The sequence below is a fragment of the Clostridium sp. CTA-6 genome, assembly GCF_054768115.1.
Window position 1 is genome coordinate 1 of sequence record NZ_BAAAAU010000013.1, and the last position, 57,671, is coordinate 57,671.

Below are 57,671 nucleotides of genomic sequence, written 5' to 3' on the forward strand. Positions count from 1 at the left end.
GTGTTGTTAGACCTGTATATATCTATTCTATAGATATACAAGAATTCTCTGTTAATAAACTATCAGATAGAGGTACTCTAGAAGTTAAAACTCTAGTTACAAATGCTCAAGACTTTATTACAAATATAGCTAAAGCATTAGTTAAATAGATTTTTAGGATGAACACCTATTAATAGGTGTTCATTTTTAAATTTTACTTATACACTATATATTAATCTTTCTTATTATTTTATAAAATTCACATTTTTATTTCTAAATAAATTTTTATACCATCCACTTATAAGTGGTATACGACAAAAAAGTCTCTTAAAACTAAACTCGTTTTATTATTCAACTTCTATAGCTGCTACAGGACAAGAATCTCTAGCCTCTTGAGCTAAATGTGTCAATTCTTCAGGGACATTCTCATTTTCTACTATAACATGAGCTTTTCCATCATCCTGCATTGCAAATACTTCACTGCATATACTAGGACATAACCCACATCCAACACAAGTATCTTTATCTACATAAGCTTTCATAATCATCGTAGCTTAAATAAAAACTACGATTTTTCACCTACCTTTCAAAATTTATAATTAACAATACTAAATAATCACCTTTTATTATTTATATTTTTTTAAATACTTCTCATTATTACATTTTTAATAAAGGCTTATATATATTCTCTGCAAATGAAAAAATATTATTACTTTATATATGAATAGTTAATATATATTTGTCAATAATTTAAAAAGAATTATGAATTAAAGGAGTAGGATTTATGAAAGTAGGAATACCAAGAGGATTACTTTATTGTAAATATAATATTTTTTTTCATAGTTTTTTTGAAGAATTAGGTGCCGAAATTATAACTTCTTCAAATACTAATAAAAATATATTAAATAATGGAGTAAAACTTTCTGTGGATGAAGCTTGTCTCCCTATAAAAATTTTTCATGGACATGTATCATCCATTAAAGATAAATGCGATATTATATTACTTCCTAGAATAATGCAAATAGAAAAAAACAAATATATATGCCCTAAGTTTTGTGGATTACCAGAAATGGTTATAAATAATATACCTAATATGCCTAAAACCATTACTTATCCTATTTACTATCATTCAAAATATAGCCTTAAAAATTGGGCTTTAAAGGCTGGTCTAAATATAACTAAAAATATTCCTAAAATATTTAGATCTTATAATATAGCTATAAAAAATCAAGAAAACTATGATACAGGTATAAACATATTATCATCTAATTTAAATATAGCACTATTAGGTCATCCTTATAATGTTTATGATAATTACGTAAATATGAATATAGTAAATATTCTTAAAAATTTAAATATAGGTATAATAACTGAAGAATTTGTAAGTGAAGATGATAAAAACAAATACGTAAAGGAATTATTTAAAAATCCCTTTTGGAGTTTCGCTAAAAATTCTTATGGAGCTGCAGCTTATTTGGGTAGTGAACATAAGGTAGATGGCATAATATATATATCCTCTTTCGGTTGTGGAATAGATTCTATAATAATAGATCTCATAAAAGATAAATTAAGGGATTTTCCTATATTAATTCTAAAGATAGATGAACAAACAGGCCAAGCAGGATTTCATACTAGAATTGAGGCCTTTACAGATATGTTAGAAAGGAAGTGTATTTAATATTGAAAGTTACGTTTCCACACCTAGGTAATAGTTGCTACGCAGCTAAAGCAATTTTTGATACTTTAGGAATTAAATATATAATTCCTAAAGCTAGTAATAAAAAAGCTTTAGAAATAGGTTCTCTTTATTCTCCAGATGAAATATGTCTTCCCTTTAAAATAATGATTGGAAACTATATTCAAAGTATAGAAGAAGGTGCTGATACTATTGTAATAGCAGGTAGTTGTGGTCCTTGTAGGTTTGGAGAATACTGTGAACTTCAAATGAACACATTAAAAAAATTAGGTTATGATTTGGATTTTATAGTAATAGATTCTCCTAAAGATATAGGTAAAGATGAATTTTTAACGAGAATAAACAAAATAGCAATTCACAGTAACGTAAGTTCTACGAAAAAATTTTCTTCATTAATATATGGTTTAAAAATAATAAACTTAATGGATTCTTTAGATAAAAAGGCAAAAATAAAAGCTGGTTATGAAATAAATAATGGAGACTCAAAAAAAATTCTTTGGGATTGTAAAAATCAGATTTTAAATTGTAAAACTGCTAAAGAAATGATTAGCTTAGTGAAACATCATCATAAAAAATTAAAAGAAGTACCCATTGATAAATCAAAAAATCCATTGAAAATAGCTATAATAGGAGAAATTTATACCATAATTGAACCTTTTTCAAATCTTTATATTGAAGATAAATTAATGGATTATGGTATTTGTACTTCTAAAATTTTATATCCTAGTTGGTGGGTAAAAAATACCGCTTTATCCCCTCTTAATTTAGATTGTCTTTCATTAAAAAAAGCTTCTAAGAAATATTTATCATTAGGTATAGGTGGTTATGGAAGAGAATGTATTGGTGAAGCTGTTCTTGCTAAAAAAAATGGATTTCATGGAGCTATTCAAATTTTTCCTTTAGGATGCATGCCAGAAATTGTTTCTAAATCCATACTCCCTACTATATCTAAAAATGAAAATTTTCCTATTATGTCTCTTGTGGTAGATGAGATGACAGGAGAAGCAGGCTATTCAACTCGTATAGAAGCCTTTATAGATTTATTAGAAAGGAGAGAAGAAAATGTACTATATGGGAGTTGATATAGGTTCTGTAAGTACAGATATTGTAATTATTGATGAAAATTCAAATGTTATTGATGCTCTGTACTTAAGAACCAGAGGAAATCCTATAAAAACTATACAAGAAGGATTAAAAAAATTAAGTAATAAATATGATAGTAAACAAATAGGTGCTGTAGGTACTACTGGTAGTGGAAGGATTATAGGTTCTTATTTAATAGGTGCTGATGCAGTAAAAAATGAAATAACTGCTCATGCTATAGCTTCCTTAAATTTAGATAAGAATGTTAAAACAATAATAGAGATAGGTGGTCAAGATTCTAAAATAATACTTCTAAGAAATGGGATAGTTACAGATTTCGCTATGAATACGGTATGTGCCGCTGGAACAGGCTCCTTTTTAGACAGACAAGCAGAAAGATTAGGGATACCCATAGAAGACTTAGGTGATTACTCTTTAAAAGCAACTTCTTCTGTAAGAATTGCTGGAAGATGTGCCGTTTTTGCTGAATCAGATATGATACATAAACAGCAATTAGGTTGCAGTCAAGAAAGCATAATAAGAGGCCTTTGTGATGCATTAGTTAGAAATTATTTAAATAATGTTGGCAAAGGCAAAGAAATTCTTCCTAAAATATTTTTTCAAGGTGGTGTAGCTTCTAACAAAGGAATTAAAGATTCTTTTGAAAGAGCTCTAGGATATGAAATAATTGTACCTAAACATCATAAAATAATGGGATCTATAGGAGTAGCTTTAATAGCCAAAAATAATTTAGAAAAATCAAATTCTACTACAAATTTTAGAGGGTTTGACATATATAATAAAAATTTTATCTCTAAAACTTTTGAATGTAATGGCTGTGCTAATACTTGTGAAGTAGTAAAAATATTGGACAATAATATTACATTAGGTTCTTTTGGTGATAGGTGTGGTAAATGGAGTAATACCTTAGAATATAGAAAAACATCTTCCTAAAAAATCTAATATAAAACAACAGAGTATTATAAAAATAATAACTCTGTTGTTTTACATTGCATCAGACTATATATTATATTCTGATTATATATTATATTCTGATATTTTTTTATACAAATTTGCTCTACTTATTCCTAATATCTTAGAGGTTTTATTTTTATTTCCATTATTTTTTTCTAAACAGTTACAAATAACTTCTTTTTCTACTTCCGAAATTATGTCTTTTAAATATTTATTTTCTTTAGTGGAAGCTTTTACAATATAGCCTTTTAATATTTCTTTTGGTAAATGTTTTGGCTTTATAACTAAATCTGAGTCTAATAAATTTGCAGATCGTTCTATTACATTCTCAAGCTCCCTAATATTTCCTGGCCAATTATAATTACATAAATATTCTTTAGCTTCTTTAGATATTCCTTTTATACATATGCCTAATCTATCAGATACTTTTTTTACTAAAAAATCTGATATTAATAATATATCTTCTTTTCTTTCTCTTAGTGATGGAACATTAATCCTTATAACATTAAGTCTATAATATAAATCCTCTCTAAATTTATTTTTTTCGACTAACTTTTCAAGATTTTTATTTGTAGCTGCAATTATCCTAACATCAATTTTCTTTAGTATATTGCCCCCCACTTTTTCTACTTCTCTTTCTTGAATGACTCTTAGAAGCTTAACTTGCATACACATTGGCATATCACCAATTTCATCTAAAAATATAGTACCTCCATTTGCCAACTCAAATTTTCCTTTTTTTCCCCCTTTTTTAGCTCCTGTAAAAGCACCATCTTCATATCCAAATAATTCAGACTCTAACAATTCAGCTGGTATAGCCCCACAGTTAATTTTTATAAAAGGCCCTAATCTTCTATTACTAGCATTATGAATTGAATGAGCATATAATTCTTTACCTGTTCCACTTTCTCCTACTATTAAAACATTCGAATTTGTATTTGCAGATTTCTTAGCTAAACTTTTAATATTATTACTTTCAGAAGAATCCCCAACAATATCCTTAAAAAAATATTTAGCTCGTCTATTTTTTTCTAATTTATTATCGTAACATTTATGTGTATTTTTTGACTTATTTAACTTTCCATATAAAAAATAAAAATCATTCACATCTTTAAACATTATTTTCCCTATCGCTCCAATAATTCTATCTTCTTTTTTCAATGGTATCCTCATAGTAATTACTTGTTTGCCATTAATTTTTTGTACTTCTCCACTTTCTATGTTCCCTGTTTTTAAAACTCTATGTAACATAGTATCCTTTATAACATCCCCCACATATTTCCCCTCTGGATCTTTGCAATTAATAAACTTTTTATAGCATTCACTCATCATTATAATTATTCCATTTTCGTCCACAACTACTATACATTCGTTTATTGTATATAGTACTTTATTAACAACATCTAAAACTGATTTATAATATTTTATATCTTTTTTCATTTCGCTGTATAGTTTATAATCTAACGTAGTTGCACATTCTGATTCATTTATACTTATTTTACTTTCTACCTTAGAATTTTTATTAATCTTTTTATGGGTTTCTTTATTTTTTAATATATCCACATGCCTATTATTACTTTTATTTTTTAATAAATATTTATCAGATAGTACATTATTTTTATTATTGATATTAATTGTACCCTTGTTAATATTTTCACTTATAATTTTAAAGTCTTCTTCCATAAACATAGAATATACCCCCTAAGTAATTACCTATAACTTCATTATATACCTTGATGCAATATTTGACAAATATTCTTTTATAATACATATCTTTACATTGTTAAAAAAATGTCTTGATCTATATTTAAATTATATAACTTTATAATTAAATAAGTCTAAAAAATTAATTGATTTTCTTAAATACCATATTTACCTTAACACTAATAATTACAAAAACATTCTCTCTAAAAAAAATTATGTATTTATATATAATATAGCATGGGAATAAAAAAAGAATGTGATATATTATTTATATTTCACATTCTTTTTTTATATGATTATAATATATTTTATAATCAAATTTAAAAGTAACCATTACTATTTTATCTAATTATTAATCTTTTTTATTTCATCTATCATAGAAGGTAATATTTTTTTGTAATCTCCTACTATAGATAAATCTGCTACTTGCATTATTGGTGCTGATTCGTCTTTATTTATAGCTATAATATAGTCACTGTCTTGCATTCCTGCTAGATGCTGAATAGCTCCTGATATTCCACAAGCTATATATAAATTAGGTCTAACTGTTTTTCCTGTTTGTCCAACCTGATAAGCTTTATCTATCCATCCACTATCTACAACTGCACGAGAACCTGATATAGCTCCTCCCATTAAATCAGCCAATTCTCTTAATAATTTAAATCCTTCTGGGCTTCCAAGTCCTCTTCCACCTGAAACCAATATTTTTGCTTCACTTATATCTTCTATCTCTTTTGCTAATTTAACAATTTCTTTTATTTTTATTTTTATATCTGATTCTTTTAAATTTACTTTTATATTTTCAATACTTCCATCTCTATTAGCATCTTTTTCTAACTTTTGAAAAACGCCTGGTCTTACTGTAGACATTTGAGGTCTATTGCTGTCACAAATTATTGTAGCCATTAAATTACCACCAAAAGCAGGTCTTGTCATTAAAAGATTCCTTGTATTATTATCTATATCCAATCCTGTACAATCCGCTGTAAGTCCTGTCCCTAATCTTGATGAAATTCTAGGTGCTAAATCTCTTCCTATATAAGTAGCTCCGACTAATAATATTTCAGGTTTTCTTTCTTGTATTAAATCATATATAACTTTTGTATATCCATCTGTATTATAATTTTTTAATAAAGGATTATTTACATACAATACCTTATCTGCACCATAACTTATTAACTGCCTTGGTATATCATCAATATCATAACCTAATAAAACAGCAGTCAATTCTACTCCTAATTTTTTAGATAACTCTTTACCTTGACCTATTAACTCTAAAGCTACTTTTTGAAGCTTTCCTTCCCTCTGCTCTGCAAAAATCCATATGCCTTTAAAATCTGATAAATTCATCATATCTCCCCCAACCTAAATATAGTGTTTTTCTTTTAATTTTTCTACTGCATATTGTGCTGCTTCTTTAAAAGGCTTATTTATTAAAACACCTTCTCTTTTTGTTTCCTTTGTAACAGATTTTTTTACTTTAGTTGGTGAACCTGAAAGCCCTAATAGTGATTTGTCAGCTTCAATATCCTCTGCATTCCATACTTTTATTTCTTTATTAAAGCATTCGAATATTTTAGCCATATGCATATATCGTGGAGTATTTAAATCTTTTATAGCAGTTAGAAGTACTGGCATTTTTACAGATACTATTTCATATCCATCTTCCAATGATTTTTTAACCTCTAATTCATCATCATGTACTTCTACTTTTTCTACATAAGTAACTTGAGGTATATTTAGATGTTCAGCCATTTCTGGTCCTACTTGCGCTGTATCTCCATCTATAGCTTGTCTTCCTGCAAATATTATATCGTAATCTAATTTTTCTGCAGCAGTTGCTAGCGCATAGGATGTTGCTAATGTATCCGCTCCTGCAAAAGCTCTATCTGATATAAGTATTGCCTCATCAGCTCCCATAGCTAAAGCTTCTCTCAATGCATCTTTAGCTTGTGGTGGTCCCATACTTATTACAGTAACTCTTGCACCATTATTTTCTTTTAATATTAAAGCTTCCTCTAAAGCATTTTTATCATCGGGATTTATAATAGATGGAACCCCTTCTCTTATTAAAGTTCCTTTTATGGGATCTATCTTAACTTCATTTGTATCTGGTACTTGTTTCAAACAAACAACTATATTCATATAAACTCCTCCTAGTGTAATAAGTTATTAGCTATAACCATTTTTTGTACTTCTGAAGTTCCTTCATATATTTCAGTTATTCTAGCATCTCTTAACATTCTTTCTAATGGATAATCTTTAGTGTATCCATATCCACCCAATACTTGTAGAGATTTATTTGTTACATACATAGCTGTTTCAGCTGCATACAGTTTAGCCTCAGCTGCATCCATTGTGTAATTTTCTCCTGTAGATTTTTTCCATGCTGATTTGTAAACAAGATATTTAGCAGCTTCTACTCTCACTTTCATATCTGCTATATACCATTGTAAGCCTTGAAATTTAGTAAGATTTTTACCGAATTGTTTTCTTTCTTTCATATATGCAACAGCGTGATCTAAAGCTCCTTCTGCTATTCCTAATGCTTGAGCTGCTATTCCAATTCTTCCGCCATCTAAAGTTTTCATGGCTATACCAAATCCTTTTCCTTCTTTACCAAGTAAATTTTCTTTCGGAACTTTTACATCTTCAAATATAAGTTCAGTAGTCGATGATGCTCTTATTCCCATTTTATCTTCTGTCTTACCAATGCTAAATCCAGACATTTCTTTTTCTAATATAAATGCAGAAATTCCTTTAACACCCTTACTTCTATCTGTCATAGCAAATATTACAAATGTATCTGCTGCTCCACCATTAGTTATAAATATTTTTGATCCATTTAATATATAATGATCTCCTTCTAAAACAGCTACACTTTGTTGAGCAGATGCATCTGTACCAGCATTAGGTTCTGTTAAACCAAAAGCACCTATTTTTTCACCGCTTAAAAGATCTGGTAAATATTTTTTCTTTTGCTCTTCTGTCCCAAATTCAAATATTGGAGCGCAACATAAAGATGTATGTGCTGATAAAATAACAGATGTAGTTGCACATTCTTTTGCAAGTTCTTCTACTGCTATAACATAGCTTAAATAATCAGTGCCAGCTCCTCCATATTCCTTTGGAAATGGCATTCCCATCATTCCATATTTAGCCATTTTTTCTACTGTTTCAATTGGATATCTCTCTGTTTTATCTATATCAGCAGCTATTGGTTCCACTTCATTTTCTACAAATTCCATTAGCATCTGCTTAACAAGCTTTTGTTCTTGTGATAAACCAAATTCCATATTTAATCCCCCTATTATTTCTGAAACTTTATTTTAGCTATAAAGCTTTAATATTAAAATCATAATAAAAAATTTGTATTATATTTAATTGCATCATTAAAATAAATCTATTTTAATGATGCAATGTTAATGTTATCTTATAAATTGTATTATATTATTAAGCTAGTAATTATATATCTTTAATAAAAATATATTAATATCTTTCAACAATAATAGCTGTTCCCATTCCACCGCCTATACATAAGGTAGCTAAGCCATGTTTTGAATCTCTTTTTTCCATTTCATATAATAAAGTAGTTAATATTCTAGCCCCTGAGCATCCAATTGGATGTCCTAAAGCTATAGCTCCACCATTTACATTTACTTTATCCATATCAAAACCTAGATCTTTAGCTACTGCTAAACTTTGAGCTGCAAAAGCTTCATTTGCTTCTATTAAATCCATATCTGCTATTTTTAGGTTCGCTTTTTCTAAAGTTTTTTTAGTTGCATAAAATGGTCCATACCCCATTATCTTTGGATCTACTCCACTTGTACCATAAGCAACTATTTTAGCTAAAGGTTTAATTCCTAATTCATTTGCCTTTTCTTCACTCATGATAACTAAAGCAGCTGCTCCATCATTTATACCTGAAGCATTACCAGCTGTAACTGTTCCATCTTTTTTGAAAGCTGGTTTTAATTTAGAAAGGCTCTCTTTAGTAGCACCAAATCTAGGAAATTCATCAGTATCAAATACTATTTCGCCTTTTCTACTTTTAATAACTACTGGTACTATTTCCTCTTTAAATCTTCCTTCTTTTACAGCTTTCTCTGCTTTTTGTTGTGATTTAGCTGAAAATTCGTCTTGCTCTTCTCTTGTTATTCCCCATTGCTCTGCTATATTTTCAGCTGTAATTCCCATATGATAGTCATTAAAAGATTCCCATAGTCCATCTCTTATCATCTCGTCTACAATTTTTCCATCGCCCATTCTCTGTCCCCATCTTGCTTTTTCTAAAAGATATGGAGCTGCAGACATATTTTCTGTACCACCTGCTACTACTATATCGTCATCTCCGAGTTTTATTAATTGAGTTGCTAAACTTACTGCTCTAAGTCCTGAACCACAAACCTTATTTATTGTAAAGCTTGGTACTTCTACTGGTATACCTGCTGCTACTGCAGATTGTCTTGTTGAGTTTTGACCAAGACCTGCTTGAAGTACATTACCCATTATAACCTCATCAACATCTTCTGGTTTTACATTAGCTCTTTTTAAAGCTTCTTTAATAACAATACTTCCTAATTCTATAGCTGAAACACTTTTTAATGTTCCTCCAAATTTTCCTATAGGTGTTCTTACAGCACTAGCAATAACAACATTTTTCATTTTCCATACCCCCAAATTTAATTATTATTTATATTCATAAAATCCTTTTCCTGTTTTTCTTCCTAATAAATTTCCTCTAACCATTTTTATTAGTAATGGATGAGGTCTATATTTTGAATCTCCAAATTCAGAGTGTAATACATCCATTATTGCTAAACATACATCATTACCAATTAAATCTGCTAAAGCTAATGGTCCAATAGGATGATTAGCTCCTAATTTCATAGCTAAATCTATATCCTCAACAGTAGCAATTCCTTCTGCATATATACCAATAGCTTCATTTATCATAGGTATAAGCATTCTATTAACTACAAATCCTGGTGCCTCCTCTACTTCTACTGGTTCCTTTCCTAATTTCTTTGATATTTCAATTACAGTGTTTTTAGTTTCTTCTGAAGTTGCTATTCCTTTTATTACTTCTATTAATTTCATTACAGGAGCTGGATTAAAGAAATGCATTCCTATTACTTTATCTGGTCTATTTGTACTACTAGCAATTGTTGTTATTGATAAAGAAGATGTATTTGTTGCAAATATAGCTTCTGGTTTGCAAATCTTATCTAATTGACTAAATATATCTTTTTTCATTTCCATATCTTCTTTAGATGCTTCAACAACTAGATCAGCATCTTTAGCTAAATCCATATCTGTTGTAACTGTTATTCTCTTGATGCAATCATTTTTTTCTTCTTCTGTCATTTTTCCTTTTTTAACTTGCTTATCAAAGCTTTTTATTATTTTATCCATTCCCCTACCAACGAATCTTTTTAAAACAACTTCATGGCCAGCTTTAGCAAAAACTTCAACGATGCCCGCTCCCATTGTTCCTCCGCCTAAAATAAATACTTTCATTTTTATACCCCCTTAAAATTTAATATTTATTAATAAAATTTGGTTTTCTTTTTTCTAAAAAAGCTTCCATTCCTTCTTTTTGGTCTTCTGTTGCAAAACATAAACCAAATACATCTTTCTCAATTACCATTCCTGTTTCAATATCTGTTTCATAACCCCTATTTATTGCTGATTTAGCATATCTTATGGCAGATTGAGGTTTAAATGCTATTTTTTCTGCCAACGTTATTGCTTCTTCTAATAAGCTTTCTGCTGGTACTACTTTATTAACAAGCCCTATATTTAATGCTTCCTCAGATTTTATAATATCTGTGGTAAGTATCAATTCCTTTGCCTTACTTAACCCTACTAAGCGTGAAAGCCTTTGTGTTCCCCCGAATCCTGGAGTTATTCCCAAACCTACTTCTGGTTGACCGAATTTAGCTTTTTCTGAAGCTATTCTTATGTCGCAACTCATTGCTAATTCACATCCACCGCCTAAAGCATATCCATTTACGGCCGCTATAGTTGGCTTTTCCATGGTTTCTATTTTTCTACATATGTTCTGTCCTAATTCTCCAAATATTCTTCCTTCCTTAGGAGTTTTATCTTTCATTTCTGAGATATCAGCTCCAGCTATAAAGGCCTTTCCTTTTCCAGTTACTATAACTACATAAATATCTTCATCATTTTCTATATCATCTAAAATTGTATTAATTTCTTTTAATACCTGAGTGTTTAAAGCATTAAGTACAGATTCTCTATTTAAACTTAAAATAGCAATATGATTTTTTTTATCTAATAAGATATTTTTACTTTCCACTTAACCACCCCCTTATTTTTATAAGAAGCAACTTTCGTGCCAGCATATGGAATTTATTTTTTATTCAGAATCGATAGCTATTATTTTAACAATGATAGCCTATTTTCCAATATATTTATGATAAAAATTTATCTATAAAATCTTTAATTTTCATGTTTTAAGTTGTATACAATGTATACACTTCTTTAGTTTTACTGATATAATTATATATATATCTTGATATACAGCCATTGAATAAGCCTTTGTATATATTTATTACATGTTTATCTTTTTTACATATACTGTTTTATTGAATAACAAAAAAATAACTAAGTTATTACTATAAAAATCACAATAAATTTATTTATTATACAATTATTTTTCTATAAAAAAATAACTTAGAATAAATATATTTATTCTAAGTTATTTTAAAAATTTTTATATTAAAGATGCGTCTAACATCACTTCTTCATCATAAAAAGTTAAAACTATTTTATCAATTGTTTCTCTGTTATTAGGAATACTCCAATGTTTTTTTATAGCATTCCACTTGTGCCCTTCTATTTTCTTTATTCTCTCTACCCTATTATGAGTATAATTAAAAGTTACATAGAGCCTATCGTCATCATCTTTTTCTTTACTTATAACTATTGGCATCTTCTTCTCCCCTAATCCTATTTTATATTTTATTAATAATATTTTATATAAATTTATTTAATTTATCAATCATATAATTAGACCATTTTAAGGATTTTTCTCCTAAATCACAAACATTATCATCTTGTTCTATATTACTGTATACTATATCTTCCTTTTTCATATTTATATATGAAAATATTATATGCACATAATCTATAAATTCTTTGTTTACAATATTTTTTGATTTATTATTATAATTTATTAAATAAAATCCTAAATATATATTCTTAAAATATTCTTCTAAATTTTCTTTAGATATATTATCTATAGTTATAGTATCAATGTACTCTATATTATGATTATTTATAAAAATCACTTTAAATATATTCTTTCTTGTAGCATCAATTATAATAAATTTATTATAATTATTTAATGGAATGATATGTTTATATTCCTGAAACACACTACTAAATACATCTATATACTCTTTAAATATTTTAGCTTTTTCAAACTCTAGAGTTTGAGAATGCTCTATCATAGCTTTTTCTAATAAAATAATTAAATCTTTTTCTCCCTGAAAAAAACTTATAACTTTGTCTACGTATTTTTTATATTGTTTAGAACTTATACTTTCAATACAAGGTCCTTCACATTTTCCTATAGCATAGTTTATACAAGTTGATTTATGCTTTAGATAATTATTGCATTTTATTAAAGGTAAAATTTCATTTAAACCCTCTATAAATTTTAAAATTCTATTATAGCTTATAAAAGGTCCATAATATAATAAATCATCATCTATTATTTCTGAAACTACTTTAATTATAGGATATTTGTCTTCAATATTTATTTGTATATAAACATATCTTTCATGATTTTTCATCAATCTGTTATATTGAGGTTTTATATGTTTTATAAAAGTACATTCTAGTAATAAAGCTTCTAATTCTGTATCAGTACATATATATTGAAAATCTTTAATATTTTTTACTAATTTTTCAACTTTAGAAGTAATATTATTTGATTTTATAAAATAACTGTATACTCTTTTTCTTAAATTTTTAGATTTACCAACATATATTATATTACTTAAAGAATCTCTCATAATATATATTCCCGGTGACTGTGGCAATAATTTAGCTTTATCTTTTAAATTCAATATACCAACTCCATATATAAATTAATTAATATTATAATATATAACTACATGTAAATACAATTTTTTTAATCTGCAACTATCTAACCAAGATAATATAATCATATATTTATCGTAATTTTTTCAATAATAAAAAGCTATTAATTTAAGTTCAATTTAAAATGTACTCTACGGGGTAGATTTTTTAATTGTCTACTCTAAAAAATACATTTTATAATTTATAAATTAATAGCTCTTTATTAAAATGTCAATTACTAATTAGTATAAGAATTTATATAAAGAATTTTAGTACAAATAATGCTCCTACTATGAATGTAGTTAAGCTTACATCCTTAACTTTTCCAGTTAATGTTTTTATTACTATATAAGAAACTACACCAAAAACTATACCATCTGATATACTATAAGATAATGGCATCATTATTATAGTTAGAAAGGCTGGAATAGCTTCTGTAAAATCTTCTAACTCTATTTCTTTTATAGGAGACATCATAAATAATCCAACTAATATTAATGATGGAGCTGTAGCTGGTGCTGGTATCATTATAAATAGTGGTGATATAAATAGTGCTATTAAGAACATAGTTGCTGTAGATACTGCTGTTAATCCTGTTCTTCCACCCTCTGCTACTCCAGATGCACTCTCTACAAAAGTACTAACGGTACTTGTGCCTAAACAAGCTCCTAAGGTAGTTCCTATAGCATCACAAAATAGAGCTTCTTTAACTCTTGGCACATTACCATTTTCATCTAACATTTTTGCTTTAGTAGCTACCCCTACTAATGTTCCTACTGTATCAAACATATCCATGAATAATAATGTAAACAACGCAATAAACATATTAGGAGTAAATATATTATGCCATTCAAACTTTAAAAATATTGGACTTAAACTTGGTGGCATACTAAAAAAACTTGTGGGAACTTTAGTTATACCCATAGGTATCCCTATTAATGTAGTAATAACTATACCTATTAAGAGAGCTCCTCTTATATTTTTAGCTAACAAAATCCCAGTTATTAATATACCTATAATAGCTAATAATGCATCTCCACTGGTTATATTCCCCAAAGCTACTATAGTTCCTCCATCTTTAGGATGAATTACTACATGAGCATTATCTAACCCTATAAAAGCTATCAACAATCCTATACCAACAGATATAGATTTCTTTATATTATTTGGTATTGAATTTACTATAGCCTCACGAACATTAAATGCTGTTAATAATATAAATATTATTCCTTCTAAAAACACTGCTGTTAAAGCAAATTCCCAAGAATATCCCATTTGTTTAACTATGGTAAAAGCGAAAAATGCATTCAATCCCATTCCAGGGGCTTGAGCAAAAGGTAATTTGGCGTATAAACCTGTTAACATTGTAGCCAAAGCTGCTGATAAAGCAGTAGCTGTAAACACTGCTCCAAAGTCCATACCTGCCTGAGATAAAATCCCTGGATTTACTACTAAAATATAAGCCATAGTCATAAAAGTAGTTATACCTGCCAATATTTCAGTTTTAAAAGTTGTATCATTTTCTTTTAACTTAAAATAGTTTTCCATATAGTTCACCTTCTATTTTTCTTCTTTTTTTGACACTAATAAATAGTATCAAATACTTATTTCAAAGTCAATGAAAAATACGAACATTAGCAGTGTTTTCTTTGTTATTATTTTTACATAAATGAATATTATTTAAATTTGAAAAAATAAAAGCTGTTGATAAAACAATCCTATCAACAGCAAAAAAATATGAAATATTAGATATCTTTGTATATTGTATATTGAATATTACTATATTTTTAATATATTACACATATATCTTTCCTTCAATTCTTCTGTCATATTGACTCCAAGTATTTTCCTCTACATCCTTTTTTACTATAGCAATTTTATTCATATTAGCATCTATATAATCTGCATAATGAACAACATAACTTTCTTCTAATTTGGGTGATCTTGGAGAACCATATTCTACTTTTCCATGATGCTGAATTATACAGGCTTTTACTCTTTGTTTGAAATCTTCACTATATGCTTCTACATTATAATTAAATGCTCTTTCAAGCATTTCTACCCCTATAACTATATGTCCTTCCATTTCTCCTTTTAATGTATAAGTAAAAGGACCACTAGTGCTTAGTTCCTCTGTTTTCCCTATATCATGGAGTTTAGCTGCTAATATAGCTAATTCTTTATTCCTAACATTATATCTATAACATAACATTTTAGCTAAATACATTACATTCAATGTATGTTCTGCTAATCCACCTATATAATTATGATGTTGACTTACTCCACCTATTCCTCTTTTAAATTTCTCCAAAAATTCTTGATCTTTAAAAAAATAATTATTTAGTTCTATACACTCCTTGCTCTTAAATTCATCTTTTGATATTTCTTCTATTTCATTCATTATTTCTTCTATAGATCTATCTACAGTAGGTAAAAAGTCTTCCAATAAAAATTTTTCCATTTTTTTAAAATTTAATATCTCACTGTTATTAGAAAATGTAAAATTGCATTCTATAACATCTCCTGCATCTAGAACAGCTTTCTTATCTAAAATTTTAACTTTAATATCTCCAGTTTTATCTCCTATGTAAGCTATAATGCTATCTCCATCTTTATATATTTTTTTTAGTATCATAAATTGAGAATTTATTTTTTCACCGGGCTTTACTTCTTTTATGTATATTTTTTTCATTGTTTCAGCTCTCCTTTTATATTTTGTAAAAAAATAAAGGTAATATAAAATCACCTTTATTTTTATCTTATTTACTTTTTTTATTCTTCCCTAATTTTTTAGATTCATTAGAAACTCCCAGCTCATTTGAGGTTTCTATTTTCATTTTAGCTAATTCCTTTTTAGTCTTTTGTCCTACTTTTTTATTATTTTTACTATTTTTATTATTCTTATGTGCCATATTATTATACCTCCCATATAATAATAGTTTTTATATGTTTATTTTAACCACTATTAGTAAATATATTAGAAGTATAACAAAATAAATTTTAAATAAGGTTTATTTTAAATTATATCATTCAAAACTACTAATTTATCATTATTTCTCTTCTTTTTTCATAATATTGTATATAAAAAATATAGACAAAATTATACCTGCTATACTCATCAATTGTGCTACTCTTATAGATCCCAAATATAAACTATCTGTTCTTAACCCCTCTATAAAAAATCTTCCTAAAGAATATAATCCTATGTAAGCCATAAAAACTATACCTTTCTTTCTTGTCTTTTTTAAAAGATAAATAAGAAAAATGCATACTATAAAGTTCCAAATTGATTCATACAAAAATGTTGGATGATAGTAAGTCCCCTCAATAAACATTCCTTTTTGTATAAACTGGGGAAATTTACTTATAAATTCTTTTGTAACAGGTCCTCCATGAGCTTCTGAATTAAAAAAATTTCCCCACCTTCCAATAGCTTGACCTAGTATTATAGAAGGGGCAGCCACATCTACATATTTAAAGAAACTTTCTTTTCTGTATTTTAGGTATATATATACTGCCAATACTCCAAAAATTATTCCTCCATGAATTGCTAAACCACCCTGTCTTGTATTAAAAATATTAATTAAGTTATCTTTATAATCTTCAAACTCAAAAATAACATAATATAGTCTAGCCCCTATAATTGCTGATGGAAAAGCTATTAAAAACATATTTATAAATTCATCGTAACTTGCTTCTCTTACTTTACAACTATACTCAGCTAATAATAACCCTAAAGCTGCTCCTATAGATATTATTACACCATACCATCTAATTGCTAAATTTCCTACATAAAATGCTATTGGATTCATTTATATCACCTTTATTCTATATATTTTATATGGTAATTATACTATAAATACCATATGAATAAAAATTTTATGATTAAAATTTAATAAATATTAATTTTAATCATAAAATTAATATTTATTAAACTCTAACCTTATTATCCTTTTTAAAATTTTTATAAAATACTACAAATATTTAATTATTTCCAAGGAAATGTTATAATATTTTACTTACTTATTATAAAAACAAACTTTAGCTTCTATTTTATCTTTTTTTAGAGTTAAAACTACATAAGAAAACCATCTTTCTCTTATTTTTTTACTTGGTGATCCTGGATTTATAATAAGAGTTTTATTTTTAGTTTTTATCATAGGTTGATGACTATGCCCAAATAATATAATATCCACATTGTCATTTTTAAAAATATTATACACCCTATCTAATGTATTTTTTTCTGTTCCATGACCATGAAACAAGCCTATTTTATATCCATTTAAAGTAACAATTTCTTTCTCCTTTAGTTCTTGCCTTAATCCACTTCTATCATTATTTCCCCAAACTCCTATTACTTTTTTCTTTTTCTTTATTTTTTCTAAAACCCTTGGGGAAGTAAAATCTCCTAAATGAATTATTAAATCTACATCTTTCAAAGATTTATCTATAAGTTTTTCTATTTTGCTAGTATGCTTATCCATATGAGTATCTGATATAACACCTATTTTGATAATATCACCTTCCTACTGCTCTTTACCACAATGGTTACAAAAATCAGAATACAAATAAATTTCCTTTCCGCAATGCTTACATAACTTCTTTTCACTATATTTTAATTTTTTTTCTTCTAATTCTTTTACTTCTTTTTTTATTTTTTGTATAGACTTACAATACTTTTTATAATCTTCCTCTACATTATTGCCCTTGTTATATTTTTTATATACTTTTCGTCCTATTTTTTTATAATAATAATCTATCTCTTCCTGTAAAGACTTTATTTTAAATGTTATTTTAGAAGCCTCATATACATTCTCTGATTTTTCTTTTAAGTTATATCCTTCCTTTTGAATATTGTCTTTTATTTTAGAAAATTTATTTTTAAAAGTCATTATATCCCCCCTTTGTAATTCTATAATATGAGTTATCAAACTTTAATGTACAAATAATTAATCATAAAAATGATGTTAATCATATAATATATTAATAATATTATAGAAAGATAAGAAAGAGAGGTAATAATGAAAATTTTTCCACTTAACATAGCTCATCGGGGTGCTAGTTCTTTAGCTCCAGAAAACACCTTAGAAAGCTTTAAGAAGGCTATAGAGCTGAAATGTGATGGAATAGAACTAGATGTTCATATGACAAGAGACAATCAATTAATAGTTATACATGATGAATTTTTAGATAGGACTACTAATGGTACTGGATCCGTTAGAAATTTAACTCTTAATGAAATAAAGAAATTAGATGCTGGAAGCCATTTTAGTAATAAATTTAAATACTCTAAAATCCCTACTCTTAAAGAAGCATTAGATTTAATAGTTCCTTCTAACATTTTACTTGATGTAGAAATTAAGCAATGGGAACCTGAAATAGAGAAAAATGTGATAACTATGATACAAAATTATAACTATGAGAAAAAAACTATAATAACATCTTTTAATCCAATGTCGGTTTTAAAATGCAAAGAAATTTGCAAGGATATTAAAACAGGTCTTTTAGTTTTCTTCCTTCAAACTAACCCTTTAGACATGAAAAAAAAATTAAAAATAGATTATCTATGCATGGATGTAAATTATATTAAACTACTTTCACAAAATAATATTGATACTTTAAAAAAGAATAATTTAAAAATACTAACTTTCACAGTAGATAGAAAGGATGATATGGCATACATGATTGAACATAAAGTTGATGGCATTATAACTAATAAACCACAATTATTAAACTTATTTAAATATAATCCCTTTAACTTTATAAAATTTAAGTAAAAATTAGATAAAAAGGTCTTTCTTTAATAAATCTGATTCATGTAAAACCCGAATAAAGAAAGGCCTTTTTATTAAAATTTGAATTACTTCTATTTCTAAATTTCGAATTTGTTAACTAATTCATCCAATGTACTTGTTATTTCTTTTAAATCTTTAGCTGTTTGTGAAATACTTTCCATAGACGCTGTTTGTTCTTCAACTGAAGCTGATACTTCTTCTGTAGAAGCCGCTGATTCTTCAGCTATAGCAGATATTCCTTGTATTGCAGTTAATACTTCTTCCTTATCTGAATCTACCTTATTAACATTTTCTACTAAAATTTCTATTTGATTTATTATATCTACTATAGATTTTGTTATGATATCAAAGGATTTCTTTGATATTTTCATAGCATCATTTACTTCTCCCACAACTTTCTCTGATAAATCCATATTATTTTTTGTATTATCTATTTCAAATTGTATTTCCCTTACTATATTTTCTATTTCTTTAGTTGAAATAGATGTTTGTTCTGCTAATTTTCTTATTTCTTCAGCCACAACGGCAAAGCCTTTCCCTGCTTCCCCTGCTCTAGCTGCTTCTATAGCCGCATTTAAAGCTAATAAATTTGTTTGTTCTGCAATAGACTGTATGGAATTTATTATTTCTCCTATAGATCCTGACTTACTAGATAACATCTCTACATTTTTGCCTAATTCTTTATTCACCCTATTATTCTCTTTAAATTTATCTATAGTTTCTTCCATAGATAATATGCCATTTTCACTATTTTCTTTAGTTTCCAAAGAATATGTTTTGACTAAATTCGTACTATTATGTGTTATTTTAATTTCTTCTGCTAAACTAAACAATTTTTCTGACCCATTTTGTGCATCTTTAGCCTGATCTACAGATCCCTTTGCTAGTTCATCTACTGTTGTTGATATTGCTTCTATAGATTGAACTGTTTCATCCGTAGCTCCATTTACTATTTCTGAATATTTTAATACATCCTTTGATGATTTTTTTAGTTCTTCTACAATATTTTTTAATTCTTCTCTTAAATCTATAACTGCCCTACCTATTACTCCTGTTTCATCTTTATATAAAGCTATAGTTTCATAGTTGTTCCTGCTAGTTAAATCTAGATCTTTTGTTTCATTTACTAACTCTGTTATCTTTAAAATAGGATCAGATATTTTTTTACCTGCATATAGGGCAAAAATTACTGCTGCCACTAAGGATATCGCTATAACTGATAGAAAGCCTATAATAATATTATTTAAAGGTTTTTTAAACTCTTCTACAGGTACTGAAAATCCTACTGACCAATTTGATGATGGTATCTTACTTCTTGTAAATATTTTTTCTTTATTATCATAGTCTTTTGACTTTAAAACTTTATTATTGCTAGAATCTAACTGTGCTAAATCTTTTAATTTTCCATCCATAATTTTGCTTACATTAATCACTTTTTCATCTTTAGGTTGAAATTCTTTATTAGGATGAACAATAAAGTCATTATTACTATCTAATAAAAAACCATAACTATTTTTTACTGGTGTTGCTTTTTGTACTAGAGTTTTAAGGTAATCTACAACTACATCCATACCTACAACGCCTATTATCTTTCCATCTTTTCTAATGGGTTTAGCTACAGTTATTACCATACTATTAAATTTCTTATCTATATATGGGGCCGAATATATTATTCCATCTTTTTTAACAGCTTCTTTATACCAATCTCTTTGTCTACAATCATAATCTTTAGTTGGTATCCATCCATTACCGGATATAAATTTTTTATCCTCAAATCCAACATACATGCCTATAACGTCTTTATTATCCTTTAATTGACTTTGAAAATAGCTATATATATATTTTTGATCATATTTATTATTATATTGAAAATCTACCGCCATTGAATCCATTAATTTAGCTTTAGTTAAAAGCCATCCATTTATCATTTCTGAATATTTTTGGGATGCCATGCTTACTTTATTTGTAGATTCTGCCATTATAGCTTTATAAGAAAAATAGTAGCTTATAGAAGAACATAAAGCTACACTTACTACACAAACTATAGCTATAATTGTTACTATCTTAGACTTTATACTTTTCATATATATTTCTCCCCCAACTTTGTTAAAATAATAATAATATTTATGTTATCGTTTAAATTCTACAAAAATTAATACATAAATTACATTTTTATCTTTATTTTTTTATATTTACCATTAATTCATCAAAATTCTAAAAGCAAAAAATAAAAAAGCTACTAAATCAATAGTAACTCTTTTATAATTATATTTAGATTTTATTTAAAATATCTATTTAATAATCCTCTAAATGCTGATCCATGTCTAGCTTCATCTTTACACATTTCGTGTACTGTATCATGAATAGCATCATAGTTTAATTTTTTAGCTAATGTTGCTAAATCCTTTTTCCCTTGACAGGCACCATGTTCTGCTTCTACTCTCATTTCTAAGTTTTTCTTTGTACTATCTGTAACAACTTCTCCTAATAATTCAGCAAATTTAGCAGCATGTTCTGCTTCTTCAAAAGCTATTCTTTTATATGCCTCTGCAACTTCTGGAAATCCTTCTCTATCTGCTTGACGACTCATAGCTAAATACATTCCTACTTCTGTACATTCGCCCATAAAGTTAGCTCTTAATCCTTCCATAACTTCTGGATCTACATCCTTTGCTACACCTATTCTGTGCTCATCAGCCCAAGCCATTTCTCCTTCTACCTTTTCTACAAATTTATCCTTTGGCGCATTACATTGAGGGCATTTTTCTGGTGCTTCCTCTCCTTCAAAAACATAACCACATATTGAACATATAAATTTTTTCATATTAACATCCTCCTACTATAAATTTATTTAAATTTATTTAATTAATTTTTTCCTTGTTAACAATTATTATTATATAATAGTAATTACAAATAATCAACCCTTTTTCTAAAATTTATTTTAAATATGTAATAAATTCCTGCAATTTTAAAATTACTAAATTTTTAAAACTAATTCTATTATAAGCTTTTAATCTAACTAAGTAAAAAATATTATCATATTAAAATACTTTTTATATTTTGTAACAAATTTTAACTATTAGAATATATTAATGTATTAATAGTAGTTAGGGGGAAATATTATGACTAGAGAAGAGGAATTTGAAATTACAGAAGATGTTATTGAGGAATGCCTCCAGGAATCTATTGGTTAATATATATTGAATTTAAATCTAGTTATATGAACATTTTGTTGTTATAACATATGTTGTTATATATAATTTTCAAATTAATAAGAGCTTCTAATTTGTTTTTCATTAAAATATATTATTATAAAATAAAACTAAGTCTGTCTTAATAATAATTTTATATAATATATAAAAAAAACAAATAAGAAGCTCTAAATTTTTATAAATTTATAAGCATTTACTATATTTTAATATAATCATTTAAATATAATTTTTATATTGAAATAATTTTCTTTAATTCTTCAAGCTTATCTTTACTCAAAGGACTTACATTTTTAAGTTTATATTCTATTCCCATATTTTCATATTTATTTACACCTAATGTGTGATAGGGTAATAGTTCAATCTTTTCTATGTTGTTAAAAGTATTTATATAATCTTTAAATTTATATATATGTTCTACAGTATCATTTATTCCTGGAACAACTACATGTCTTATCCATAATTTTTTATTAAGTTTATTTAGAACATGCTTAAATTTATTGAATTCTTCCATTCCTTTCCCACAGATATTAATATATTTTTCTTCCTCTATATGCTTAATATCTAATATAACTAAATCTACATATTGAAGTATTTCTTCATAATTTCCTTTTCCTACTCCTGATGTATCTAGTGCTGTATGAATACCTTGATTTTTAGATTTTTTTAAAATTTCTAAAAGAAATTCAGGTTGCATTAAAGGTTCTCCTCCTGAACAAGTTATTCCTCCAACTTGCTTAAAATATGGCTTATATCTTAATACTTTTTTTAATATTTCATCACTACTAATCTCTATACCCGCATTTAAGTCCCATGTGTCTGGATTATGACAATAAATACATCTTAATTGACAGCCTTGAAAAAATACTACTACTCTAATACCTGGACCATCTACAAGTCCCATAGTTTCTATTGAATGAATTTTACCCATATTAAATCTCCTTATGAAGTAATTATAATACTCAGATGAAGAACATTGCTCTCCACCTGAGTATTAAAAACTTATCTAGGGCTATAGTATCCCTTATATACAGTATAACACCCTATAAATATATATCTCCTAAAAAGACTGGTAATAATAGTCCTAATATCCATAATACAAAAATAATTTACATATCCTTATGGAAAGTTCTGCTTATAACTTCTAATTGTTGTGCTTTAGTCAATCTATTAAAATGAACTGCATAGCCTGATACTCTTATAGTAAGCGATGGATATTTTTCTGGGTGTTCCATTGCATCTATCAATAACTCTCTATTTAACACATTAACATTTAAGTGATGAGCATTTTGTACAAAATATCCATCTAATATAGATACTAAATTATTTATTCTTTCTTCTTCACTTTTACCCAATGCATCTGGAACTATAGAAAATGTATTTGATACTCCATCTTCACAAATATTTTTGTAAGGTATTTTAGCTACAGAATTTAATGATGCTAAAGCACCATTTTTATCTCTTCCATGCATAGGGTTGGCTCCTGGAGCAAAGGCTTCTCCTGCTTTTCTTCCATCTGGTGTTGAACCTGTTTTCTTGCCATACACCACATTAGAAGTTATTGTTAAAACTGAAAGTGTATGTTTTGCATCTCTATAAGTTTTATTTTTCTTTAATTCATTAATAAATTTATTAACTATCTCCACTGCTATTTCATCAACTCTATCATCATCATTACCGTACTTAGGGAAATCCCCTTCTATTTCAAAATCTACAGCAATACCATTTTCTCTTACTGGTTTCACTTTTGCATATTTTATAGCACTTAATGAATCCGCTACAACAGACAATCCAGCTACCCCAAAGGCCATAAGTCTTTCTACTTCTGTATCATGAAGTGCCATAAGTCCAGCTTCATAAGCATATTTATCATGCATATAATGTATTATATTCATAGTATTTACATACAAATCTGCTATATATTCTAATACTTTGAAATAATTTTCCTTAACTTTTTCATAGTCTAATACGGAATCTTCTATTGCATCTATATTATATATTACTTTAACGTTTTTCTTTTCATCTACTCCACCATTTATAGAATACAATAAAGCTTTAGCCAAATTGCACCTTGCACCAAAAAATTGCATCTGTTTTCCTAAAGTCATAGCAGATACACAACAAGCTATACCATAATCATCTCCATATATATCTCTCATTAAATCATCATTTTCATATTGAATAGAATCCGTCTTTATAGACATATCCGCACAAAATTTTTTAAAGTTTTCTGGTAAGTTTTGTGACCATAATACTGTCATATTAGGCTCTGGTGCCGGTCCTAAATTATTTAAAGTATTTAAAAATCTATAGGATGTTTTAGTAACTAAAGTTTCACCATTTAACCCCATTCCTCCTATAGCTTCTGTAATCCAATTAGGGTCTCCCGCAAAAAGATCATTATACTCTGGTGTTCTAAGATGTCTTACTAATCTTAGTTTTATAACAAATTGATCTATAATTTCTTGTGCTTTTTCTTCTGTTAATATTCCCTGGTTTAAATCTCTTTCTATATATATATCTATAAATGAACTTACTCTTCCTAAAGACATAGCAGCCCCATTATTTTCTTTGACTCCTGCTAAATAACCAAAATATAAAAATTGCACTGCTTCTTCTGCATTTTTAGCTGGTTTGCTTATATCTATTCCATATTTTAGTGCCATTTCTTTCATAGCTATTAAAGCTCTTATTTGCTCGCTTATCTCTTCTCTTTTTCTTATAGTAGTTTCATTCATTTCCCCTTTAACAACTTTTAAATCTTCTTCTTTATTTTTTATTAAATAATCTACTCCATATAATGGTATTCTTCTATAATCACCTATTATTCTTCCTCTTCCATAGGCATCTGGAAGTCCTGTTAATAATCCTGCACTTCTAGCTTTTCTCATCTCTTCAGTATAAGCATCGAAAACACCATCATTATGAGTTTTTCTATATTTAGTAAATATATCTTTTATTTCTGGTTTTAACTTATAATCATAGGCTTCTAAAGCTTGTTTTACCATTCTTATACCACCAAAAGGATTTATAATTCTTTTTAGTGGTTTATCTGTTTGAAGACCTACTATGGTTTCATTTTCCTTGTCTATATATCCTGCATTAAAAGCATTTATAGCAGAAATATTATCTAAATCTACACCTAATATTCCTTTTTTTATTTCTTCCTCTATTAATGTTTCGCATTGTTCCCAAAGATCTTTTGTTTTTTTAGTAGGATCTTTTAAAAAAGTATGATCTCCATAATAAGGAGTATAATTATCTTGTATAAACTCTCTTACATTTATATTATTTTCCCATAAACCTTCATTAAATTTTTCCCATGAATCATAAAACATAGTAAACCTCCTAAAACTTAATATATTTAAAAACCGCTTAGAGCCTATATTACCTAAGAGATTCAGGTATTAACTTTAATTTATAAATCAAATTCTACATCTATCAGCTCTATGCTTTTTTAATTAATTTCATTTTATATCATTTGATAATCTTTGTCAATTACAAATCTTTCTCTCTATTTTATACATATCCTTGCATTATGTCTATATTTTTTTCCATAAACCTTTATTAAAATGTCCCCATGAACTAAAAAACATAATCCCCCTCCTCAATCCTTATATTTGTATTTTAAAGATAAAAAAACCCCCTGGACTTTTTGTTGCCCAGGCGGTCGACATTCTAACTTAAATTTCTAAATCATACTCCCTGTGGTTAAATCCACCTCCGCCAGTCATATGATTTATTCTAAAATTTAATTTTATTTTATATCATTACGAACATTCTGTCAATATAAAATAATTTTATTCATACTATCCCTTTTTATGAAATTTATTACACATTATATATCTTATTTATATATCCCCTCTAATATTTTTTTTGCTAACTCTTCCTCATTTAAAGCTTCATCAACTTCTATCTGTATGTTTTGACTTAATCCCTTAGCATTACCTTTAGTGTATACAATCTCTCCTGTATTATCATCTATTTTTCTTACTATCATAGCTTTATCACCTGGAGCAACTTTAACTGCCCCACCTTTGCGTAGTTCCACCACAAAACTATTTGTAAATTCTATCTCTTGCCCTATTTTATACTTCATAAACTTTCCTTCTTTCTAAATATTTTAAATTTTGTAAAATAAATTTGTATATTTATAGAAATGTTAACTTATCTAATAAATACTTCTAAACTTATTTTATATATAAACTAAAAAAAATAAAATTAGGTTCTCTAATTTTATTTACGAGAAGTAAAAGCAAACCTATATAAATCTCATAAAATAAATCAGAAAACCTAATGTTTAAAACTTCTTATATTTTAACTTACTGTTTCTTCAGCTGTACCTTTTCCATTATAAGATACTGTAGCTAGTAATTCTTCTGGATCTGTATATAATTTTATATCTTCATCTAATTTTATATCTGATACTTTTATATTATCTCCTGGCTGATTTTCTCCAACATTTACTACTATTATTTCTGGAAGTATCCCTACTTTCCCAGCTACCTCTATATATGGAGTAAATTCCTCTAGTAAAAATCCTTTATGTTCTAGTTGTTCTTTTCCTTCAAATTTTACTGGTATACTATTTTTTATAACTTCATCATGTGAAACAGCTTGCATATCTATATTAAGTATTTCACCTGTTGTTGGTTCCTTTTGTATTTCCTTAATTAATACATACTCTTTTTTATCTCCAATATTAAGCCATAATCTTGAATTGATACCAGCTTTATTTAAATATCTTAAAAGGCTAGGAACTTCAAATTTAACCTTTATAGCTTCTTTCATTTCTGCTCCATAAATTATTCCTGGTGCAAATCCTTCTTTTCTGCATTTTTTACCACTTTTTTCTCTTATTATAGCAGTCATTGAAGTATTACTCATATAAAACTCCTCCTATCCCATTGCAAAAATCATAGTAATTATATTTTTATTAGATTATAATCGTTATATATAAGTATAATTTACATTTAAATTACTTCAATATAAATTCCCAAACATTTACTGTTTATTCATATATTAGTAACACTTCATTTATAATGTATATAGTTATTCTATAATATCATTCAGTTTTATAAGAACTTCTCTATATCCTTCCTTTATTATATTATTATCTATTAAGTTATCATAATTACATTTTTCTATGTCTATCTCTAATATTTTTTTATAATTACTACCATATACTTTTTTTAATAATATTTCATAATCCATCAATATATTAAGCCAACTATTTTTATTACTATAATCTATTTTTTTTACATCATAATTTATTTTATCTATTATTCCATATAATTGATTTATATAGCTTATTTCTCTTAAAGTAAATTTTTTAGTTAATACAGCTATATCTTTATAATAGTTTCTATTTATAGAAATACAAACAGGATAATACTCTTCTTTATTTTGTTTAATCTTTTTTATAGTTCTTATTCCCTCAAAAATTGCTGTACATATATCTAGCCTTACAGTTCTTCCACTTTCCTTAAATTTATCTTTATAATATATTTTATCTATTTTTTTATGTTCTTCTAATATATGCTTTTGTATTTCTTCATTCTTAGTAATAGTTTTTCTATTAATGCAAGAACTCCATATTCCACCTATTATAGACCCTATTATTATAGCTGTAGCTGAAATAGCAGTTCCTATTAAAGCTTTAGGCATAACAATACATCCTTTCTATTAAATTTCCAATCTGAAAATTATTAATTGAAATAATTATATTTTTATAAAAATGTTAATATTACGTTAATAACTATGATAAACTGTTGTTATGTCATCTTAATGTATAATTTGATTAATTGTAATGTTTATTTGACAATAATCATTTTTGACAAATAATTTTTTTTATTATATAATTAATTATATTTAGAGTAAAGGATGGTGAATATGGATACAATCGCAAGTATTTTCAGAGAAAAAAATCTAAAATTAACACCTCAGCGTATAGCTGTCTACAAGTATCTTAAATCTACTAAAGAACATCCTTCCGCTGAAACTATATATAAAGCTTTACAACCAGACTATCCTACTATGAGTTTAGCTACAGTTTATAAAGCTTTAAAAACCTTAGTAGAAGTAAATTTAGTTAAAGAGTTAAATGTAGGTGAAGGTAATTTTAGATACGATGCCAATACTCATTCACATCCACATATACAATGTGTTAACTGTGGAAGAGTAGATGATATAGAAGAAGTATCTTTTTCAAACTTAAATAATGAAATAAAAAATTTCACAAAATATAACGTTTTGTATAATCGTGTTTACTTTTATGGCATATGTGAATGTTGCAGCAATAAATCAGATTCAGAAAATTAGTAATTAATAAGCACTTAAATTTATCTAATTTAAGTGCTTATTATATTGCTACTTTAATTAGTAATATTTTATTTTAAATTATCTTCTACAATTTTATTCCACTCTTTTCCTGTATACTCATTGTTTAATATCTTATCAATAGAAGCTGAAATGCTAGACTTAAAAGTATTTGGTAAATTATATAATATCAATATACTATTTTCATTTAAATTACTTAATTTCTCTACAGTAGTTTTATTCAGTTTAGTAAGCTCTCCTTCTTTTTCTTTATTAATTTTCTTATTTCCTGTTACAAAACCCTTTTTCAATAAATATTTTTGAGTTTCTTCACTAAAAGTAAAATCTATAAAATTATTTGCTTCCTCTGAATTTTTAGCTTTTAATGGCAAACACATTATAGAATTTATAATTACAGGTTCTGTGTTATTTAATTTATCTACATTATACAATTGTTTAACAGATTTTATATTAGGATTTTTTATTTGATTATTATAATAAGAAGTACTTACTATAATGGGAATATCTCCATTATTAAATTTTTCTAATGTAACTTCCTTGCCTTCCTCAAAAGAATTCTCATCTAAGGTATTATCTTTAACCATATTATTTATAATATTGAAAGGTTCCTGCATATTTTTTAAATTCTGGTATTCTTTCTTTTCTTTATTATAAATATTTTCTAATTCCATAGAATTTGTTATATTATTTGATATTATTGAAAACATAACTGAATTTATATCTAAATCATTTGTTAACATAACAGGTACTTTAGTTGATGAAGTTTTTAACTTTTTCATAACATTTTTTATATCATTTATATTTTTAGGTTCCTCTATTTTTAGTTTATCTAAAGCCTCAGTGTTATATAAAACTTCTATAGTATAAGGTATAATAGGTAATCCATAATATTTATCTTTAAATCTACCATAGCTATTAAAAACATTATAATAATCTTTAGTAATATCATTTTTTTCATAACTTGTTTCCATGTTATCCAAAAGACCCTTTTGGGATAGCTTTATCATTTCATTTCTTGATACAAATATTAAGTCAGGAGATTTTTCCTTTTTTAATTCTTCTTCCACATTACTACCTAATGCATTATTTATATTTATTTTTACATCTTCATTAGATTTTTTATATTCTTCCATAATAATTTTTAATATATTTAAAGAATTTTCATCTTTAATATCTATATACATATTTAACTCTTTATTATTGGTTTTATTTTCTTTTTTACAAGAAACAAAAGTTATTGGCAATATTAATATAAGAATGAAACATATTATTTTTTTAAATTTCAACAACACTTCACCTCCATCGGAAGTATATTCTTCTATTTTTATTTTGTACAAATTAATTAAATATATAATAGCTTCATATAATTAATTAGAGGTGAATTATATGAAAATGAGGGTATTTTTCCTAAAAAGAAAATCTATTTATTATTTCTTGCTTTTAAGCTTAATCTTAATAACTTTATTAACCACTATTAAGTATAAAGATACTTCTGCTTTTAACTTACTAAAATCCAATAAAACTATAAGAAAAGATTTAACTGGTGATGGAAATGAGGATAGTATAAATATTACTAGTAAAGATAACAAATATTCTATAACTATAAAATCTCAAAATAAAAACTACACATTAAAAAACAATGAAAACAAAAAATTTATAGGAGATCATAATAAATTTTGGCCTATTAGTATTAATTTTGAAGATATTTCCAGAGATAAAATTCCTGAAATATTTATACAATGTTCTCAATATAAAATGCCTGTACAATATATTTTTACATGGCAAAATAATGAATTTAAAAAACTATATTCATCTAATAACAATATTATTGGATTAATGGATTATAATAATAATAAAACTCCCAAAATTATATCTGGCAATCTTAAAAATGGCAAAATAGTTTTTGATTCATTTATGTTTATGGAAGACAATCTTCAAAGATTTGACTATAACTTTAATGAGGATTTTATGGGAAGCAATACTATTATAGAATTTATAAATTATATTCAAAGTCTTCCTATATCTGAAGAAAATAGACCTGAAAATATACTTATAAATAGCATAAGTGGCAAAGACACATCTGTTATAGGCAATCTTGTAAAAGAAAATAACATATACACTTTTCAAGATGCCAATTTTAAGGATATAAAAAATAATAGAGATGGAGAAATTAGTGAAATAAAATGGTCTTTAAATTTTAAAGGTATGTCAAAACAAGACAATAATTTAATAAAAAATTATAACATAGATGTTCTATTAAAGTTAGTGGATAATCCTGATGATAATTATAGATTTAAGATTTATTCCATTATTTTAAATTAAAAACAAAAAGGGACCGTTTTACGGTCCCAAGGGGGATGGGGGGTTGTTGCATCAAATATATAGATTTTATATATTTGATGCATTAGGGAGATTATCTCGCCTAACTACATTTATATAATTGCCAATTTAAATAAAATTATTCAAATTTATTAAAACTTTATTAATTATATATATTATTTAATTCAGATATCTCCTCTATCAGCTGGAACTTTAATTCTTTAGGCTCTAAAACCTGTACATCTTTTCCGAACCCTAAAATCCATCTCTTTATTTCCTGTAAATTTTCTACATATACTTTAAATAAAACTTCACCATTTTCAAGTTCCTCTATTTCTTCATTTATATACCATTTATTCCCTTTTATGAAATCTGCCCTATTTTTACTAAACTTTAGTTCAACTTTCACCTTATTGTGTATAAATATACTTTTATATTTTTCTAAAAAACTATTTATTGAAAAACTTTTAGAAATAACAAAAGTATCCTTTGTATCCTTTATATCTTTAATTCTGTTTATATCAAATATTTCTATGTATTTATTGAAATGACAATATCCTACAATATACCATTTCCCATATTTAAACATAATATCATAGGGATCTATTTTTCTAAAAGTAATTTCGTTCTTATTTATACTAAAATAACTTATATTTATAGATTTATTGTTCATTATAGAATTACATATTTTAAATATTTTATCCTGTGAAATTTTATTATTTCCTATACTGTTTATCCTAAAATCATTAAAATTATATATATTATCTAATTCTATATCCTTACTACTTAAATTATTTTTTATCTTTCCTAAAGCTGTTTTATATTCTTTTTCATAAATAAAGCCATTTTCTTCTGTTAAAATTTCCCCTGCCATTAACAATGCTTTTATTTCATTTTCATTTAACTCAGGACTTTTCATATAAAAATTTTTATCTATATAAAAACCTCCATATCTTCCTTTTTTAGCGTATATAGGTATATTGGCTAAATTTAAACTATTTATATATCTATATATTGTTTTTTTATCCACCATTAAAAAATCTGAAAGTTCCCCAGCTGTTACAAATTCTTTATATTGAAGTATAATTAATAATTGTAATATATGAGAAATTTTTGACATATTATCACCTCTTTTCTATTCTTTAGTTATATCGTTATATTTATAATATTTTTTAGTTTTACCAAATAATATCTTTAAATTAATTACATATAATAAACATATTTTATTATAAACATACAATTTATAATGATTAATTTTTTAAATAATTATATTCCTATAATTATTATGCTAAAAAAATAGAAAGAACTTTAAGTCTTTCTATAAAAAGCACTATTTATTTTTTCATCAATCTACTGACATAATATATCTGTATTAATTTATCTACGAGGTCTTTCTTATCTGGATTAACCATAGGTCTTAACATATTTAAAAATTGTAATGTATAATCATTTTGCATTTGATTAAGGTTCATATTATTCATATTATTATTCATATTGTTATTCATGTTATTAAATACATTATTATTATCATATTTTTCATCATCATAGTCATCATCGTAATCATCATCATTACTATTATTATTTCCTTTATTTAATGATGTCATTATATTAGACAACTGATTCATATCTATATTATTTAACATATTTTGTATATTATTCATATCTAAGTTATTTCCATTTCTATTGTCATATTTATGTTTATGCTTTTTTTTATGCTTAGACATTAAATACCTCCATTTAAATTAATGGTAAGGAGGGTTAATAAACCCTCCTTGCTTAAGTTATTAGCAGCACAATGAAAAGTCTCCACAACAGCTTAAGAAGAATAATACTATTATAAATAATATACTATTATCTATTTCACAGCACCCTCTTCTGCTTATGTGATGGTCATCATGACCTCTTGTGCAGCATCCAAATTGTAGTAATATTAATATTAATATTATTAGCCCATTACCTGAGCCTCTTCTTTCTCTGCATCTGCTTTTGCTTCTGCATTTGCATTTGCATTTACATCTTTTTGACATGCTAAACCCCCCTTTCCCGGGCTATGGCTTTTTGTATTTTATTTTTCTTCCTTAGCATTCTTCTTCCCTAGCATCTACATTGATTATATTACCAGATGATCTAGGTTCTCTTACTTCTCTTATTGTCGTACATGTTGACTGTCTACAACAACAACATAATATTAAGATTAAGATTATTATAAATGACCAGTCACAACAACAATTATCATCATCACAGCAATCACAACAATCTCTTCTCTTATGTCTTCTTCTTCTACAGCGGCATTCGCATTCACAACAGTTTCCAAAATTGCCAAAACCTCCAAAGCCACTTCCATTGCAACAGAACAATAGTATAAGCACTATAATCCAAATAAACGAACTGCCAAAACCAAATCCTAGTCCTGGTCCACAGCCTGGAATTTTGCAATCTTTATCATTTGTAACTCCATTTAATAAACCTGCTATGTCATTAAAATCCACTTTACATCCCCCCTTCAAAGGTTAGTTTATTATTTTTTAAACCTAGTTTCTTTATTATCTTTTGTTCTTAATATATAGTATTCTACTAATGTATTTTTGACACAAAACTATAATTGAAAAATTTTTAAAAATAAAAGCAATAAAATATCCATAAAATAGATATTTTATTGCTTTTATCCAATAAATAAACATATTATTAAATTTATAATAAACATATATTATTTTTAATGTTATAACTTAGTTAAAAATATCATAGCTGTATTAACAAGATTAAATACAAAATGATTAAATACAGCATACCAAAACCCTTCTTTATGTATTAAATAGCAATTAAATAAAGCTATAAATACTAGAGCAGGAAATACTTTTACATTAAAATGAACAATCCCAAAAAGTATGCTACTTATAATAGATGCTAATACTATACCTAATCTTTTATTTAATAACTTTTCAAATATATACCACCTAAAAACGAATTCTTCTGCCACTGGAGCAAATATAACAGTTACAGGTATAACTATTAAAAATTTATTTAAAGGCATATTAGAAAGCCAGGTAACCACATCCTGATCTTTTAAATCTAACTTTAATGAATTAAAAATGATATAAAATATAATCATTATTAGAATATATCCTAAATAGGATATTAGGGCATATTGTATACCCTTTATAAATGAAAAACTAGATATATTAAATTTAAACCTATGGTAATCATCATTGTATCTAAACTCATGTAATTCTTCAGACATTTCCTGCCGTTTTCTTAATTGAAATATATTCATCAGCGTTAATACAAATGGAAAAAGATTTTGTGTAAATAAAGATCCTATTATATAAACTATAAAAATAATAACACTTATAAATATATTATTTTTCTTTGGCTTTATTCTAAAAAATAATATTATAGGGGGCATCCATAGTATTATAAATGTAAGTATGCTTTTTATTAATTCCATTATATCTTCCCCCTAAATCTAATCTAGTAAACTAATATTTGTTCTAGAACTTCTTCTTTTCCTTCTTTATTTAATGAAGATATTAACAAAATCTTATCGTCTTTGTCCATCTTTAACGTATCTCGTATAATTTTTTTGTTTTTATTTATATCATTTCTTTTTAATTTGTCAAGTTTAGTTCCCACTACTAATACTTCATAATTATAATGTTTTATCCAGTTATACATATTTATGTCATCACTGGTTGGTTTATGCCTACTATCAACTAATAAAACTATTTTTTTTAGTTGATCTCTTTCTACAAGATACTGTTCCATTATATATCCCCAGTTTTCTTTTTCTTTTTTTGAAACTTTAGCATAGCCATAGCCAGGTAAATCTACAAAATACATATTCTCATTTATTAAGAAAAAATTTATTAATCTGGTCTTCCCCGGAGTAGAACTAACCTTTACTAGCTTTCTTCTATTAGTCAATGTATTTATAAGAGTAGACTTACCTACATTAGATCTTCCTACAAAAGCAATCTCTGGTCTACCATCCTCAGGATATTGAGCTTTTTTCACTGCTGATATTACAAATTCTGCTTTTTTTATTTCCATTTCCATATTTAATCTCTCCATTATTATTCTTTTATTAAAGCATTATCAAGAACCTTTTCTATTTTATCAGCTACAATAAAATCAATTTTACTTTTTACAGTTTTAGGAATATTTCTCAAATCTTTTTCATTAGCTTTAGGAATTATTATTGTATCTATTCCAGCCCTATATGCCGCTAATGACTTTTCTTTTAATCCACCAATAGGTAGCACTCTTCCTGTCAATGTAATTTCTCCTGTCATAGCTACATTATGTTTAACCTTTTTATCACCTAAAGCAGAAATTAATGCAGTTATCATAGTTACTCCCGCTGAAGGACCATCTTTTGGTACTGCTCCTTCTGGTACATGTATATGGATATCCTTATTTTTATAGAAATTAGTATCTATTCCATATTCACTAGCATTTGATCTTACATAACTATATCCTGCTTTCGCGGACTCTACCATAACTTCTCCTAATTTTCCTGTAAGTTGCAATTTGCCATTACCCTCCATGACGGTAACTTCTATAGGTAGGGTATCTCCACCATAAGCAGTCCAAGCTAATCCTGTTACTACACCAACTTTATCCTCTTTATCTGCTTTTTCATAGGAAAATACCTCTGGTCCTAAATATTTCTTAACATGGTTTACTGTAACGTTAGTTGTATCTTTATTTTTTTCGATCATTTCTGTTATAGACTTTCTTATAATAGAGGATATTTTTCTTTCTAACCCTCTAACTCCTGATTCACGAGTATAATTATCTATAATATAATATATAGAGGAGTTAGAAAAAGTAATTTTCCCATCTTCCATATTATGCTCTTTTAATTTTTTAGGAATAAGATGGTTTCTAGCTATATAAAACTTTTCTTCTGAAGTATATCCAGATACTTCTATAATCTCCATTCTGTCTAACAATGGCCCGGGTATTGTACTTAAAGTATTTGCAGTTGTTATAAACAACACTTTAGATAAATCAAAATCTAATTCTAAATAGTGATCTCTAAAAGTAGCATTTTGTTCTGCATCTAATACCTCTAATAATGCATCTGCTGGATCCCCTCTAAAATCATTACTCATTTTATCTATTTCATCAAGTAAAAATAATGGATTTCTAGATTTTGCTTGCTTCATACCATAGATTATTCTTCCTGGTATTGCTCCTACATAAGTTTTTCTATGGCCTCTTATTTCTGCTTCATCTCTTACTCCACCTAAAGACATTCTTACAAAATTCCTATTTAAAGAATGTGCTATAGACTTAGCTATAGATGTTTTTCCCACTCCTGGTGGTCCTACTAAACATAATATAGGTCCTTTTAGAGTTTTACTAACTTTTCTTACTGCTAAATATTCTATTATTCTATCTTTTACATCCTTTAATCCATAATGTTCTTTATCCAATATGTCTCTAGCTTTTTTTATATCTAGATTATCTTTAGTATCTTTATTCCATGGTAATGATAATATCCAGTCTAAATAAGTCCTAATAACTCCCCCCTCTGCAGAGAAATTACCAGAATTTTTTAGCCTATCTAATTCATATATAGCTTTTTCTTTTACCTCTTTAGGAAGTTTTGCTTTATTTATTTTCTCTTTATATAAATTTATTTCTTTTTTATCTTCCTCTTCTTCCCCTAACTCTTCTTGTATAGCCTTTAATTGTTCCTTTAAATAATATTCCTTTTGTACTTTATCTATTTTGTTCTTTACTTTAATTCCTATTTTTCTTTCAATTTTTAGTATTTCTATCTCTTCATTTATAATGATTAATATTTTTTCTAATCTCTCTTTAGAATCAATAATTCCTATGAGATCTTGTTTTTCTTCTTGATTTATATTTATGTATGAACCTATAACATCTGCTATTTTACCTGGTTCTTCTAAATCTTCTACTCCTACAGTTAAATCTGAAGATGAATCACCTGAAAGCTTAATATACTCATCAAAATTAGTTTTTACTAATCGTATAAGAGCATCTACTTCCTTATCATCTTCATATTGATTATCTTCTATCTCTTCTATCTCCACTTTTAAAAATGGTTCTTCTTCTAAATAATTAACTATTCTACCTCTAGTTTTTCCTTCCACTAAAACTCTAACTGTATCTCCTGGCAATTTTAGTATTTGTTTTATTTCACATATAGTTCCTACATCATATATGTCTTCTACAATTGGTTCTTCTGTTTCAGCCTCTTTTTGAGCAGATAAAAATATTTTTTGTTCATTTTCCATAGCTTCTTCTAAAGCTAAAATAGATTTTTCTCTACCTACATCAAAATGTAAAATCATATACGGAAATATAATTATTCCTCTCAATGGAATTAAAGGAAGAACTTCTAAGTTTTCTTTCATATATCTCCCTCGCTTTGATAAATTTAGCTTTATATATAGCTAGACTAATATATTATACCTATAAAAATACTTTTTTTCAAATAGTTATTATAAGGTTATTTATTATTTTTTTAAAATTATACTTAACTATATGAATTTTATTTAGTCATAGATTCTGCTGATAGAAATTCTACACTCTTATCTATATTTAAAAATAATTTATCCTCTTCTCCAACACAAACAGCTTCTTTTATTACTGTTTTTATATTTGAAGCAGGTATTACTTTTACCTTATCTAATTTTTCAAATTTATCCTGCCAATTTTCCTTAGGTATTATAATTTTTTTGGCTCCAGCTTTAATAGCAGCCTCTACTTTAGAACTTACTCCCCCTACAGGTTTTACTTCCCCATGAATAGATATCTCTCCAGTCATAGCTACGGTGTTATCTACAGGTTTACCTGTAATAGCACTATACACTGCTGTAGCTATACTTATCCCCGCCGATGGCCCATCTACAGGTATACCACCTGGAAAATTTATATGTATATCACATTCATCACACTCTAAATCAAATATTTGCTTCATTATAGTAATAACATTTTGGACAGAACACCATGCAGTACTTTTTCTAATTGCTTTTTTATTAGAACTATTAATTTCTTCCTCTTCAACTAACCCAGTTATAGATAAATTTCCTTTTCTAAAGTTTATTCTCTTAGCGGTTGCTTCTATCTCCATAACCATGCCCATATTAGCTCCATACACTGCTAATCCATTTACATATCCAACTTTAGGTTCTAATGGTATCTTCTTTTGTATTCTTGGAGAATATTGACCATTTTCTATAACCCATTCTACATCCTGTATTAATATCTTATTTCTATTACTATTTATTGATAAACCTGCAGATAATTGCACTAAATTTATAGTATCTCTACCATTATTACAATATTTAGATATTAATTCACAAGCCTCTTCTTCTATAGTAAAATTTAATTTTTTAATGGCATTCATAGCTATCTTCTTTATTTCTTCTGGTAATAAAGCCCTAAAAAATACTTCTACACATCTAGATCTTAAGGCTGGAGTTATTTCTTCTGGACTTCTTGTGGTAGCCCCTATTAATCTAAAATCCGCTGGCAAACCGTTTTCAAATATATCTTTTATATAACTTGGTATATTATTATCTGAAGAATTATAATAAGCACTATCTAAAAAAACTTTTCTGTCCTCTAAAACTTTTAACAATTTATTCATTTCACTAGGATGAAGCTCTCCTATTTCGTCTATAAATAATATTCCTCCATGAGCCTTAGTTACTGCTCCTGCCTTTGGTTGAGGCACTCCTGCCAGACCTAATGCTCCTGCTCCTTGATAAATAGGATCATGAACTGAACCTATTAAAGGATCTGCTATTCCTCTTTCATCTGATCTCACTGTAGTAGCATCTATCTCCATGAATTTAGATTGTTGATTAAATGGAGAATATTCTTTTTTCTTTGCATCTTCTAAAATTAATCTAGCCGCTGCTGTTTTTCCTGTTCCTGGAGGTCCATATATTATTACATGCTGTGGATTAGGACTACATATAGCAGCTTTTAATGCTTTTATTCCATTTTCTTGACCTATTATTTCATCAAAAGATGAAGGCCTACTTTTTTCTGTTAAAGGTTCTGTTAATTTTATGCTTCTCAACTTTTTTAATGTGTCTATTTCTTTCTTATTTTCTTTGTCAATTACCACCTTATTAGATTTTTGACTCTTTAATGCATTCATAAAATATAATCCCATAATAACTGTAAAAAATATTTCTATTAATATTAATGTTTGCGTCATATCCAAAACCCCTTTAATACTTTTTTTATTATTATGTTCTTTTTCCATCTTATATATTCAAAAATAGTATCTTATTCGTTCCATGTAATAATAAAAAAATAACACCAAGATAAAATCTTGGTGTTATTTTTATGCTGTTTCAGAATCTTTTCTCTTCTTACCTTTTTTAGGTTTGATAGGTAATCTTTTACCACCTTCAGCCTCTATAAGCTCTGGTTTTCTAGTTTTTATACAATCTTCATTTACTATTACCTTACTTATATTTTCTTGAGATGGTATATCAAACATAATTTCTCTCATCATGTCTTCTATTATAGCTCTAAGCCCTCTAGCTCCAGTATTTCTATTTATTGCTTCATCAGCAATTCCCTTTAATGCCTCTTGGTTAAATTCTAATTCTACATCATCTAGTTCAAACAATTTCTTATATTGTTTTACAAGAGCATTTTTAGGTTCAGTTAATATTTTTATTAGAGCTTCTCTATCTAATTTATCTAAAGTAACCACTATAGGCAATCTTCCAATAAATTCAGGTATTAAACCAAATTTTAATAAGTCTCCTGGCATAATATCTTTTAAAAGCTTACCTAAATCTTTTTCTTTCTTAGATTGAATTTCAGCTCCAAATCCTAAAGAACTAGTTCTTGTTCTTCTTTCTATTATCTTATCTACACCATCAAAAGCTCCACCACAAATAAATAATATATTTGTAGTATTTATTTGTATAAACTCTTGATGTGGATGCTTTCTTCCACCCTGTGGCGGAACAGCTGCTACAGTACCCTCAAGAATTTTTAATAATGCTTGTTGTACTCCTTCACCTGATACATCTCTAGTAATAGAAGGATTTTCTGATTTTCTTGCTATTTTATCTATTTCGTCTATATACACTATTCCTTTTTCTGCTCTTTCTATATCATAATCAGCATTTTGGATAAGTTTTAAAAGAATATTTTCTACATCTTCTCCTACATAACCAGCTTCTGTAAGTGTTGTAGCATCTGCTATAGCAAAAGGTACATTTAAAAACTTAGCTAATGTTTGTGCTAATAATGTTTTTCCTGAACCTGTAGGTCCTAAAAGAAGAATATTACTCTTTTGAAGTTCTACATCATCATTATTTGTATTTGAATTTATTCTTTTGTAATGATTATACACAGCCACAGATAATGATTTTTTAGCATCTTCTTGACCTATAACATATTGATCAAGATAAGTCTTTATCTCTGTAGGTTTTGGTAATGATGTTAAATCCACTTGTATATCATCTTCAAACTCATCACTTATTATTTCAGAACAAAGTTCTATGCATTCATCGCATATATATACCCCTGGGCCTGCTATCAGTCGTCTTACTTGATCCTGTGTTTTGCCACAGAATGAACATTTCAACTGTTTTTTTTCATCTAATTTAGACATTCCTACACCTCACTAAAGGTTATTTCTTTTTATCAATAACTTCATCAATTAAACCATATTCTTTAGCTTCTTCTGCACTTAAGAAATGATCTCTTTCTGTGTCAAGCTCTACTTGTTCTAATGGTTTTCCTGTTCTATCACTTAGTATAGTATTTAATTTTTTCTTCATTTTTAGAATTCTTTCAGCATGTATTCCTATATCTGTTGCTTGACCTCTAAATCCACCTAGTGGTTGATGTATCATAACTTCACTATTAGGCAATGCATATCTTTTTCCCTTTGCACCAGCTGCAAGTAAAAATGCGCCCATAGATGCTGCCATTCCTACACATATAGTAGAAACATCTGGTTTTATATATTGCATTGTATCATATATTGCCATTCCAGAAGTTATAGAGCCTCCCGGACTATTAATATATAGATATATATCTTTATCTGGATCCTCTGCTTCTAAAAATAATAGCTGTGCCACTATTAAACTAGCGGTTGTGTCGTTAACCTCTTCACTTAGCATTATTATTCTGTCCTTCAACAACCTAGAATAAATATCGTAAGATCTTTCCCCTCTATTAGTTTGTTCTACAACTACAGGTACTAAACTCATATATATCTCCTCCTTTATAAAAATAAGATACTAATGATACCTATGTGATATTTATAATTATTAAAACTTAGTTGCCAGAAAATATATCCTGGCAACTATATTATTATCTATCATTATAAATGAACTAAGCTATTTCTTTGCTATTTTCTACCAATAAATCTAAAACTTTTCCATTAACTATATCAATTTCTAAGTATGCTTTTTGAGCGTTTACTATTAATTCAGCAGTTTTTTCTACATCCTTTTGACCATATTGTTTAGCTACTTCCATAGCTTTTTCTTTTAATTCTTCTTCTGTAGCTTTTATATCTTCTACTTTAGCAATTTCTTGCATTATTAAATCTGTTTTAACTCTTTTTTCAGCTGTTTCTTTCATATATTCTTTTACTTTTTCTTCTGAGCTATTTGTAAATTCATAATATGATTTAAGGTCTAGACCTTGATATTTTAATCTCATTTCTAAATCTCTTACCATATTATCTATTTCTTTTTCAATCATAACTTTTGGTATTTCTATTTCAGCATTTGCCGCAACTGCTTCAACTACTGCTTCTTCATATTCTGCTTTAGCTTTATCAGATAGCTCTTTTTTCATTCTATCCTTTATATCTGATTTTAATTCCTCTAATGTATCAAATTCTGAAACTTCTTTTGCAAATTCATCATCTAATGCTGGAAGTTCTTTAACCTTTATATCTTTAATTGTTACTTCAAAAGTAGCTGGTTTCCCGTTTAAATCTTCTCTACCATATTCTTCTGGGAAACTTACATTTACTTTTTTTGATTCATCTTTTTTAAGACCTACTAATTGATCTTCAAAATCTCCTATGAAAGTGCCTGAACCTATTTCTAATTCATAGTCCTTAGCTTCTCCACCTTCAAAAGCTTCTCCATCTACATATCCTTTAAAATCAATTATTGCTATGTTTCCTTTTTCAATTTCTCCTTCTTCTTTTAGGGATACTCTTGCATTTTTTTCTTGCATAGATTTTAATTCATTTTCTACAGCTTCATCTTCTACTTCATATGAAACTTTTTTAACTTCTACACCCTTATATTCTCCTAGTTTAACTTCAGGAACAGTTGTAATTTCTGCTGTATATATGAAATCTTTTCCTTCTCCTATTTGAACTACATCTATTTGAGGATAATCCACTGGTTTTATGTTGTTTTCTTCTATAGCTTTAGGATATGTATCTTCACAACAGAAATTTATAGCATCTTCAAATAAAACACCTTCCCCATAGTATTTTTTTATTATATTTAAAGGTGCTTTACCTTTTCTAAATCCTGGCACATTAAATCTTTTAGCATTCTTTTTAAATGATTTTTTAACAGCTTCATTGAATTTTTCACTATCAACTGTTATTTCTAATTTTACAACATTCTTTTCTATATTTTCCACTTTAACGTTCATTATACTTCTTCCTCCCAATTCCTTGTTATATGCTCATTTTAACTATATCATTATATCATATATTTAGAACTATTAACATAGATTACACTAACATAAAATAAAATAGCTTATAGTTACCTAAATTACACTTTATTAACTATTATATATCATATTCCATATTGTTTACAATATTTTTCATCATAATAAAATATTTTGAAGAAAATCTTTTGAATCTATTATTTCTGAATATGAGGAATAATTATCATTATAAACTTCTATAGTATAAACATTATTATACCCCATTTCCTTTAATTTACAACATATTTTTTTTAAATTTATATTCCCTTTTCCAGGTAGAAGACAAATATTATTTTCATCTCTATCATTTATATGAACATTAACTATTTTGTTTCCCATTACATTTATGTATTCCATAGGATCTTTACCTATTTTAAAAGCTTGTTTAATATCCAATGTGTAATGTAACTTGCTGCTGCACTTTTCATTTAATATATTTAAAAAATCTATATTTGAAGACATACACCAAGCTACATTTTCTTGAGCTAATTTTATTCCCTCTTCATTAGCAATATAATTTAATTCATTATAAACATCTATAATATGATCCATATTTAAATCTAATAAATTACTTCTTCTCATACCATGAAATGTATAATAATTTGCTTCTAATAAGCTCCCTGCCCTACATACTTTTTTAAATATTTTTAGCATATCTCTTTGCCTTCTTTTATATGGGTCAAATAAATATGGCTCAAAAGCACTTGAAAATGCATGAATTGAATTTATTAAAAAATTATTTTTTTCCTTTTGTTCTTGCAAAATTTTTATAAAATTTTCATCATATTCACTATAAGTATTTAAAAAAATTTCCCCAATGTTAAATCCTAAACTTTTCATAACTGATATGCTTTCTTCTATTGGTACTTTAGGATACAAACAAGCAGAAGACATTCCTATTTCCATATTTACCTCCTTAAATAAAGCAAGAGTGTATATATTTCATACACTCTTAAAAATTTTATATTTTAATTGCTACTTATTAACTTTTAGTTATTTAATATTTTTAATTTACTGAGCTATACTTCCATCTGCTTTTAAAAATAAAGTTTTGCCATCTGCAATTACTGTAAGACCTTTTTCTGTTAATTTATCAAACTTAATGTCTTCTCCTGATATATTTTGATTATACAAATGAGTTTTATTTTTTATATTATACATCCATACATATTTAGTGGTTTTATTAAACCATGGCAGTTGAGAAACATAGGCTATATTATCATTATCTATGAATTTAGGTAAAACTCCCCATAAATAATCTTGTTTTGACGCTAATATAGCATCCTTTTGAAAAGTTGTTCCAGATGTTGATGTATACTGCTTATTTGTTATATCTTGCTTTTCACCATTTAAATTTACTAAATAAATATTTTGAGTTTTAGGATTTGTTATAACTATTGAATTTTTTGAAGGATTTATATCATATAATAAATTATTTTTATTTAAATCTATAGACTTAATAGTCTTATTTTTATTAGTATCTTCTATATATATCAACTTTATTTTTATATTGTCTTCTAATTGAACTTCTATATTATTATCTTTAGGAACTTCACTTTCTTTTTTTACTGTGGCTGCATTTTTATTTTCATTTTCTTTTTTATTTTCCTTTTGTTCTTGTTGTTTATTTTTTTGTTCTTCTTCAGCCTTAGTTTCTTCTTTTATTTGATTTAAACTATTTTTTATTTTTTTACCAATACCATTATTAGTGAATATTATTCCTAAAAAAATTACTATTATAACTATAACTGAAAAAAATGTCCTTCTTTTTCTCTTTTTCATTCTATTTTCATAATCTTTGCTAAAAATACTTGGTTTTGCCACAATAATTCCTCCTATATATAATACCTATCTATACTAAAATAAATAAAATGTATCAATTATTATAATATATAATTAACACTATTATAACTCAAAACAACAAAAATTAATAACCATTTTCATAATTATTAAAGTAAAATTAAGTTTTTGTTTAATATTTGTTAAAACTAAAAAAGATGTCTCAAAATTAAATCTATTTTGAGACACTCCTTATTTTTAAATTTATTTTTGTTCTCTACTACCTGGTTTTACAAAAGGTATATTTTTTTTACATAACTCACAATTATCTTTTTCATAAGTTTCTATTTCTAATTTACAAGCACTATATATTGGGTAGTTTGTTTTTATACCTTCCGCTCTTCTATCAACTATGCATGCTATACCTACTACTTCTCCACCCATTTCTTCTATAACTTTAGCTACTTCTAAAGAAGATTTTCCTGTAGTTATTACATCCTCTGATATTATAACTTTATCTCCTTTTTTTATTTCAAATCCTCTTCGTATACACATAATTCCATCTTTTCTTTCTGCAAATATGCCTGGTCTATTAGTTTGCCTTGCTAATTCATAAGATACTATTACACCACCCATAGCTGGTCCTACTATTATATTAAAGTCTGCATCTTTAAGCTTTTCTGCTACTACACTAATAACTTTTTCTGCTTTTTGTGGATATTGAAGTAGTTTCGCACATTGACAATATCTATTACTATGTCTTCCAGATGATAGTAAGAAATGCCCTTCTAATAATGCATTTGATTCTTTTAATATATCTATAACATTTATATTACTCATTTATATCTTCTCCTTATACTCACAAAATTTATTTTAAATAATTCCCCTTATTTCTTCTAAAGTTTGAATGCCTTCTTCTTTCATATAATTTTCTAATTCTTCTATTATATCTAAGGCTGAATATGGATGCATAAAATTAGCTGTTCCTATTTGTACTGCAGTAGCCCCTGCCATAATAAACTCTATTACATCTTTATAATTACATATTCCTCCTATACCTATAACTGGTATTTTTACCTGCTTACATACTTCATATACCATTCTTAATGCTATAGGTTTAATACATGGACCTGATAAACCTGCAGTTACATTTTCAAATACAGGAGTTTTTCTTTTTATATCTATAGCCATAGCTTTAAATGTATTTACCAATGAAATTGCATTTGCTCCTGCCTTCTCACATTTTATAGCCATATCTACTATATCTTCTGCATTAGGAGATAACTTTACTATAAGTGGCTTTTGGCATATTTCTTTAACTTTTTTTACTACTTCATAAGCTATTTCTGACTTTATTCCAAAAGCCATACCTCCATGCTTTACATTTGGACAGGATATATTTAGTTCTATCATATCTACATCTGTTTTATTTAATTTTTCTATGACTTCAATATAATCTTCTATACATCCTCCACCTACATTTGCGATAGTTACTGTGTCTATTTTTTTCATTTTAGGTAACTCTTCTCTTATAAATTTATCTACCCCTGGATTTTGAAGCCCTACACTATTCATTATACCGGAACTAGTTTCATAAATTCTTATGCCATTATTTCCTTCTTTAGAATTTAAGGTCAATCCTTTACTTGAAATTCCCCCTAATTTAGAAACATCATAGAATTCCCCGTATTCTTCTCCAAATCCAAAAGTTCCTGATGCAGCTATAATAGGATTTTTAAAAGTCTTATCACATAAATTTACTTGAAGCATTATATATCTCCTTTCAAAAGAATGTCCTCTCCTTTAAATACGGGACCATCCTTGCAAGTTCTTTTATTACCAAATCTAGTTTTACAAGTACACACAAGACATGCTCCTATACCACAGGCCATTCTTTTTTCCATAGATACATATAAAGGAGTTTTCTTCTCCCTACACATCAATATAATCTTATCCATCATTATTTCTGGTCCACAACATAGAACCAAATCATAATCTTCTGGATGAAAATAATCTGTTACATATCCTTTTTCTCCGGCACTACCATCCTCTGTAACTACAACTACATTATCTACTAAATTATTAAAATTTTCCGTGCAATAAACCTGATCTCTAAACCCTGCATAAATATCCATATTTATATTTTTTATACTTTTTATTAAATAATTCATAGGAGCTATTCCTATACCACCAGTTACTATAGCTATTTTCCCCTTTATGTTCTCTAAATCAAATCCGTTTCCTAAGGGTCCCATTATCTCAACTTCTTCTTCTGACTTTATTTTAGATAAAATTTTAGTTCCCTTTCCTTCTAATTTATATAAAAATTCTATGGAATTATCATTTATATCATGTATGCTTATAGGTCTCCATAAAATAGGTTCATCTTGCCAAGCCCTTATCATATAAAACTGTCCTGGCTTTCCTTTAAAAGTACCATCTAAGGTCATTTTAAATATACCTGTTGATATACTTTTATTTTCTATTACCTTTACTTTAAAAGTTTTAGACTTTATTTTACACACCACTCTTTCTCGTGATCTAATACTATAAAAATATATTTATGTCATGGCTACAAGCTCTTCATCTATTTTATTTAAATAGGAATCAACTGCTAATACACTCCTCAATAAGTTCTTCTAATACTTAAAATCACTTAATGTAAATCTATATAATCTGTAAAGTTTTTTTCATATTTATAACTTCTGCTCTCGCATATTCTTCAAAGTTTTTTCCTTCTTCATCATATTTTTTATATGCAAGCAATATTCCCCTTGAAGAATTTATAATACCTCCATTACCTTCACTTAAATAAGATTTAGCAACTTCAGCTTTTCCTCCCTGAGCTCCATAGCCAGGTATTAAAAAAAATGTATGTTTTAATTCTTTTCTAATATTATTTTCTTCTGCTGTACATCCAACCACTGCTCCTATAGAGCTATATCCACAATTACCTAAAAATTCTTTTCCTATATTCTCTATCTTTTCTCCTACTTTGTTGTATACCTTTTTATTGTCTTTTAAATCTAAATATTGTATATCCTTTGAACCTTCATTAGAAGTTCTTAATAACAAGAAGGCTCCCTTATCCTTATTTTTGAAATAATCTTTATAGGGTTCTAAAGTATCCATTCCCATATACGGATTTAATGTTATAAAATCACTTTCAAAATCTCCCTCAAGATGAGCTTTTGCATACATTTTAGCTGTAGCAGATATGTCTCCTCTTTTTATATCTGCTATAACTATACCGCCTTTTTTTCTTATATATTCTAAAGTTTTCTTGTACAAAATCATTCCTTTAATTCCCATAGCTTCATAATAAGCTATCTGAACTTTATAACAAGCTGACACATCAAAAGTTGAATCAACTATCCTTTGATTAAATCCAAATATAGCATCTTCTATATTGGTAAATTTATTTAAAAATCCTTTTGGTATGTAACTTATATCTGTATCAAGACCTACACAAACACATCCCTTTTTTTCTACACTTTCATACAATTTATCTATAATCAATTTATTCATCCTTTCTTCTTATATTAAAATTCACTATATACTATACATCCTGCTTTAAATGTAACTTTAATTCTTCCTTTAAGGCACATACCATCCATAGGAGTATTTTTCCCTTTTGAATGAAACTCTTCAGATTTTACTTTATATTCTTCTTTTGTATCTACTAAAACTAAATCTGCTTCTCTTCCTATTTTTATTTCTCCCTTATTTACACCTAGAATATCCGCTGGATTCTTAGACATTATTTTTGAAAGTTTGCTTAAACTAATATGATTATTATGAACTAATTTTGTATAACATGTAGAAAAAGAAGTTTCTATTCCTGATATTCCCGGACTACCTTTTAGCTTATCTTCTTTACTATGAGGTGCATGATCCGTTCCTATGCAATCTACTATATCTTCTTTTATTGCCTCTATTAATACTTTTATATCTTCTTCTTCCCTTAAAGGTGGATTTACTCTATAAAAAATTTTATTTGTAAGTGCTATATGATGTGGTGCTACTTCACAAGTTACTTTTAAACCTTTCTTTTTAGCATCACTTATATATTCCATAGATTCTTTAGTGCTTACATGAGCTATATGGACCTTACACCCTGTAAATTCTGAAAGGGCTATGTTTCTCCAAGTCATTAAATTTTCTGAAAGCCTAGTATCTAGATTTGTTACATCATGTTCCTCTGAGTGACACATTACTATAAGATCTTTTTCTTTAGCTTTAAACATAGCATCTATTAATACCCTTGTGTTCATTACATCTTTTCCATCTTCTGATATTATTTTTACTTTCTTATCTATAGAATCTATATGACTTATATCATCACCAGAAAAATCTTTTGTAATGGACATACATTGATGGATATCTACCAACCCTATTTCTTTCCCTTTTTCTAAAACATATTCTACTTCTTTATTAGAACTACATATAGGTTTAGTATTAGCCATTAAGTTTACCATAGTATACCCACCTTTTACTGCCGCTCTGCTTCCTGTCAATATATCTTCTTTATATGTAAAACCTGGTTCTCTAAAGTGGGCATGCATATCTATGAAAGATGGAAGAAGAGTTAATCCTCTTCCATCAAATATTTCACAATTTTTATTTAAATCTTTTCCTAGTTCCTCTATAATTCCGTTTTTTATATAAATATCTCCATGGAAGTTTTGACACCAATCTATTATATTGACATTTTTAATTAGTAGTTCATTCATTTGTGCACTCCTCCATAAATTTTATATTTTATTTATATCTCCTCCTGAATATATTTCGTCACAATATTTACATCTATACTCACCATTTTCTTCATCTACTAAGTAAAATTCATTAGGTATATAATTTTCTATAGATGTTATGCAACGTGGATTTTTGCATTTTATAACATTTTCTATTGTTTTAGGTAGTTCTAACTTTATTTTTTCCTTTATTTTTTCATTTTCAATAACATCTATTGTTATTTTAGGATCTATAAATCCTAATACTTTATAATCTATCTCCATAATATTTTCTATTTTTATTATATCTTTTTTACCAAGTTTTGAACTTTCCGCATTCATTATAAGAGCTACTCTATAGTCTGCCTCTTCTAATCCTAAGTATTTAAATATTTTTATACCATATCCCGCTTGTATATGATCTATTACTATACCATTTTTTATACTATTTATTGTTAACATATTATCTTACCCCCAATAATTTTGCTATTAAAGCCATTCTTACATACATTCCATATTTAGCCTGTTTAAAATAACATCCTCTTGGGTCTTGATCTATTTCATAAGCTATTTCATTAACTCTTGGTAGTGGATGAAGAACCATCATATCTTTTTTGGCATATTTCATCTTTTCACCATCTAATATATAACTATCCTTTAATCTTACATAATCATCTTCATTAAAGAATCTTTCTCTTTGAACTCTTGTCATATAAAGTATATCTAGTTCTGCCATAGCATCTTCCATTTTTGAAACTTCTTTATATTCTATATTATTTTTTTCTAATATTTCTTTTCTTATATAATCAGGAATCTTTAATTCTTCTGGGGACATAAAAATAAATTTGTTGTTTTTATACCTTGATAGGGCCTTTACTAATGAGTGTACTGTTCTTCCAAATTTTAGATCTCCACAGCAACCTATAGTTAAGTTAGATAAATCTCCTTTTAAGGATCTTATTGTTAATAGATCTGTTAATGTTTGAGTTGGATGTTGATGACTACCATCTCCAGCATTTATAACTGGTATTTCTGAATACATTGCAGCTATTGCTGGTGCACCTTCTTTGGGATGTCTCATAGCTACTATATCTGCATAACAACCTACAGTTCTTATAGTATCTGCAACACTTTCTCCTTTTGCTACTGAACTTGAATTAGGCTCTGAAAATCCTATTACCTGTCCACCTAATCTAAGCATAGCAGCTTCAAAACTAAATCTTGTTCTTGTACTTGGCTCATAAAATAATGTAGCTAATATTTTTCCATCACATACATGTAAAAATTTTTCTGGGTCCTCAATTATTTCATCTGCTAATTTAAATACCTCTTCTAGTTCCTCTAATGAAAAATCCATTGGGTCTAATAAATTTCTTCCTTTTAACATATACAATTCCTCCTTTTTAATCTCTCTGGATTAAATTTAAAGGTATAAAAAATGCCTTCCTTTTTTAAAGGAAGGCACAATTATACTCTAGTTTAAAATATTATACTTTCATATAATATTTATAATTATACTCTTTTTATAAAATATGCTTTTCTCTTCCTTTTTAGTCTCACAGGACTAATTTTAAAGGTCTTATAAAAATTTTATTAATCTTTATTGGTAATGTTAGCACAGAAATTAAACTAAGTCAACTATTATTTTAATCTTTGTGACATTAAAGCTGCTCCTATAGCTCCAGCATATCTTCCAAGTTCATGGGCTTTTACTTCTGAGCCTAATTTTTCTGATAGTCTCTCTAATATGTAATTATTTTCACTTAATCCTCCAGTTAAAAAATATTGTCCATTATCTGAATGTTTTTGGCATAAAGATTTTACTTTTCCGGTTATAGAATCTAATACTCCATAGGCTATATCTTCTCTTTTCTTACCACTACCTATTAAACTTATAACTTCTGACTCTGCAAATACTGTACACATAGAGCTTATAGTTACATTTTCTCCATTTTTTGCTCTTTCACACATTTCTTCTATATCAAAACCCAATGTATTTGCCATTAGTTCTAAAAATCTACCTGTTCCTGCAGCACATTTATCATTCATAGTAAAATTAGTAACATTACCATCTTCCACTGTTATAACTTTTGTATCTTGGCCTCCTATATCTATAACTGTGCAATCCTTCTTAAATAGATAGTAAGCTCCCTTGCCATGACAAGTTATTTCTGTTATAGTTTTATCCGCATAAGGAACAGAAACTCGACCATAACCTGTAGCAACTATTTTAGAATTTTTTTTATCTGCTCCTATTTCTTTTAATTTATTTTTAATTTCCTCTGCAGTTTTAACACTGCTCCAACCTGTTGGCAATACAAATACATCCTTTATATTATCATTTTCAAATACACAAACCTTAGATGCAGTAGATCCTATGTCTATACCTATATAAAACATTTAACCCCACCTTTTCTATTAATTAAGCATAAAAATTTTTTATAGTTTTAGTTAATGAATGTAATCCCGAAGTCTTCACTCCATTATTTTCTATTAATTTTTTTATAAAATTTTCATCATTCTTATTATACATTATACATATACCACAGGATTTAGATAGTTCTCTTGGTGTAGGAACAATAGTATGTTTTATTTTATTTTTGCTAAGTAAACTATCCATTTTCATACCTTCTGTATGTGAAGGAAAAAGAATATAGTAATTTGTTTGCTCCATTTTATACACTTCCTTTCACAATATTTAATTATATGTATTAAAAAAATAACCTAGTTTTACTATAGCCCATATTTAATAAATATGTAACTAAAATTGAATACTTATTAGCTATACATTATACATTATATATTTATTATAAAACATGAGAAACCAGGAGAGAACCCAAACGGTGCATCTCCTGGATAAAATTTGTAGATGTAATTTCAAACTTTTTAATTAATTATATTTTTAATCTCTTTTTATCTTATATCATTTCAAGAAATGCTTCTACTCTTGTCTTTATCTGTCCTGAATCTTCTGTTGAATAATCTGTTTCTATATGCATTATTGGAATATTCTTCTCTTTTAAATTTGCTTCTACATCCCTATGTTCAACTGCATAAGTATGGCAGAAAGATAAATTAGTATCTATAACTCCATCTGCTCCATATTCTTTTGTATATTTTATTATATCATCTATTCTTCCTGTGTTTGGCGTAAAACAGGCACAATTTATATTCAAATATCTATCTGCCAAATTTTTAATTAATTCTTCTAAAGTTTCGCCCTCTTCTGAAACTTCCCCTTCAAAGTATCTAGTTCCTGTACAAGTTTCTTCTACTACAACTTCAGCATCTAAACTTTCTATTATTGAATGAAGCTTCCAGTTTGGTAGTGCCATTGGAGTTCCTGTTATTAATATTCTCTTTTTATTGCTTTCTTGAGAGTTTTTAATTCTTTCTTCTAATTCATCACATAATTCATGAACTTTTTCTGTAAATCTCTTTGGATCATCGTAGAAAGCTATTTGAGTTATTAATAAACAGTCTAATCCACTTATTGGTGATGGTTTATATTTTCTTAAATCATATAATCTTTTTAAGGCTTTTCTTTTAGCATTAGTTACTCTTATACCTTCTTTTAGTGCTTCTACTGTTATTTTATTGCCTGTAATTTCTTCCACTTTTTTAATAAGGTCATTAATTTCTTCTCCCCATTTTTTGAAGTCTTTATCTCTTTTCATTTGAGGAAGATCCATTACATGTACTGGTACATATTCATCTAATATTTCCCATGCTTTTTTCTTTCCATCACAGGTAGTTTCTCCTATAACCATATCACAGGATTGGAAATAAGGGCATGTACCACCTATTTTAGCACCCATAAAAGCCTTTATAAGAGGGCACATATTTCTTGGTAAAACCTTTTCTCCATCTTCAATCCAAAACTGAGAACCTGCACATAAACCAACACTTAATGCTTTTGCTGCTACAATAATTTCTTCAGGAACAAATACACAAAAAGTTCCTACTACTTTTCCACCTTTTTTTCTATGTTCGTCTAATTCTTGAATTCTAAGTCCATGAACTTCTGACACAACAAAATTAAAATAATTCATTCCCTCTGGTCTATTTTCTTGTGTCAAATATGTAGAGCCATATAATTCTGGTAAAACAGCACATAATTGATCATGCTTTTCTAGGTTTACTCCTAAATCCGTCCATAATTTTCTATAATCTCCCATTAATAAAATCCCTCCAAATCAATTACTTCATATCAATTTTACCATAGTTAATATATAGCAAGTTATTTGAATATGTAATGATTACAGTTATACTTATTATATTTTTTTATACAAATTTAATTTTCATATTATAGCATTTCTATAAAAGCCTCTACTCTAGTTTTTAGTTGGCCTAAATCCCTTTTAGAATAATCTGTTTCTATTTTTAAATAAGCTACTTTTTTATTATTTGTAACAAAAGTTTTTATTCTATGAGATTCTATATTATAGGTATGACATGCTTGTAATATAACTTCTACTACACCCTCCACCCTATATTCATCTATTAAATAATCTAAATATTCTATCCTATTATCATTAGGACTCATACAAGCACAGGCTGTTCTTAAATATCTTTCTGTTAATGCATCCATTGGATTTTTTTCTTCATCTACTAATAAACTTTCATCTTTTGCATCACTACAATTTTCATAACAAACTACTACTCCTCCATTATCTTCTATAGCCTCAATTACTTTTTCAGTAGAATCTCCTAGAGGACAACCTGTTACAAGTATTCTTTTAGCCTCTTTAGAAACAGGCCTTTCACCTTCATTATATTTTTTCATTGTTTCTCTTATTATATTATTTATATCCTCTATTTCCTTTTCCTTATCTGATAAATATAAAGTCCCCTGTATTACCCTTCTCAAATTATAACCTGTCATAGGTGGTGGACAAAGTTTAGATAAGCTATAATAATCTCTTAAAGCCGTTCTTTCCCTATTTCTTAATTTAATTTTTTCTTTTAACTTTTCTTCCGTAATTTCTACATTCAAATTCTTTTCTAATTCCTCTTTAAGCTTTATAATTGCTTTCTTGTAATAACTATAGGAATCCTTTCCATAAGGGGTTTGGGGTATATTCATAACATGCATAGGTTTCATTTTACTTAATGCTTCATACATTTTCTTTTTTCCATCACAAGTAGTTTCTCCTAAAAGCATATCTGAAAAATAATAAAATGGGCATTTTTCTGTTAATGCAAAACCATAACTTGATTTTATTAGTGGGCATAAATTTCTTGGCAAATGTTTTTCTGCATCATCTATAGGTTCCTCATCCATTCCACAAAGCCAAGCCCCCACTGCTCCTGATGCAGCTATAACTTCCCAGGGAGCAAATCCACAATAAACTCCCACTATTTTTCCACCTTCATCTTTAATTTCCTTCATTTTTACAAATGAATTTCTTTTAGCTTCACTAAAGTCCTTAATAAAATCTGGTAATTTATTCATATAATATCCCCCTCTAGATAAAAATGGAATGCCTCAAAATAGATTTAATCTTATATTTGCGATTTTAAAATTAAATCTATTTCATTTTGAGACACCCTTTCTTTTCTTTTATTATATTGTTATTATATGGTCTACTCCTGCAGAATCTAATGCTGCATAACATACTGGGAAACAACCTATTGCCGCTTCTTTAATTAACTTGTCCTCAATTTTTCTTTCTTTAGCACATTTATCACAAGCTAATAAAACAAGCCCAGTTTTTTCACTTAATTTTTTTAATCTTTCTGCTGTTTCTGTACCCTCTATTAAAAAATATGTATTATCCATTATAAAAAACATTCCAACTACATCTGCACCATGCATTTCCTTTTCCATTTGTGGAATAACCATATTGGTTAAAATATTTTGAGCATGTGGTGACTCTAATACATAAGCTACTTTCATCTTAAAATCCTCCTAATTATTTTTAATTTAATATATTTATCCAATGACTACCCGCTCTAATACTCCCATCTTCTTCAAAGTGGGAGTAAAAACTCCCTCTGAAGCCAAGAACTCTGTTTATAAATTTTGGCTTAATGAATCCTTTAATATATTAGTTAATTCCTTTTTTAATTCTAGATATTTATGGTTATCCCTATTTCTTGGTCTTGGTAAACTAATTTTCATATCTTTTATAATTTTTCCTCCCTTAGCTGCAAAAACAATTACCCTATCACTTAGGTATACTGCTTCGTCAACATCATGAGTTACCATTATAACTGTAGTTTTATCCTTTAACCATAAACTTTCTAACTCTTCTTGCATCATTTGCCTCATTTGAAAATCTATAGCACCCAAAGGCTCATCCATAAGTAATACCTCTGGTTTACTGGCTAGTGCTCTTACTACTGCAGTTCTTTGTTTCATACCACCTGATAATTGATTAGGGTATAAATTTTCTTTTCCTTTTAGCTTAGACATCTCTAATAAATAATTTAACCTATCTATAGATTCCTTTTTAGGAATTTTTTGTTGTTTCATAGGGTACATTATATTATCTTTTACAGTCATCCATGGGAATAATGCATAATTTTGAAAAACAAAGCCTCTGTCTGGACCAGGTTTCATTACCCTCTTATCATTTAAAATTATTTCACCAGAATCTGAATTATGAAAACCTGCAATCATTGTTAAAAGCGTTGTTTTTCCACAACCGGATGGACCTAGCAATGTTACAAATTCTCCTTCTTCTATATTAAAACTTACATTATCTAAAACTTTATTTTTTTTCTTATTATTTATGTAAGATTTACTAACATCCTTTATTTCTAACCTCATTATTGAACATACCTCCACTTAGTAAGTAACTTATTTAATTGAAGTAGTCCCCTGTCTATAAAGAATCCAATTAAAGCTGCTAATATCATTAATGCAACTAACATATCTGTTTGCATTTTTGTTTGAGCTTCTACCATAGAGAAACCGAGACCGGCACTCGTTGCTATAAACTCCGCTCAGATTACGGACATCCATCCTCCACTTATAGCTATTCTAGCTCCTGTTAATATATCAGGTATAGAAGCTGGTAATATTATATTACTAAATATGCTCCAAGGGCCTGCTCCCATACTTCTAGCTGCATTATAATAATCTTTAGAAATATTTTTTACTCCAGCTATAGTATTTAATATTACTGGGAATATTCCTGAAAACGTAATTAAAAATATGGTAGGTCCGTCCCCTATTCCGAACCATACAATCGTAAGAGGAACCCATGCCATTATAGGAACTTGCCTTATGGAATCTATAAATCCTCCTATAAGATTATTAGCCATTTTAAAAGCTCCCATAAAAAGACCTAATGGAACGCCTATTATCATGGCATACATAAAACCTTTTAAAACCCTATTTAATGTAATAAGTAAATTGGTCATAATTTCACTACTAGTCAAACACTTTATAAAAGCTTTTCCTGTTCTTTTAGGTGTTGGTAATATTAATTCATTACCATAATGTTCTGCTAACAAATACCAAACTATTATTAAAATAACCATCATAATTAATTTGTACATTAATTCTTTAATCTTATTTTTACTGGTTTCTTTTAATATTCCTGTTGAGGTATTAGAAAGAACTTTACTTTCAATTTCAGCCATTGTTCCACCTCCTCATTAGATAAGTTAATTTTTTTATAATCTTCTATAGAGTTTTTAATTCTATCTTTTCTTTTTAATTCCATAACGGACTTATTATAATTAGTTATAAACTCTTTAAATTTTTTATCCTTTTTAAATTTTTTCTTAATAACTAATACATAGCTTGTATAATTTTTATTTATACTTAAAGCTTTTTTTTGTCCATTTAACTTTAATGCTTTTATTGAATCTATTATAATCCCATCAACCCTACCTTTTTCCAATGCATAAGGCAAAGATGAATATATCATCGGATATATTTGTACTTTTTCTCCACATTCATCTTTAATAATTTTTTCTTGATAAAATCTATTTTGTGTCATGGCTATTTTTTTAATTTTATTTTCATCCTTTAAAACAAATATGTCCGAATTACTAACTAAAGGACATATTATTTCAAATCTATCATCATTTTCAATTAAATTTTTAGCTGCTTCTGGACACATTATTGCTATATCTAAAACATCTGAGCTTAAAGCCCATTGAGAAGTATTACCTCAGCAGTCCTTTATAAAATATGGTTCAAAATTTTCATCTAAATCTGCATTTTTTAATCTATTATTATTAATCATATAATTTATAACAAGTCCAGATGAATCATCTGAAACTC

Annotated in this window: 58 protein-coding genes and 1 riboswitch (1 of these 59 running past the window's edge); of the genes, 6 read left to right on the top strand and 52 right to left on the bottom strand. The window is 27.2% G+C overall.

All coding sequences use genetic code 11. The features are described from left to right. Nucleotides 1-326: 326 nt before the first annotated feature. Nucleotides 327-521: a ferredoxin gene (locus ACYUDJ_RS18350; RefSeq protein ID WP_042384271.1), complete on the bottom strand. Its 195-nt coding sequence runs from the start codon at nt 519-521 to the stop codon at nt 327-329. A 242-nt stretch (nt 522-763) separates the two neighbouring features. Here ACYUDJ_RS18350 and ACYUDJ_RS18355 point away from each other — a divergent pair, with 242 nt between their 5' ends. The 3 genes from ACYUDJ_RS18355 to ACYUDJ_RS18365 are packed head-to-tail and all read left to right on the top strand — an operon-like array spanning nt 764 to nt 3,712. Then, nucleotides 764-1,657, top strand: coding sequence for an acyl-CoA dehydratase activase-related protein (locus tag ACYUDJ_RS18355; protein ID WP_003483443.1), 894 nt, complete (start codon nt 764-766; stop codon nt 1,655-1,657). Nucleotides 1,658-1,659: 2 nt separating this feature from the next. Continuing rightward, nucleotides 1,660-2,757 carry a 2-hydroxyglutaryl-CoA dehydratase gene (locus tag ACYUDJ_RS18360; protein ID WP_042384268.1) on the top strand — a complete coding sequence of 366 codons (1,098 nt, stop codon included), beginning with the start codon at nt 1,660-1,662 and terminating at the stop codon, nt 2,755-2,757. After that, a complete protein-coding gene (locus ACYUDJ_RS18365) occupies nt 2,738-3,712 on the top strand; it encodes an acyl-CoA dehydratase activase (RefSeq protein WP_042384265.1) in 975 nt (324 codons plus the stop codon). The genes ACYUDJ_RS18360 and ACYUDJ_RS18365 overlap by 20 nt, the downstream gene beginning before the upstream one ends. Nucleotides 3,713-3,796: 84 nt before the next feature. Here ACYUDJ_RS18365 and ACYUDJ_RS18370 read toward each other — a convergent pair whose 3' ends face one another. The 15 genes from ACYUDJ_RS18370 to ACYUDJ_RS18440 all read right to left on the bottom strand — a co-directional run bounded on the left by ACYUDJ_RS18370 (nt 3,797) and on the right by ACYUDJ_RS18440 (nt 18,444). Then, nucleotides 3,797-5,422 (bottom strand): sigma-54 interaction domain-containing protein, encoded by a 1,626-nt coding sequence (locus tag ACYUDJ_RS18370; protein WP_003483438.1) that lies wholly within the window; start codon nt 5,420-5,422, stop codon nt 3,797-3,799. A gap of 360 nt (nt 5,423-5,782) precedes the next feature. Continuing rightward, nucleotides 5,783-6,787, bottom strand: a complete 1,005-nt coding sequence (locus ACYUDJ_RS18375; protein WP_003483436.1) for an electron transfer flavoprotein subunit alpha/FixB family protein — start codon at nt 6,785-6,787, stop codon at nt 5,783-5,785. 15 nt (nt 6,788-6,802) lie between these two features. Beyond that, on the bottom strand, nt 6,803-7,582 hold the full coding sequence (locus ACYUDJ_RS18380; protein WP_003483434.1) for an electron transfer flavoprotein subunit beta/FixA family protein: 780 nt from the start codon (nt 7,580-7,582) through the stop codon (nt 6,803-6,805). Between the two features lie 11 nt (nt 7,583-7,593). Further along, nucleotides 7,594-8,733 (bottom strand): acyl-CoA dehydrogenase, encoded by a 1,140-nt coding sequence (locus ACYUDJ_RS18385; RefSeq protein ID WP_043032537.1) that lies wholly within the window; start codon nt 8,731-8,733, stop codon nt 7,594-7,596. Nucleotides 8,734-8,926: 193 nt separating this feature from the next. Then, a complete protein-coding gene (locus ACYUDJ_RS18390) occupies nt 8,927-10,105 on the bottom strand; it encodes an acetyl-CoA C-acetyltransferase (protein WP_003483430.1) in 1,179 nt (392 codons plus the stop codon). Nucleotides 10,106-10,129: 24 nt separating this feature from the next. After that, nucleotides 10,130-10,960 (bottom strand): 3-hydroxybutyryl-CoA dehydrogenase, encoded by an 831-nt coding sequence (locus ACYUDJ_RS18395; RefSeq protein ID WP_003483429.1) that lies wholly within the window; start codon nt 10,958-10,960, stop codon nt 10,130-10,132. Between the two features lie 19 nt (nt 10,961-10,979). Further along, nucleotides 10,980-11,762 carry a short-chain-enoyl-CoA hydratase gene (locus ACYUDJ_RS18400; RefSeq protein ID WP_003483427.1) on the bottom strand — a complete coding sequence of 261 codons (783 nt, stop codon included), beginning with the start codon at nt 11,760-11,762 and terminating at the stop codon, nt 10,980-10,982. A 417-nt stretch (nt 11,763-12,179) separates the two neighbouring features. Continuing rightward, nucleotides 12,180-12,398: a hypothetical protein gene (locus ACYUDJ_RS18405; protein WP_003483426.1), complete on the bottom strand. Its 219-nt coding sequence runs from the start codon at nt 12,396-12,398 to the stop codon at nt 12,180-12,182. 43 nt (nt 12,399-12,441) lie between these two features. Continuing rightward, nucleotides 12,442-13,539: a GIY-YIG nuclease family protein gene (locus tag ACYUDJ_RS18410; RefSeq protein ID WP_003483424.1), complete on the bottom strand. Its 1,098-nt coding sequence runs from the start codon at nt 13,537-13,539 to the stop codon at nt 12,442-12,444. A 268-nt stretch (nt 13,540-13,807) separates the two neighbouring features. Then, nucleotides 13,808-15,100: an NCS2 family permease gene (locus tag ACYUDJ_RS18415; protein WP_003483421.1), complete on the bottom strand. Its 1,293-nt coding sequence runs from the start codon at nt 15,098-15,100 to the stop codon at nt 13,808-13,810. Between the two features lie 247 nt (nt 15,101-15,347). Next, nucleotides 15,348-16,244, bottom strand: coding sequence for an HD domain-containing protein (locus ACYUDJ_RS18420; RefSeq protein WP_003483419.1), 897 nt, complete (start codon nt 16,242-16,244; stop codon nt 15,348-15,350). A gap of 67 nt (nt 16,245-16,311) precedes the next feature. Next, nucleotides 16,312-16,464, bottom strand: a complete 153-nt coding sequence (locus ACYUDJ_RS18425) for a small, acid-soluble spore protein, alpha/beta type (protein ID WP_003483417.1) — start codon at nt 16,462-16,464, stop codon at nt 16,312-16,314. A 138-nt stretch (nt 16,465-16,602) separates the two neighbouring features. Then, entirely contained in the window at nt 16,603-17,364 is a 762-nt protein-coding gene (gene lgt, locus ACYUDJ_RS18430) for a prolipoprotein diacylglyceryl transferase (protein WP_003483414.1), read from the bottom strand. Between the two features lie 207 nt (nt 17,365-17,571). Further along, nucleotides 17,572-18,066, bottom strand: coding sequence for a metallophosphoesterase family protein (locus tag ACYUDJ_RS18435; RefSeq protein ID WP_080333658.1), 495 nt, complete (start codon nt 18,064-18,066; stop codon nt 17,572-17,574). A gap of 12 nt (nt 18,067-18,078) precedes the next feature. Beyond that, the gene (locus tag ACYUDJ_RS18440) at nt 18,079-18,444 is read right to left on the bottom strand and encodes a hypothetical protein (RefSeq protein ID WP_003483411.1); all 366 of its coding nucleotides are present in this window, start codon (nt 18,442-18,444) and stop codon (nt 18,079-18,081) included. A gap of 129 nt (nt 18,445-18,573) precedes the next feature. Here ACYUDJ_RS18440 and ACYUDJ_RS18445 point away from each other — a divergent pair, with 129 nt between their 5' ends. Further along, the gene (locus ACYUDJ_RS18445; protein WP_003483409.1) at nt 18,574-19,329 is read left to right on the top strand and encodes a glycerophosphodiester phosphodiesterase; all 756 of its coding nucleotides are present in this window, start codon (nt 18,574-18,576) and stop codon (nt 19,327-19,329) included. Nucleotides 19,330-19,424: 95 nt separating this feature from the next. On the opposite strand, the gene ACYUDJ_RS18450 is transcribed toward ACYUDJ_RS18445, so the two are convergent. From ACYUDJ_RS18450 to ACYUDJ_RS18480, 7 genes are all read right to left on the bottom strand, one after another. Continuing rightward, the gene (locus ACYUDJ_RS18450) at nt 19,425-21,431 is read right to left on the bottom strand and encodes a methyl-accepting chemotaxis protein (protein ID WP_003483408.1); all 2,007 of its coding nucleotides are present in this window, start codon (nt 21,429-21,431) and stop codon (nt 19,425-19,427) included. A gap of 194 nt (nt 21,432-21,625) precedes the next feature. After that, complete coding sequence (locus ACYUDJ_RS18455) at nt 21,626-22,171, bottom strand: NADH peroxidase (protein WP_003483406.1); 546 nt, start codon at nt 22,169-22,171, stop codon at nt 21,626-21,628. Between the two features lie 617 nt (nt 22,172-22,788). Further along, nucleotides 22,789-23,487, bottom strand: a complete 699-nt coding sequence (pflA, locus tag ACYUDJ_RS18460; RefSeq protein ID WP_003483404.1) for a pyruvate formate-lyase-activating protein — start codon at nt 23,485-23,487, stop codon at nt 22,789-22,791. A gap of 178 nt (nt 23,488-23,665) precedes the next feature. Then, entirely contained in the window at nt 23,666-25,894 is a 2,229-nt protein-coding gene (gene pflB, locus ACYUDJ_RS18465; protein ID WP_003483402.1) for a formate C-acetyltransferase, read from the bottom strand. Nucleotides 25,895-26,209: 315 nt separating this feature from the next. Continuing rightward, a riboswitch (ZMP/ZTP riboswitch) is annotated at nt 26,210-26,300 on the bottom strand. A gap of 103 nt (nt 26,301-26,403) precedes the next feature. Then, the gene (locus ACYUDJ_RS18470) at nt 26,404-26,655 is read right to left on the bottom strand and encodes a hypothetical protein (RefSeq protein ID WP_003483400.1); all 252 of its coding nucleotides are present in this window, start codon (nt 26,653-26,655) and stop codon (nt 26,404-26,406) included. Nucleotides 26,656-26,873: 218 nt separating this feature from the next. After that, nucleotides 26,874-27,443, bottom strand: coding sequence for a 50S ribosomal protein L25 (locus ACYUDJ_RS18475; RefSeq protein WP_003483398.1), 570 nt, complete (start codon nt 27,441-27,443; stop codon nt 26,874-26,876). A gap of 165 nt (nt 27,444-27,608) precedes the next feature. Next, complete coding sequence (locus tag ACYUDJ_RS18480) at nt 27,609-28,223, bottom strand: hypothetical protein (protein WP_003483395.1); 615 nt, start codon at nt 28,221-28,223, stop codon at nt 27,609-27,611. 225 nt (nt 28,224-28,448) lie between these two features. On the opposite strand from ACYUDJ_RS18480, the gene perR reads away from it, so the two are divergent. Beyond that, complete coding sequence (gene perR, locus ACYUDJ_RS18485; protein WP_042384258.1) at nt 28,449-28,877, top strand: transcriptional regulator PerR; 429 nt, start codon at nt 28,449-28,451, stop codon at nt 28,875-28,877. A 68-nt stretch (nt 28,878-28,945) separates the two neighbouring features. On the opposite strand, the gene ACYUDJ_RS18490 is transcribed toward perR, so the two are convergent. Beyond that, entirely contained in the window at nt 28,946-30,181 is a 1,236-nt protein-coding gene (locus tag ACYUDJ_RS18490) for an ABC transporter substrate-binding protein (RefSeq protein ID WP_042384255.1), read from the bottom strand. A gap of 100 nt (nt 30,182-30,281) precedes the next feature. On the opposite strand from ACYUDJ_RS18490, the gene ACYUDJ_RS18495 reads away from it, so the two are divergent. Continuing rightward, nucleotides 30,282-31,217 (top strand): hypothetical protein, encoded by a 936-nt coding sequence (locus ACYUDJ_RS18495; protein WP_003483389.1) that lies wholly within the window; start codon nt 30,282-30,284, stop codon nt 31,215-31,217. A 160-nt stretch (nt 31,218-31,377) separates the two neighbouring features. Here ACYUDJ_RS18495 and ACYUDJ_RS18500 read toward each other — a convergent pair whose 3' ends face one another. The 28 genes from ACYUDJ_RS18500 to saoB all read right to left on the bottom strand — a co-directional run. Further along, a complete protein-coding gene (locus ACYUDJ_RS18500; RefSeq protein ID WP_003483387.1) occupies nt 31,378-32,334 on the bottom strand; it encodes a helix-turn-helix transcriptional regulator in 957 nt (318 codons plus the stop codon). A 214-nt stretch (nt 32,335-32,548) separates the two neighbouring features. Continuing rightward, on the bottom strand, nt 32,549-32,938 hold the full coding sequence (locus ACYUDJ_RS18505) for a hypothetical protein (RefSeq protein ID WP_003483385.1): 390 nt from the start codon (nt 32,936-32,938) through the stop codon (nt 32,549-32,551). Between the two features lie 60 nt (nt 32,939-32,998). Further along, entirely contained in the window at nt 32,999-33,241 is a 243-nt protein-coding gene (locus ACYUDJ_RS18510) for a hypothetical protein (RefSeq protein ID WP_042384252.1), read from the bottom strand. A gap of 51 nt (nt 33,242-33,292) precedes the next feature. Then, a complete protein-coding gene (locus ACYUDJ_RS18515) occupies nt 33,293-33,703 on the bottom strand; it encodes a hypothetical protein (RefSeq protein WP_003483383.1) in 411 nt (136 codons plus the stop codon). Between the two features lie 230 nt (nt 33,704-33,933). After that, a complete protein-coding gene (locus tag ACYUDJ_RS18520) occupies nt 33,934-34,659 on the bottom strand; it encodes a CPBP family intramembrane glutamic endopeptidase (RefSeq protein WP_003483382.1) in 726 nt (241 codons plus the stop codon). A 23-nt stretch (nt 34,660-34,682) separates the two neighbouring features. Further along, the gene (gene yihA, locus ACYUDJ_RS18525) at nt 34,683-35,267 is read right to left on the bottom strand and encodes a ribosome biogenesis GTP-binding protein YihA/YsxC (RefSeq protein ID WP_080333660.1); all 585 of its coding nucleotides are present in this window, start codon (nt 35,265-35,267) and stop codon (nt 34,683-34,685) included. Between the two features lie 17 nt (nt 35,268-35,284). Then, complete coding sequence (gene lon / locus ACYUDJ_RS18530) at nt 35,285-37,603, bottom strand: endopeptidase La (protein WP_003483378.1); 2,319 nt, start codon at nt 37,601-37,603, stop codon at nt 35,285-35,287. Between the two features lie 137 nt (nt 37,604-37,740). Continuing rightward, nucleotides 37,741-39,420: an ATP-dependent protease LonB gene (gene lonB / locus ACYUDJ_RS18535; protein WP_042384248.1), complete on the bottom strand. Its 1,680-nt coding sequence runs from the start codon at nt 39,418-39,420 to the stop codon at nt 37,741-37,743. Between the two features lie 129 nt (nt 39,421-39,549). Beyond that, the gene (gene clpX, locus ACYUDJ_RS18540) at nt 39,550-40,839 is read right to left on the bottom strand and encodes an ATP-dependent Clp protease ATP-binding subunit ClpX (protein WP_003483374.1); all 1,290 of its coding nucleotides are present in this window, start codon (nt 40,837-40,839) and stop codon (nt 39,550-39,552) included. Between the two features lie 19 nt (nt 40,840-40,858). Continuing rightward, a complete protein-coding gene (gene clpP / locus ACYUDJ_RS18545) occupies nt 40,859-41,443 on the bottom strand; it encodes an ATP-dependent Clp endopeptidase proteolytic subunit ClpP (protein ID WP_003483372.1) in 585 nt (194 codons plus the stop codon). A 124-nt stretch (nt 41,444-41,567) separates the two neighbouring features. Next, the gene (gene tig / locus ACYUDJ_RS18550) at nt 41,568-42,860 is read right to left on the bottom strand and encodes a trigger factor (protein WP_003483370.1); all 1,293 of its coding nucleotides are present in this window, start codon (nt 42,858-42,860) and stop codon (nt 41,568-41,570) included. Nucleotides 42,861-43,037: 177 nt separating this feature from the next. Beyond that, the gene (locus ACYUDJ_RS18555; RefSeq protein ID WP_003483367.1) at nt 43,038-43,823 is read right to left on the bottom strand and encodes a sugar phosphate isomerase/epimerase family protein; all 786 of its coding nucleotides are present in this window, start codon (nt 43,821-43,823) and stop codon (nt 43,038-43,040) included. Between the two features lie 105 nt (nt 43,824-43,928). Next, nucleotides 43,929-44,741 (bottom strand): hypothetical protein, encoded by an 813-nt coding sequence (locus ACYUDJ_RS18560; RefSeq protein WP_003483365.1) that lies wholly within the window; start codon nt 44,739-44,741, stop codon nt 43,929-43,931. 219 nt (nt 44,742-44,960) lie between these two features. Beyond that, on the bottom strand, nt 44,961-45,536 hold the full coding sequence (gene pyrE / locus ACYUDJ_RS18565; protein ID WP_003483363.1) for an orotate phosphoribosyltransferase: 576 nt from the start codon (nt 45,534-45,536) through the stop codon (nt 44,961-44,963). 33 nt (nt 45,537-45,569) lie between these two features. Beyond that, complete coding sequence (locus ACYUDJ_RS18570; RefSeq protein WP_003483361.1) at nt 45,570-46,466, bottom strand: dihydroorotate dehydrogenase; 897 nt, start codon at nt 46,464-46,466, stop codon at nt 45,570-45,572. After that, the gene (locus ACYUDJ_RS18575; protein ID WP_042384244.1) at nt 46,466-47,221 is read right to left on the bottom strand and encodes a dihydroorotate dehydrogenase electron transfer subunit; all 756 of its coding nucleotides are present in this window, start codon (nt 47,219-47,221) and stop codon (nt 46,466-46,468) included. Before ACYUDJ_RS18575 ends, ACYUDJ_RS18570 begins: the two co-directional genes overlap by 1 nt. Before the next feature lie 142 nt (nt 47,222-47,363). Beyond that, nucleotides 47,364-48,215 (bottom strand): orotidine-5'-phosphate decarboxylase, encoded by an 852-nt coding sequence (gene pyrF / locus ACYUDJ_RS18580; protein ID WP_042384241.1) that lies wholly within the window; start codon nt 48,213-48,215, stop codon nt 47,364-47,366. Nucleotides 48,216-48,238: 23 nt separating this feature from the next. After that, entirely contained in the window at nt 48,239-49,429 is a 1,191-nt protein-coding gene (locus tag ACYUDJ_RS18585) for a dihydroorotase (protein ID WP_003483356.1), read from the bottom strand. 21 nt (nt 49,430-49,450) lie between these two features. Continuing rightward, nucleotides 49,451-49,891: an aspartate carbamoyltransferase regulatory subunit gene (locus ACYUDJ_RS18590; RefSeq protein WP_003483354.1), complete on the bottom strand. Its 441-nt coding sequence runs from the start codon at nt 49,889-49,891 to the stop codon at nt 49,451-49,453. Nucleotide 49,892: 1 nt separating this feature from the next. Further along, the gene (gene pyrB, locus ACYUDJ_RS18595) at nt 49,893-50,816 is read right to left on the bottom strand and encodes an aspartate carbamoyltransferase (RefSeq protein WP_003483352.1); all 924 of its coding nucleotides are present in this window, start codon (nt 50,814-50,816) and stop codon (nt 49,893-49,895) included. A gap of 254 nt (nt 50,817-51,070) precedes the next feature. Beyond that, the gene (locus ACYUDJ_RS18600; protein ID WP_003483351.1) at nt 51,071-51,829 is read right to left on the bottom strand and encodes an acyl-CoA dehydratase activase; all 759 of its coding nucleotides are present in this window, start codon (nt 51,827-51,829) and stop codon (nt 51,071-51,073) included. Between the two features lie 22 nt (nt 51,830-51,851). Then, on the bottom strand, nt 51,852-52,103 hold the full coding sequence (locus ACYUDJ_RS18605) for a DUF3343 domain-containing protein (RefSeq protein WP_003483348.1): 252 nt from the start codon (nt 52,101-52,103) through the stop codon (nt 51,852-51,854). 244 nt (nt 52,104-52,347) lie between these two features. Further along, a complete protein-coding gene (locus ACYUDJ_RS18610) occupies nt 52,348-53,607 on the bottom strand; it encodes a double-cubane-cluster-containing anaerobic reductase (RefSeq protein WP_003483346.1) in 1,260 nt (419 codons plus the stop codon). A 128-nt stretch (nt 53,608-53,735) separates the two neighbouring features. Then, the gene (locus ACYUDJ_RS18615; protein WP_043032538.1) at nt 53,736-54,884 is read right to left on the bottom strand and encodes a double-cubane-cluster-containing anaerobic reductase; all 1,149 of its coding nucleotides are present in this window, start codon (nt 54,882-54,884) and stop codon (nt 53,736-53,738) included. A 111-nt stretch (nt 54,885-54,995) separates the two neighbouring features. Then, entirely contained in the window at nt 54,996-55,328 is a 333-nt protein-coding gene (saoD, locus tag ACYUDJ_RS18620; RefSeq protein WP_003483344.1) for a DsrE-related protein SaoD, read from the bottom strand. A gap of 117 nt (nt 55,329-55,445) precedes the next feature. Further along, nucleotides 55,446-56,204 (bottom strand): ABC transporter ATP-binding protein SaoA, encoded by a 759-nt coding sequence (gene saoA, locus ACYUDJ_RS18625; protein WP_003483343.1) that lies wholly within the window; start codon nt 56,202-56,204, stop codon nt 55,446-55,448. Beyond that, nucleotides 56,204-57,022 carry an ABC transporter permease subunit SaoP gene (gene saoP / locus ACYUDJ_RS18630; RefSeq protein WP_239591058.1) on the bottom strand — a complete coding sequence of 273 codons (819 nt, stop codon included), beginning with the start codon at nt 57,020-57,022 and terminating at the stop codon, nt 56,204-56,206. The genes saoA and saoP overlap by 1 nt, the downstream gene beginning before the upstream one ends. Beyond that, nucleotides 56,971-57,671: the 3' portion of an ABC transporter substrate-binding (seleno)protein SaoB gene (gene saoB, locus ACYUDJ_RS18635; RefSeq protein WP_242651460.1), read on the bottom strand. 106 nt of this gene lie beyond the right edge of the window; 701 of the gene's 807 nt are visible here — the last part of the coding sequence; its start codon lies beyond the right edge, outside the window; the stop codon is at nt 56,971-56,973. Before saoB ends, saoP begins: the two co-directional genes overlap by 52 nt.

What these genes read in the sequence shown, in the direction of transcription:
- ACYUDJ_RS18415 (WP_003483421.1), bottom strand. Translation starts at nt 15,100, where the DNA reads ATGGAAAACTATTTTAAGTTAAAAGAAAATGATACAACTTTTAAAACT.
- ACYUDJ_RS18380 (WP_003483434.1), bottom strand. Translation starts at nt 7,582, where the DNA reads ATGAATATAGTTGTTTGTTTGAAACAAGTACCAGATACAAATGAAGTT.
- pyrE (WP_003483363.1), bottom strand. Translation starts at nt 45,536, where the DNA reads ATGAGTAATATAAATGTTATAGATATATTAAAAGAATCAAATGCATTA.
- ACYUDJ_RS18385 (WP_043032537.1), bottom strand. Translation starts at nt 8,733, where the DNA reads ATGGAATTTGGTTTATCACAAGAACAAAAGCTTGTTAAGCAGATGCTA.
- yihA (WP_080333660.1), bottom strand. Translation starts at nt 35,267, where the DNA reads ATGGAAATGGAAATAAAAAAAGCAGAATTTGTAATATCAGCAGTGAAA.
- ACYUDJ_RS18350 (WP_042384271.1), bottom strand. Translation starts at nt 521, where the DNA reads ATGAAAGCTTATGTAGATAAAGATACTTGTGTTGGATGTGGGTTATGT.
- ACYUDJ_RS18605 (WP_003483348.1), bottom strand. Translation starts at nt 52,103, where the DNA reads ATGGAGCAAACAAATTACTATATTCTTTTTCCTTCACATACAGAAGGT.
- clpP (WP_003483372.1), bottom strand. Translation starts at nt 41,443, where the DNA reads ATGAGTTTAGTACCTGTAGTTGTAGAACAAACTAATAGAGGGGAAAGA.
- ACYUDJ_RS18600 (WP_003483351.1), bottom strand. Translation starts at nt 51,829, where the DNA reads ATGTTTTATATAGGTATAGACATAGGATCTACTGCATCTAAGGTTTGT.
- ACYUDJ_RS18520 (WP_003483382.1), bottom strand. Translation starts at nt 34,659, where the DNA reads ATGGAATTAATAAAAAGCATACTTACATTTATAATACTATGGATGCCC.
- ACYUDJ_RS18440 (WP_003483411.1), bottom strand. Translation starts at nt 18,444, where the DNA reads ATGACTTTTAAAAATAAATTTTCTAAAATAAAAGACAATATTCAAAAG.
- ACYUDJ_RS18370 (WP_003483438.1), bottom strand. Translation starts at nt 5,422, where the DNA reads ATGTTTATGGAAGAAGACTTTAAAATTATAAGTGAAAATATTAACAAG.
- pflA (WP_003483404.1), bottom strand. Translation starts at nt 23,487, where the DNA reads ATGGGTAAAATTCATTCAATAGAAACTATGGGACTTGTAGATGGTCCA.
- ACYUDJ_RS18495 (WP_003483389.1), top strand. Translation starts at nt 30,282, where the DNA reads ATGAAAATGAGGGTATTTTTCCTAAAAAGAAAATCTATTTATTATTTC.
- ACYUDJ_RS18615 (WP_043032538.1), bottom strand. Translation starts at nt 54,884, where the DNA reads ATGAATAAATTACCAGATTTTATTAAGGACTTTAGTGAAGCTAAAAGA.
- ACYUDJ_RS18405 (WP_003483426.1), bottom strand. Translation starts at nt 12,398, where the DNA reads ATGCCAATAGTTATAAGTAAAGAAAAAGATGATGACGATAGGCTCTAT.
- ACYUDJ_RS18365 (WP_042384265.1), top strand. Translation starts at nt 2,738, where the DNA reads ATGTACTATATGGGAGTTGATATAGGTTCTGTAAGTACAGATATTGTA.
- ACYUDJ_RS18375 (WP_003483436.1), bottom strand. Translation starts at nt 6,787, where the DNA reads ATGAATTTATCAGATTTTAAAGGCATATGGATTTTTGCAGAGCAGAGG.
- ACYUDJ_RS18585 (WP_003483356.1), bottom strand. Translation starts at nt 49,429, where the DNA reads ATGAATGAACTACTAATTAAAAATGTCAATATAATAGATTGGTGTCAA.
- ACYUDJ_RS18390 (WP_003483430.1), bottom strand. Translation starts at nt 10,105, where the DNA reads ATGAAAAATGTTGTTATTGCTAGTGCTGTAAGAACACCTATAGGAAAA.
- ACYUDJ_RS18395 (WP_003483429.1), bottom strand. Translation starts at nt 10,960, where the DNA reads ATGAAAGTATTTATTTTAGGCGGAGGAACAATGGGAGCGGGCATCGTT.
- lgt (WP_003483414.1), bottom strand. Translation starts at nt 17,364, where the DNA reads ATGAATCCAATAGCATTTTATGTAGGAAATTTAGCAATTAGATGGTAT.
- ACYUDJ_RS18510 (WP_042384252.1), bottom strand. Translation starts at nt 33,241, where the DNA reads ATGTCAAAAAGATGTAAATGCAAATGCAAATGCAGAAGCAAAAGCAGA.
- lon (WP_003483378.1), bottom strand. Translation starts at nt 37,603, where the DNA reads ATGAAAGAAAACTTAGAAGTTCTTCCTTTAATTCCATTGAGAGGAATA.
- clpX (WP_003483374.1), bottom strand. Translation starts at nt 40,839, where the DNA reads ATGTCTAAATTAGATGAAAAAAAACAGTTGAAATGTTCATTCTGTGGC.
- ACYUDJ_RS18470 (WP_003483400.1), bottom strand. Translation starts at nt 26,655, where the DNA reads ATGAAGTATAAAATAGGGCAAGAGATAGAATTTACAAATAGTTTTGTG.
- ACYUDJ_RS18500 (WP_003483387.1), bottom strand. Translation starts at nt 32,334, where the DNA reads ATGTCAAAAATTTCTCATATATTACAATTATTAATTATACTTCAATAT.
- ACYUDJ_RS18505 (WP_003483385.1), bottom strand. Translation starts at nt 32,938, where the DNA reads ATGTCTAAGCATAAAAAAAAGCATAAACATAAATATGACAATAGAAAT.
- ACYUDJ_RS18610 (WP_003483346.1), bottom strand. Translation starts at nt 53,607, where the DNA reads ATGGGAGATTATAGAAAATTATGGACGGATTTAGGAGTAAACCTAGAA.
- ACYUDJ_RS18425 (WP_003483417.1), bottom strand. Translation starts at nt 16,464, where the DNA reads ATGGCACATAAGAATAATAAAAATAGTAAAAATAATAAAAAAGTAGGA.
- ACYUDJ_RS18570 (WP_003483361.1), bottom strand. Translation starts at nt 46,466, where the DNA reads ATGCTTCAAGTAAATTTATGTGATAAGACTTTTAAAAATCCTATTATA.
- tig (WP_003483370.1), bottom strand. Translation starts at nt 42,860, where the DNA reads ATGAACGTTAAAGTGGAAAATATAGAAAAGAATGTTGTAAAATTAGAA.
- saoD (WP_003483344.1), bottom strand. Translation starts at nt 55,328, where the DNA reads ATGAAAGTAGCTTATGTATTAGAGTCACCACATGCTCAAAATATTTTA.
- ACYUDJ_RS18555 (WP_003483367.1), bottom strand. Translation starts at nt 43,823, where the DNA reads ATGGAAATAGGAATGTCTTCTGCTTGTTTGTATCCTAAAGTACCAATA.
- ACYUDJ_RS18590 (WP_003483354.1), bottom strand. Translation starts at nt 49,891, where the DNA reads ATGTTAACAATAAATAGTATAAAAAATGGTATAGTAATAGATCATATA.
- pflB (WP_003483402.1), bottom strand. Translation starts at nt 25,894, where the DNA reads ATGTTTTATGATTCATGGGAAAAATTTAATGAAGGTTTATGGGAAAAT.
- ACYUDJ_RS18475 (WP_003483398.1), bottom strand. Translation starts at nt 27,443, where the DNA reads ATGAGTAATACTTCAATGACTGCTATAATAAGAGAAAAAAGTGGTAAA.
- ACYUDJ_RS18355 (WP_003483443.1), top strand. Translation starts at nt 764, where the DNA reads ATGAAAGTAGGAATACCAAGAGGATTACTTTATTGTAAATATAATATT.
- ACYUDJ_RS18445 (WP_003483409.1), top strand. Translation starts at nt 18,574, where the DNA reads ATGAAAATTTTTCCACTTAACATAGCTCATCGGGGTGCTAGTTCTTTA.
- lonB (WP_042384248.1), bottom strand. Translation starts at nt 39,420, where the DNA reads ATGACGCAAACATTAATATTAATAGAAATATTTTTTACAGTTATTATG.
- pyrB (WP_003483352.1), bottom strand. Translation starts at nt 50,816, where the DNA reads ATGTTAAAAGGAAGAAATTTATTAGACCCAATGGATTTTTCATTAGAG.
- saoA (WP_003483343.1), bottom strand. Translation starts at nt 56,204, where the DNA reads ATGAGGTTAGAAATAAAGGATGTTAGTAAATCTTACATAAATAATAAG.
- ACYUDJ_RS18480 (WP_003483395.1), bottom strand. Translation starts at nt 28,223, where the DNA reads ATGCCTAAAGCTTTAATAGGAACTGCTATTTCAGCTACAGCTATAATA.
- perR (WP_042384258.1), top strand. Translation starts at nt 28,449, where the DNA reads ATGGATACAATCGCAAGTATTTTCAGAGAAAAAAATCTAAAATTAACA.
- ACYUDJ_RS18450 (WP_003483408.1), bottom strand. Translation starts at nt 21,431, where the DNA reads ATGAAAAGTATAAAGTCTAAGATAGTAACAATTATAGCTATAGTTTGT.
- ACYUDJ_RS18420 (WP_003483419.1), bottom strand. Translation starts at nt 16,244, where the DNA reads ATGAAAAAAATATACATAAAAGAAGTAAAGCCCGGTGAAAAAATAAAT.
- ACYUDJ_RS18455 (WP_003483406.1), bottom strand. Translation starts at nt 22,171, where the DNA reads ATGAAAAAATTTATATGTTCAATATGTGGTTATGTTTTTGAAGGAGAG.